The 56962-nt window shown below is 66.9% G+C and carries 52 protein-coding genes (2 of these 52 only partly in view); 11 read left to right on the top strand and 41 right to left on the bottom strand.

Going from position 1 to position 56962, the window contains the following annotated elements; translation table 11 throughout:
- The 4 genes from fdhE to fdnG all read right to left on the bottom strand — a co-directional run.
- Positions 1–902, bottom strand: partial view of a formate dehydrogenase accessory protein FdhE gene (gene fdhE / locus DIE04_RS18130; protein WP_185500372.1) — the 5' portion only. It extends 34 nt beyond the left edge of the window; the window shows 902 of its 936 coding nt (coding positions 1–902); its start codon is at positions 900–902; its stop codon lies beyond the left edge, outside the window.
- A 107-nt stretch (positions 903–1009) separates the two neighbouring features.
- On the bottom strand, positions 1010–1636 hold the full coding sequence (locus DIE04_RS18125) for a formate dehydrogenase subunit gamma (protein WP_124486369.1): 627 nt from the start codon (positions 1634–1636) through the stop codon (positions 1010–1012).
- Entirely contained in the window at positions 1633–2547 is a 915-nt protein-coding gene (fdxH, locus tag DIE04_RS18120; protein WP_124521371.1) for a formate dehydrogenase subunit beta, read from the bottom strand. Before fdxH ends, DIE04_RS18125 begins: the two co-directional genes overlap by 4 nt.
- A 10-nt stretch (positions 2548–2557) precedes the next feature.
- Complete coding sequence (fdnG, locus tag DIE04_RS18115; protein WP_148091652.1) at positions 2558–5629, bottom strand: formate dehydrogenase-N subunit alpha; 3072 nt, start codon at positions 5627–5629, stop codon at positions 2558–2560.
- Between the two features lie 139 nt (positions 5630–5768).
- On the opposite strand from fdnG, the gene DIE04_RS18105 reads away from it, so the two are divergent.
- The 3 genes from DIE04_RS18105 (at position 5769) to DIE04_RS18095 (ending at position 9234) form a co-directional block, all read left to right on the top strand.
- Positions 5769–6701 (top strand): YihY/virulence factor BrkB family protein, encoded by a 933-nt coding sequence (locus DIE04_RS18105; RefSeq protein ID WP_124521365.1) that lies wholly within the window; start codon positions 5769–5771, stop codon positions 6699–6701.
- 420 nt (positions 6702–7121) lie between these two features.
- Complete coding sequence (locus tag DIE04_RS18100) at positions 7122–8282, top strand: porin (RefSeq protein WP_124486373.1); 1161 nt, start codon at positions 7122–7124, stop codon at positions 8280–8282.
- Between the two features lie 478 nt (positions 8283–8760).
- Positions 8761–9234: a VOC family protein gene (locus tag DIE04_RS18095; protein ID WP_124521363.1), complete on the top strand. Its 474-nt coding sequence runs from the start codon at positions 8761–8763 to the stop codon at positions 9232–9234.
- A gap of 140 nt (positions 9235–9374) precedes the next feature.
- On the opposite strand, the gene DIE04_RS18090 is transcribed toward DIE04_RS18095, so the two are convergent.
- Positions 9375–9599 (bottom strand): hypothetical protein, encoded by a 225-nt coding sequence (locus DIE04_RS18090; RefSeq protein ID WP_260426287.1) that lies wholly within the window; start codon positions 9597–9599, stop codon positions 9375–9377.
- Between the two features lie 259 nt (positions 9600–9858).
- A complete protein-coding gene (locus tag DIE04_RS18085) occupies positions 9859–10308 on the bottom strand; it encodes an HU family DNA-binding protein (protein WP_011548077.1) in 450 nt (149 codons plus the stop codon).
- Positions 10309–10576: 268 nt separating this feature from the next.
- On the opposite strand from DIE04_RS18085, the gene DIE04_RS18075 reads away from it, so the two are divergent.
- Positions 10577–11695: an acyltransferase gene (locus DIE04_RS18075; protein WP_124521361.1), complete on the top strand. Its 1119-nt coding sequence runs from the start codon at positions 10577–10579 to the stop codon at positions 11693–11695.
- Between the two features lie 175 nt (positions 11696–11870).
- On the opposite strand, the gene galU is transcribed toward DIE04_RS18075, so the two are convergent.
- Together galU and DIE04_RS29790 are read right to left on the bottom strand one after the other, a co-directional pair.
- On the bottom strand, positions 11871–12758 hold the full coding sequence (galU, locus tag DIE04_RS18070) for a UTP--glucose-1-phosphate uridylyltransferase GalU (RefSeq protein WP_124486375.1): 888 nt from the start codon (positions 12756–12758) through the stop codon (positions 11871–11873).
- Positions 12759–12986: 228 nt separating this feature from the next.
- A complete protein-coding gene (locus DIE04_RS29790) occupies positions 12987–13130 on the bottom strand; it encodes a hypothetical protein (RefSeq protein ID WP_006479318.1) in 144 nt (47 codons plus the stop codon).
- A 213-nt stretch (positions 13131–13343) separates the two neighbouring features.
- Between DIE04_RS29790 and DIE04_RS18065 the strand changes: the two genes are divergently transcribed.
- Positions 13344–14519 carry an acyltransferase gene (locus DIE04_RS18065; RefSeq protein ID WP_124521358.1) on the top strand — a complete coding sequence of 392 codons (1176 nt, stop codon included), beginning with the start codon at positions 13344–13346 and terminating at the stop codon, positions 14517–14519.
- A gap of 530 nt (positions 14520–15049) precedes the next feature.
- Here DIE04_RS18065 and DIE04_RS18060 read toward each other — a convergent pair.
- The 4 genes from DIE04_RS18060 to DIE04_RS18045 form a co-directional block, all read right to left on the bottom strand.
- Positions 15050–17515, bottom strand: coding sequence for a glycosyltransferase family 4 protein (locus tag DIE04_RS18060; RefSeq protein WP_124486379.1), 2466 nt, complete (start codon positions 17513–17515; stop codon positions 15050–15052).
- Positions 17512–18978, bottom strand: a complete 1467-nt coding sequence (locus DIE04_RS18055; RefSeq protein ID WP_124521356.1) for a flippase — start codon at positions 18976–18978, stop codon at positions 17512–17514. The genes DIE04_RS18060 and DIE04_RS18055 overlap by 4 nt, the downstream gene beginning before the upstream one ends.
- A 46-nt stretch (positions 18979–19024) precedes the next feature.
- Positions 19025–21217 (bottom strand): hypothetical protein, encoded by a 2193-nt coding sequence (locus DIE04_RS18050; protein ID WP_185500374.1) that lies wholly within the window; start codon positions 21215–21217, stop codon positions 19025–19027.
- 104 nt (positions 21218–21321) lie between these two features.
- A complete protein-coding gene (locus DIE04_RS18045; protein WP_124486382.1) occupies positions 21322–21525 on the bottom strand; it encodes a hypothetical protein in 204 nt (67 codons plus the stop codon).
- Positions 21526–21710: 185 nt separating this feature from the next.
- On the opposite strand from DIE04_RS18045, the gene DIE04_RS18040 reads away from it, so the two are divergent.
- From DIE04_RS18040 to DIE04_RS18030, 3 genes are read left to right on the top strand one after another with little or no spacing between them, the layout of a single operon-like run.
- Entirely contained in the window at positions 21711–22775 is a 1065-nt protein-coding gene (locus DIE04_RS18040) for an acyltransferase (RefSeq protein WP_124521352.1), read from the top strand.
- Positions 22776–22810: 35 nt separating this feature from the next.
- On the top strand, positions 22811–23857 hold the full coding sequence (gene gmd, locus DIE04_RS18035) for a GDP-mannose 4,6-dehydratase (RefSeq protein ID WP_044843827.1): 1047 nt from the start codon (positions 22811–22813) through the stop codon (positions 23855–23857).
- The gene (locus tag DIE04_RS18030) at positions 23844–24797 is read left to right on the top strand and encodes an NAD-dependent epimerase/dehydratase family protein (protein WP_124521350.1); all 954 of its coding nucleotides are present in this window, start codon (positions 23844–23846) and stop codon (positions 24795–24797) included. Before gmd ends, DIE04_RS18030 begins: the two co-directional genes overlap by 14 nt.
- Before the next feature lie 103 nt (positions 24798–24900).
- Here the strand turns inward: DIE04_RS18030 and DIE04_RS18025 are convergent, their stop codons facing one another.
- The 20 genes from DIE04_RS18025 to DIE04_RS17925 all read right to left on the bottom strand — a co-directional run bounded on the left by DIE04_RS18025 (position 24901) and on the right by DIE04_RS17925 (position 45421).
- On the bottom strand, positions 24901–26094 hold the full coding sequence (locus DIE04_RS18025) for an O-succinylhomoserine sulfhydrylase (RefSeq protein WP_044843825.1): 1194 nt from the start codon (positions 26092–26094) through the stop codon (positions 24901–24903).
- Between the two features lie 260 nt (positions 26095–26354).
- Positions 26355–27887, bottom strand: a complete 1533-nt coding sequence (gene purF, locus DIE04_RS18015) for an amidophosphoribosyltransferase (protein WP_044843824.1) — start codon at positions 27885–27887, stop codon at positions 26355–26357.
- A 51-nt stretch (positions 27888–27938) separates the two neighbouring features.
- A complete protein-coding gene (locus DIE04_RS18010) occupies positions 27939–28433 on the bottom strand; it encodes a CvpA family protein (RefSeq protein WP_044843823.1) in 495 nt (164 codons plus the stop codon).
- A 6-nt stretch (positions 28434–28439) separates the two neighbouring features.
- Entirely contained in the window at positions 28440–29282 is an 843-nt protein-coding gene (locus DIE04_RS18005) for an SPOR domain-containing protein (protein ID WP_124521346.1), read from the bottom strand.
- Positions 29283–29311: 29 nt separating this feature from the next.
- Positions 29312–30622 (bottom strand): bifunctional tetrahydrofolate synthase/dihydrofolate synthase, encoded by a 1311-nt coding sequence (gene folC, locus DIE04_RS18000; RefSeq protein ID WP_124521344.1) that lies wholly within the window; start codon positions 30620–30622, stop codon positions 29312–29314.
- A gap of 100 nt (positions 30623–30722) precedes the next feature.
- The gene (accD, locus tag DIE04_RS17995) at positions 30723–31595 is read right to left on the bottom strand and encodes an acetyl-CoA carboxylase, carboxyltransferase subunit beta (RefSeq protein WP_044843820.1); all 873 of its coding nucleotides are present in this window, start codon (positions 31593–31595) and stop codon (positions 30723–30725) included.
- 64 nt (positions 31596–31659) lie between these two features.
- Positions 31660–32478 (bottom strand): tryptophan synthase subunit alpha, encoded by an 819-nt coding sequence (trpA, locus tag DIE04_RS17990; RefSeq protein ID WP_124521342.1) that lies wholly within the window; start codon positions 32476–32478, stop codon positions 31660–31662.
- A 41-nt stretch (positions 32479–32519) separates the two neighbouring features.
- Positions 32520–33371 (bottom strand): site-specific DNA-methyltransferase, encoded by an 852-nt coding sequence (locus DIE04_RS17985; protein WP_124486388.1) that lies wholly within the window; start codon positions 33369–33371, stop codon positions 32520–32522.
- A gap of 9 nt (positions 33372–33380) precedes the next feature.
- Positions 33381–34574: a tryptophan synthase subunit beta gene (trpB, locus tag DIE04_RS17980; RefSeq protein ID WP_044843817.1), complete on the bottom strand. Its 1194-nt coding sequence runs from the start codon at positions 34572–34574 to the stop codon at positions 33381–33383.
- A 55-nt stretch (positions 34575–34629) separates the two neighbouring features.
- Positions 34630–35331, bottom strand: a complete 702-nt coding sequence (locus DIE04_RS17975) for a phosphoribosylanthranilate isomerase (RefSeq protein WP_124521511.1) — start codon at positions 35329–35331, stop codon at positions 34630–34632.
- Positions 35328–36140 carry a tRNA pseudouridine(38-40) synthase TruA gene (gene truA / locus DIE04_RS17970; RefSeq protein WP_185500371.1) on the bottom strand — a complete coding sequence of 271 codons (813 nt, stop codon included), beginning with the start codon at positions 36138–36140 and terminating at the stop codon, positions 35328–35330. The genes DIE04_RS17975 and truA overlap by 4 nt, the downstream gene beginning before the upstream one ends.
- On the bottom strand, positions 36140–38221 hold the full coding sequence (locus DIE04_RS17965; protein WP_124521340.1) for a FimV/HubP family polar landmark protein: 2082 nt from the start codon (positions 38219–38221) through the stop codon (positions 36140–36142). The genes truA and DIE04_RS17965 overlap by 1 nt, the downstream gene beginning before the upstream one ends.
- A gap of 562 nt (positions 38222–38783) precedes the next feature.
- Positions 38784–39905 carry an aspartate-semialdehyde dehydrogenase gene (gene asd, locus DIE04_RS17960; RefSeq protein ID WP_057923940.1) on the bottom strand — a complete coding sequence of 374 codons (1122 nt, stop codon included), beginning with the start codon at positions 39903–39905 and terminating at the stop codon, positions 38784–38786.
- A gap of 84 nt (positions 39906–39989) precedes the next feature.
- Positions 39990–40109 carry a hypothetical protein gene (locus DIE04_RS17955; RefSeq protein WP_006756675.1) on the bottom strand — a complete coding sequence of 40 codons (120 nt, stop codon included), beginning with the start codon at positions 40107–40109 and terminating at the stop codon, positions 39990–39992.
- Positions 40110–40227: 118 nt separating this feature from the next.
- On the bottom strand, positions 40228–41295 hold the full coding sequence (gene leuB, locus DIE04_RS17950) for a 3-isopropylmalate dehydrogenase (RefSeq protein ID WP_124521338.1): 1068 nt from the start codon (positions 41293–41295) through the stop codon (positions 40228–40230).
- 75 nt (positions 41296–41370) lie between these two features.
- On the bottom strand, positions 41371–42021 hold the full coding sequence (leuD, locus tag DIE04_RS17945) for a 3-isopropylmalate dehydratase small subunit (protein WP_044843811.1): 651 nt from the start codon (positions 42019–42021) through the stop codon (positions 41371–41373).
- Positions 42022–42086: 65 nt separating this feature from the next.
- Positions 42087–42233 (bottom strand): entericidin A/B family lipoprotein, encoded by a 147-nt coding sequence (locus DIE04_RS17940; protein WP_011658379.1) that lies wholly within the window; start codon positions 42231–42233, stop codon positions 42087–42089.
- 3 nt (positions 42234–42236) lie between these two features.
- The gene (leuC, locus tag DIE04_RS17935; protein WP_044843810.1) at positions 42237–43646 is read right to left on the bottom strand and encodes a 3-isopropylmalate dehydratase large subunit; all 1410 of its coding nucleotides are present in this window, start codon (positions 43644–43646) and stop codon (positions 42237–42239) included.
- Positions 43647–43808: 162 nt separating this feature from the next.
- On the bottom strand, positions 43809–44567 hold the full coding sequence (locus DIE04_RS17930; RefSeq protein ID WP_124486495.1) for a Tat pathway signal protein: 759 nt from the start codon (positions 44565–44567) through the stop codon (positions 43809–43811).
- A gap of 32 nt (positions 44568–44599) precedes the next feature.
- Complete coding sequence (locus DIE04_RS17925; RefSeq protein ID WP_124486392.1) at positions 44600–45421, bottom strand: hypothetical protein; 822 nt, start codon at positions 45419–45421, stop codon at positions 44600–44602.
- Between the two features lie 409 nt (positions 45422–45830).
- On the opposite strand from DIE04_RS17925, the gene DIE04_RS17920 reads away from it, so the two are divergent.
- The gene (locus DIE04_RS17920; protein WP_124486393.1) at positions 45831–46163 is read left to right on the top strand and encodes a cupin domain-containing protein; all 333 of its coding nucleotides are present in this window, start codon (positions 45831–45833) and stop codon (positions 46161–46163) included.
- 128 nt (positions 46164–46291) lie between these two features.
- Positions 46292–47017, top strand: coding sequence for a glutathione S-transferase (locus DIE04_RS17915; RefSeq protein ID WP_124486394.1), 726 nt, complete (start codon positions 46292–46294; stop codon positions 47015–47017).
- A gap of 120 nt (positions 47018–47137) precedes the next feature.
- Here DIE04_RS17915 and DIE04_RS17910 read toward each other — a convergent pair whose 3' ends face one another.
- From DIE04_RS17910 to DIE04_RS17890, 5 genes are all read right to left on the bottom strand, one after another.
- A complete protein-coding gene (locus DIE04_RS17910; RefSeq protein ID WP_124486395.1) occupies positions 47138–48670 on the bottom strand; it encodes an amino acid permease in 1533 nt (510 codons plus the stop codon).
- Positions 48671–48807: 137 nt separating this feature from the next.
- Positions 48808–49272 carry an Lrp/AsnC family transcriptional regulator gene (locus tag DIE04_RS17905; RefSeq protein ID WP_124486396.1) on the bottom strand — a complete coding sequence of 155 codons (465 nt, stop codon included), beginning with the start codon at positions 49270–49272 and terminating at the stop codon, positions 48808–48810.
- A 101-nt stretch (positions 49273–49373) separates the two neighbouring features.
- Positions 49374–50132, bottom strand: a complete 759-nt coding sequence (locus DIE04_RS17900) for a dimethylarginine dimethylaminohydrolase family protein (RefSeq protein WP_124486397.1) — start codon at positions 50130–50132, stop codon at positions 49374–49376.
- Between the two features lie 229 nt (positions 50133–50361).
- Complete coding sequence (locus tag DIE04_RS17895) at positions 50362–51615, bottom strand: DUF1479 domain-containing protein (protein WP_124486398.1); 1254 nt, start codon at positions 51613–51615, stop codon at positions 50362–50364.
- Between the two features lie 110 nt (positions 51616–51725).
- Positions 51726–52115, bottom strand: a complete 390-nt coding sequence (locus tag DIE04_RS17890) for a VOC family protein (protein ID WP_124486399.1) — start codon at positions 52113–52115, stop codon at positions 51726–51728.
- A 72-nt stretch (positions 52116–52187) separates the two neighbouring features.
- On the opposite strand from DIE04_RS17890, the gene DIE04_RS17885 reads away from it, so the two are divergent.
- Positions 52188–53177 carry an AraC family transcriptional regulator gene (locus tag DIE04_RS17885; RefSeq protein WP_124486400.1) on the top strand — a complete coding sequence of 330 codons (990 nt, stop codon included), beginning with the start codon at positions 52188–52190 and terminating at the stop codon, positions 53175–53177.
- A gap of 90 nt (positions 53178–53267) precedes the next feature.
- Here the strand turns inward: DIE04_RS17885 and gltA are convergent, their stop codons facing one another.
- The 4 genes from gltA to sdhA all read right to left on the bottom strand — a co-directional run.
- Complete coding sequence (gene gltA / locus DIE04_RS17880) at positions 53268–54569, bottom strand: citrate synthase (RefSeq protein ID WP_014899964.1); 1302 nt, start codon at positions 54567–54569, stop codon at positions 53268–53270.
- Between the two features lie 65 nt (positions 54570–54634).
- Positions 54635–54907, bottom strand: coding sequence for a succinate dehydrogenase assembly factor 2 (locus DIE04_RS17875; protein ID WP_044843801.1), 273 nt, complete (start codon positions 54905–54907; stop codon positions 54635–54637).
- Positions 54908–54915: 8 nt separating this feature from the next.
- Entirely contained in the window at positions 54916–55617 is a 702-nt protein-coding gene (locus DIE04_RS17870) for a succinate dehydrogenase iron-sulfur subunit (RefSeq protein WP_011658352.1), read from the bottom strand.
- Between the two features lie 21 nt (positions 55618–55638).
- On the bottom strand, positions 55639–56962 hold the 3' portion of the coding sequence (gene sdhA, locus DIE04_RS17865) for a succinate dehydrogenase flavoprotein subunit (protein WP_124521336.1). The gene runs 452 nt beyond the window's last position; the window shows 1324 of its 1776 coding nt (coding positions 453–1776); the start codon falls outside the window, past its right edge — the gene reads right to left on this strand; it ends in the stop codon at positions 55639–55641.

Here is a 56962-nt window from a genome sequence, read left to right as displayed (position 1 = left end):
AGCGGGTTCGGCGAACTGCGCTGGTAGCCGGCTTCGTTCATCAGCAGGTCGAGCGTGAGGCTCGCGAGATCGTCCGCCAGCGGCTCGAACTCGTAGTCCTTCTCCTGGTAGCCGATCTTGCGATAGGTCTTGCATTCGTCACAGGACTCGGCCTTGACGGCTTCGCTGCCGCCTTCGATCCCGTGGTAAGCGATGCCCTTGGTCGAGTCGCAGTGCGAACATTTCGTGCGCACCATGTGCCACTCGGTCGTGCACAGCCCGCACTGCAGGAAACGGTAGCCCTGGTACTGGCCGCCGACGCGCACGACGCTCGCGACCGGATGCGTGCCGCACACGGGGCACAGCCCCGGCTGGTCGAGATACGGGACGTCGGCCGGTGCCACGCGGCTCGCGAGATCGGTCCAGACGACCTGCAGCGCGGCCATCAGGAACGGCGCGGTGGCCGGGTCGACTTCGGCGAAGCGCAACGCGAGGATCGCGTCGGCCTGCGCGTCGAGTTCGGCGGGCGCCATCAGGCGCAGCCGGTCGAGCAGCTTCGCGAGCGACGGATTGACGAGCCCGGCGCTTTCGACGCGGTCGAGCAGTTCATACAGCACGGCCCGCCACTGCGGGTTGCGCCCGCCGTCGAGCGCCGGCACGAGGGGCATCGAATGCTGTTGCGCGCGTGCGATCGCTTCGGGCGACGGCAGCGGCAGTTCCAGCGCCTGCAGCGTCGCGTGCTGCGCGTCGGCAACGGTCGCCATCAGCCGCAGGTAGCCGCTGATCGGGTTCAGGTCGGCGAGCTTGCGCAGCCGGGCGGCACGCGCGGCGAACGCGGTGCCGCGCTCCGGCAGGCGAAAGCGCGGAATGGCCGAATGATCGAGCGCCGAGATCTCGGTCGGTTCGAGAATGCGTTGTGTCACGAAAATGTCTTCCAAATAAACAAGCGCCGACAGGTCGGCGCTTCAGGCGATTCCGACGGCTGACGGAACGGCCCGCCGCGATCGGCGAGCCGCCCCGCTCCAGTGCGTTATTTCACGCTTTCACGGAACCACTTCGGGTGATGCTTGCGGGCCCAGCCCAGCGTGACGGTGCCGCGCACCATCGCCCCGATCGAGCCCTTCACCCACAACGCCGCGTAAATGTGCACGATGATGCTCGCGATCAGCACGAAGGCCGCCACGGCATGCACGACGGCGGCCGCGCGGATCACCCCGATCGGGAAGTAGAACGAGAAGTAGCGCCGCCAGATCACGATCCCCGACAGCAGGAGCAGCAGCAGGCACGCCACCAACGTGAAGAATAGCAGCTTCTGTCCGGCGTTATAGCGCCCGACGGGCGGCAGCCTGTCTTCCTGGTTGGTCAGCACGTCGCCGATCTGCTTCAGCCATTGGCGGTCGTCCGCGTCGAGCGTGTTGTGATGCCAGAAGCGCACCACGAGAATCGCGAACGACACGAACATCACGAGACCGACGAACGGATGCAGGATCCGCGTCCACTGGCCGCCGCCGAACAGCGCGGTGAGCCAGAACATCGACGGATGGAACAGCGCGAGCCCGGACAGCGCGAGCAGCACGAACGTGATCGCGGTGATCCAGTGGTTCGTGCGCTCGTTCGGCGTGTAGCGGACGATCAGGTTGGGGTCGTCGTGCTTCATTTTGCGTCCTCCTTGATGCGTCGCGCCTCGTCGCGGGCGGCGGCTTCCTCTTCCTCGCTGACCTCGTTCGGACCGACCCGGGTGTAGTGGAAGAACCCGGCCAGCGCGGTCAGCGCGAGGCCGGCGACCGCGAGCGGCTTCGCGATGCCCTTCCACAGCTTCACCATCGGGCTGATCGACGGATTGTCGGGCAGCCCGTGGTACAGCGACGGTTTGTCGGCGTGGTGCAGCACGTACATCACGTGCGTGCCGCCGACGCCCTGCGGGTCGTACAGCCCCGCATGCTCGAAGCCGCGCTCCTTCAGGTCCTCGATCCGCTCGGCCGCGTGCTGCTTCATGTCCTCCTTGGTGCCGAACACGATCGCGCCGGTCGGGCAGGTCTTCACGCAGGCCGGTTCCTGGCCGACCGCGACGCGGTCGGAACAGAGCGTGCACTTGTACGCGCGATGATCCTTCTTCGAGATCCGCGGCACGTTGAACGGGCAGCCGGTCACGCAATAGCCGCAACCGATGCAGTTCTCCTCGTGGAAATCGACGATCCCGTTGTTGTACTGCACGATCGCGCCCGGCGACGGACACGCCTTCAGGCAGCCCGGATCCTCGCAGTGCATGCAGCCGTCCTTGCGGATCAGCCACTCGAGGTCGCCCGCCGGGTTCTCGTATTCGGCGAACCGCATCACCGTCCACGAGTGCTCCGACAGGTCGGCCGGGTTGTCGTACACGCCGACGTTGGTGCCGACTTCGTCGCGCAGGTCGTTCCACTCCATGCATGCCGTCTGGCATGCCTTGCAGCCGATGCACTTCGATACGTCGATCAGCTTCGCGACGCTCCCGGTCACCGGTTCGCGCGCCGTGGGCGGCGGCGTCGTGGTGGCCGAGACGCGCTTGATATCCAGCGATTGCAATGCCATCTCTTCCCCCTTACGCCTTTTCGACCTTCACCAGGAACGACTTGAATTCCGGTGTGTACGAGTTGCCGTCGCCTACGGACGGAGTCAGGGTATTGGCGAGATAGCCGGGCTTCGTCAGACCCTTGAAGCCCCAGTGCAACGGGACGCCGACCGTCTGGACCTTCTTGCCCTCGATCGTCAGCGGCTTGATCCGCTTCGTGACGAGCGCGACCGCGACGATGTAGCCGCGCTTGGACGACACCTTCACGCGATCGCCGTGCGCGACGCCGACTTCCTTCGCGAGGTCTTCGCCGATCTCGACGAATTGCTCGGGCTGGATGATCGAGTTCAGCCGCGCATGCTTGGTCCAGTAGTGGAAATGCTCGGTCAGCCGGTACGTCGTCGCGACGTGCGGGAACTCCGATGCCTTGCCGAACGACGCGCGGTCGTCCGGGAACACGCGGGCAGCCGGGTTGTTCAGCGCCTGCGGGTTGTCAGGGTGCAGCGGGTTCGCCGCGAGCGGCGTCTCGAACGGCTCGTAGTGCTCGGGAAACGGACCTTCGTTCATCCCCGCGCGGGCGAAGAAGCGCGCGACGCCTTCCGGGTTCATGATGAACGGCCCCATCCCGTTCTCGGGCGGTTCGTCCGCCTTGAAGTCCGGAATGTCGGGGCCCTTCCACGCGCTGCCGTTCCAGCCGATCAGCTTGCGGGTCGGGTCGAACGGCTTGCCGGCGACGTCGCACGATGCGCGGTTGTACAGGATCCGCCGGTTGGCCGGCCAGGCCCACGCCCAGTTCAGCGTCTGGCCGATGCCGGTCGGGTCCGAGTTGTCGCGCCGCCCCATCTGGTTGCCGGCCTGCGTCCAGGCGCCGCAGAAGATCCAGCAGCCGCTCGCGGTCGTGCCGTCGTCCTTCAGCTGCGCGAACGCGGCGAGCTGCTCGCCCTTCTTCACGAGCGTCTTGGCCGGATCCTTCGGGTCGGGCAGGTCGGCGAGCGCACGGCCGTTGAACTCCATCGCGAGCTCTTCGGGCGTCGGGCTTTCCGGGTTCGCGTACGGCCAGGTCAGGTTCACGATCGGGTCCGGATACTTGCCGCCGTCCGTCTGGTACATCTTGCGCATGCGCAGGAACAGCCCCGCCATGATCTCGAGGTCGCTCTTCGCCTCGCCCGGCGGCTCCGCGCCCTTCCAGTGCCATTGCAGCACGCGGCTCGAACTGACGAGCGAGCCGTTTTCCTCCGCGAAGCACGTGGTCGGCAGCCGGAACACCTCGGTCTGGATCTTCGACGCATCGACGTCGTTGTAGTCGCCGTGATGCTTCCAGAACTCGGACGTCTCGGTCGCGAGCGGATCCATGATCACGAGCCACTTCAGCTTCGCGAGGCCGGCCGCCGTCTTCACCTTCGACGGCGCCGCCGCGAGCGGGTTGAAGCCCTGGCAGATGTAGCCGTTCATCTTGCCGGCATTCATCAGCTCGATCGCCTGCAGCAGGTCGTACTGCTTGTCGAGCTTCGGCAGGTAGTCGTAGGCCCAGTTGTTCTCGGCGGTCGCGGCATCGCCCCACCACGACTTCATGAAGCTGACGTGGAACGCCTTGTAGTTCTTCCAGTAGCTCAGCTGGTTCGGCCGCAGCGGCAGCTGCACGCGCTTCTTGATGTAGCCGTCGAAATCCTGCTCGGCCTGCATCGGCAGCGTCATGTAGCCCGGCAGCAGGTTCGACATCAGCCCGAGGTCGGTCAAGCCCTGGATGTTCGAGTGGCCACGCAGCGCGTTCATCCCGCCGCCGGCGATGCCGATGTTGCCGAGCAGCAGCTGCACCATCGCGCCGGTGCGGATCATCTGCGCGCCGACCGAATGGTGCGTCCAGCCGAGCGCGTACAGGATCGTGCCGGCGCGGCCTGGCACGGCCGTCGTCGCGAGCATCTCGCACACCTTCAGGAATTTCTCCTTCGGCGTGCCGCAGGTCTGCTGGACCATGTCCGGCGTATAGCGCGCGTAGTGCTGCTTCAGCAGGTTGTAGACGCAGCGCGGATGCTGCAGCGTCGGGTCGACCTTCGCGAAGCCGTCGTCGCCCCGCTCGTAGTCCCAGCTCGATTTGTCCGGATACGCGTGCTTCTCGGCGTCGTAGCCGGAATAGATGCCGTCGTTGAACGCGAAATCCTCGCGCACGATGAACGAGAAGTCCGTGTAGTTCTTCACGTACTCATGCTGGATCTTGTCGTTCGTCAGCAGATAGTTGATCACACCGCCCAGGAAGACGATGTCGGTGCCGGTGCGGATCGGCGCGTAGTAGTCGGCCACCGAGGCCGTACGCGTGAAGCGCGGGTCGACGACGATCAGCCGCGCCTTGCGGTGCGCCTTCGCCTCCGTCACCCACTTGAAACCGCACGGATGGGCCTCGGCTGCATTGCCGCCCATCACGAGAATCACGTCCGCGTTCTTGATGTCGACCCAATGGTTCGTCATCGCTCCACGGCCAAACGTCGGGGCAAGACCTGCCACCGTCGGGCCATGTCAGACACGCGCCTGATTGTCGAATGCGAGCATCCCGAGACTGCGGATGGTCTTGTGCGTGAGATAACCGACTTCGTTGCTGCCCGCCGATGCGGCCAGCATGCCGGTGGTCAGCCAGCGGTTGACCTTCGCGCCGTCTTCCGCCGTCTCGACGAAGTTCGCGTCGCGGTCGGCCTTCATCAGCTTCGCGATCCGGTCGAGCGCGTCGTTCCAAGAGATGGGTTCCCACTTGTCCGAGCCGGGCGCACGATACTCGGGGTGCGTCAGGCGGTTCGGGCTGTGGATGAAATCGATCAGGCTCGCACCCTTCGGGCACAGCGTGCCGCGATTGACGGGATGGTCGGGATCGCCTTCGATATGGATGATGCTCGGCTGCGCATTCTTCGCGCCGTCACCGAGGCTGTACATCAGGATGCCGCAACCCACTGAACAATAAGGACAGGTGTTGCGCGTTTCGACTGTGCGCGCCAGCTTGTACTGTCGGACCTCGGCGAGCGCTTCCGTCGGAGAAAAGCCCAGCAGGGCAAGACTCGATCCGGCAAGCGACGTGGCCGTCACCTTCAGGAACTGGCGCCGGGACATTTGTAGCATGATGGTCTCGGCGTTTTTGTGGGGTGGGGTGAAACTGAAAGGAATTATAGACAGTTCAGGCAACTATGATCGATTCGTCGGATCAATACCGATTTGCCGATCCACCGATGTCCTGCGTTCAACGCACAACCGAACCGTCATGAAACGACAGATCACGTCCGAGGCGACCCGCCTCGCGCAACAACAGGCCAACTGGGCACTCAACGCGTTCAGGCGCTTCTCCTCCGACCGCTGCTCGGCGATGGCCGCGAGCATCGCGTTCTTCTCGGCGTTCTCGCTCGCGCCGACGCTCGTGATGGTGATCGCCGTGGCCGGCTGGTTCTACGGCGACGATGCCGCACGCGGCCAGGTGTTCGAGCAGGCCCACCAGTTGATCGGCGACGATGCGGCGGCCAGCATCCAGACGATCGTGCAGAACGCGCATCGCGCGGGCCAGCGCGGCGGCATCGCGACGCTGATCTCGTTCGCCGCGCTCGCGATCGGCGCGTCGGCGACGTTCGCGTCGCTGAACACCGCGCTTTCCGTGATCTGGCCGAGTACGGAAAGCCGCTGGTCGAGCATGCTCGGGCTCGTGCGCGTGCGGCTCATTTCGTTCGGGCTCGTGCTCGGCGTCGCGTTCCTGCTGATCGTGTCGCTCGTGCTCGATACCGCGATCACGTTCATCGGCACCTGGCTGCTCGGCGATTCACCGTATGTCGCGATCACCAACCTGTTGCAGTTCTTCGTCGGCATCGCGGTGCTCGCGGGCGCGTTCGCCGCGCTGATGAAGTTCCTGCCCGATGCGCGCGTCGCATGGCACGACGCGACGATCGGCGGGATCGTGTCCGCGATCCTGTTCTCCGGCGGCAAGAAGCTGTTCGCGCTGTATCTCGCGCACGCGGGCACGGCCAGTGCGTTCGGCGCGGCCGGATCGTTCGCGGTCCTGCTGATGTGGCTGTACTTCTCGGCGGCCGTGCTGCTGCTCGGCGCGGAATTCGCGGCCGCGCGCGGCGATGCGCATCGCCGCAACGGCAACGTCCCGGCTGCGGCCGCGCCGACGGATCGCACCGCCGATCGCTCAGGCGGCAACTGAATCCCCACGTATTTTTTCCGCGCGGCCGCGCGTCGCGCGCGCCGCATCGTCGCCCTACGCGACTGCCTTCGCTTGCGCAACCCACCCGGCCGCCGCGCGTTGATGCGCTCTTTGCATCAGCGCGCGATGCAGCCAGCAACAGCAAACGTTTGCACGCGTCAATTTCCGTGCGCCAACCGGCCAAACCCGCCCCTCCGCCGCCGAACGCACCAACCGCTGCAACAATCGCGGCGCAGCAATTGTCAACTATTTCAAAAAGAGGAACAGTCCTTGATGTGCTTGATATATATAGACTTTTTCTCGCTGTTACCTTTTCGAGACACTTTATTTTTTAAGCTTTCTTGCAGGTATGGCACTGAGCTATTCTCCAATCCGCAACAAATAATGAATGACGAATCATTTGCGTGGAGATACTCAACGATGAAGAAACTCGCACTCTCGACCCTCTCGCTCGCCCTGCTGGGCGCCGCTGGCGCTGCTCACGCTCAGTCGAGCGTGACGCTGTACGGCGTGATCGATACGTCGATCGCATGGGTCCACGGCAACGACGGCCAAGCCAACAACTCGTGGCAAATGCTGTCGGGCAACCTGCAAGGCAGCCGTTGGGGCCTGAAAGGTGCTGAAGACCTCGGCGGTGGCCTGAAGGCGATCTTCCAGTTGGAAAACGGTTTTGATCCGGGCACGGGCCACCTGAACCAGGGCGGTCGCATGTTCGGTCGTCAGGCATACGTCGGCCTCGAGAGCGCCCAGTACGGTACGCTGACGCTCGGCCGCCAGTACGACCCGCTGGTCGACCTGGTCCAGGCAGTCACGGCTGACAACTACTTCGGCAGCGTGATGGCAACGCCGGGCGACGTCGACAACAACGACAACTCGCTGCGCGTCAGCAACGCAATCAAGTACACGTCGCCGGTCTGGGCAGGCTTCCAGGTCGAAGGCATGTACGCCCTCGGCGGCGTTGCAGGCAAGACGGGCGCAGGCCAGACGTGGTCGGTCGCAGCTGCCTACAACAACGGCCCGGTCGGCGTTGCAGCAGGCTACTTCTACGCAGCCAACCCGTCGCCGACGACGGCGATTGCACGCGGCGGCTGGGGTTCGACGACCTCGGACAACATCATCGACGGCCCGATCAACTCGGGTTACGCAACGGCGAAGTCGATCGCGATCGCACAAGTCGCAGGCCAGTACGCACTCGGCCCGGTGACGTTCGGCCTCGGCTACAGCAACGCACAGTACAAGCCGGACGCATTCTCGGGCTTCGGCTCGACCGAAAAGTACAACACGGGCCGCGCGTTCGTGACGTACCAGGTCACGCCGCCGCTGCTGCTGGGCCTCGGCTACTCGTACACGAAGGCGAGCGGCGATACGGACGCGAAGTACCACCAGGTCGGTATCGGCGCGGACTACTCGCTGTCGAAGCGCACGGACATCTACCTGGTCGGCGCATACCAGCACGCGAGCGGCACCCAGCGCGTGGACGCGACGACGACGCAAAGCGCGCAAGCGTCGATCGCTTCGTACGGCTTCGCTGGCAAGAGCTCGGCCGAACTGGTCGCACTCGGCATTCGCCACAAGTTCTAAGAAGTACGTTTCCGGTGTGCATGGCGTCTCCGACGCCGTGCCGCCGAACTGCAAAACCAGTCACCGGTTTCGGCCGTGGCTGGTTTTTTTTCGTCCGTTGCCGGCGCCGCCGTGGCGAGCCGCGACCGGGGGCGGCACCGTGGGTACGGCGACCGGCCGGGAGCGGCGTCTGGGCCATCTGTCGCGCGCCGGAAGCGTGTCCGGAGGCATCCGGATACCCTGCACGGTCGGACCGTGGCATACGGCCGGTCAGGCGCATGCCGCCCTGGCTGCCACCGCGCTCCCATATTCCTGCTGACGCGCGCCTGGAGGATCCGGCGTCGCAACGGACGCATGTGTGTCCACCCTGCCGATTTCGATACCGCGACGCGAAGCACTATGCTTCGACGTGTCGATTTCGACGGCCTTCGTCCGTCGTATCGATGGCGGCACGCAGATTGCCCCGTTCCTCACCGACACCCCCGACAGGAGACGCTCCATGACGATTCAGAAGATCACGCCGTTCCTCTGGTACGCGACGGAAGCCGAAGAAGCCGCGGCCTTCTATGCGGGCATTTTCCCGGACTCGCGCGTCGTGCGCGTCACGGCGGTCGCCGGCACCAGCGGCACCCGGATGGTCGAGTTCGAGCTGTTCGGGCAGCCGTTCATCGCGATGAGCCACCCGCGCACCGAGACGTTCAACCATGCGATCTCGCTGATGATCAGTTGCGCCGACCAGGCGGAACTCGACCGCTACTGGAGCGCGCTGCTCGACAACGGCGGCACGGCCGACGGCTGCGGCTGGCTGCGTGACCGCTTCGGCGTCTCGTGGCAGATCGTGCCCGACGCATTGATTCCGATGATGGCCGACCGCGACGAGGTCAAGGCGGCGCGCGTGGCCGCTGCCATGATGCAGATGACGAAGTTCGACGTCGCCGCGCTGAAGGCCGCATACGCCGGCACGGCGGGCTGACGAAGTCACGGACGCTGCGTGCCCTTCGCGCGGGCAGCAGCACGCATGTGCAGCGCGCGCGGTTCGCGCACGACCGCGGTCGTCCACCGGATTGCATCGCGCCGCGACGCAATCGCGGGCGGCGGCATGCTCGCGAGCCGCTACGTCGACAGCATCGCTTCGACGATCCGTCGCGCGTAGCGCGCGAACGCGCCGACCGTGACCAGCAGGTCGATGTCGCTGCGCGGTGTCGGCCCGCCGTCGCACGCCGAGCCGAATCCGAACGGATGCATCGCCTGCGGCATCGCGCCGGGATGGCGCTCGATCGCCGCACACGCGGCAGTCGCCTGGTCGGCGATCCCGACGGGAACGATCGCTGCGTTCATCACGCGAGACTCGCGCGACACACGCGCAATGCGCAGCGATACAAGACCGCGCGCCGGCACGAACACGACGATCCGGCCATCCGCGCAAGCGGCCCGCGACACCGGATGCGCATCACGTCATGCCGTATCCGCGCTGTGCGATGCCGACGCGGCCGCTCGATTTGCGCGGCGCAATAAAAATCCCCGTACGCTTTCGCGTACGGGGATCGTCGGACATCGCAACGGCCGCCGACCTGCAATCGGCGACCGTTACGCGGCATTACGCAGCCGCGTCCTTCAGCTTCTTCAGCGCACGTGCCTTCACGCGCACGCTGGCCGGCTTTGCCGGGAACCAGCGCTCTTCGCCCGTGAACGGATCCTTGCCGAAGCGCTTCTTCTTCGCCGGCACGACTTGCGCCGTGATCTTCAGCAGACCCGGCAGCGTGAACTCGCCTGCGCCCTTCTTGTGGACCGAGCCCAGCACGACGTTCTCGAGCGCGACGAGCACTGCCTTGACCGCCTTCACTTCGACAGCTGCACGCTCAGCGATGTGCGTTGCGAGCGATGCCTTCGTGAACTTGTCCTTCAGCGGCGTCGGAGCGGCCGGTGCTGCCTTCGCGACAGCTTTCTTGGCCACTACTTTCTTCGCGGGCGCAGCCTTTTTGGCAGCCACTTTCTTGGTGGCCGGTGCGGCAGCCTTCTTGGCCACCTTTTTTGCGGAAGTCGCCATGTTTCTCCTACCAGGTGTGGTCGTTGGATACACGAAGCGTGCAACGCGCGCGCTTCAACGCCGGATTCTACAAGCGCCGTGACGCTTCGTGCAGTACTTTTATGCGTTTTCGCGGGGTTTCCCGCAGGTTTTGTTGCGCGCGACCGACTTCGCCGACGCTCGAGCAACGAAAAACGCCTTCACGTATACGTCGAAACGCGTCCGAACGCGAATTACGTTCGATATTTGCGCGCCTATACTGACCTCGCTCAGTGCCCCGGATGCCTTCATGCGCGAAGTCAGATACGTCAAAGGACTCGACGGCCTGCGAGCCCTCGCCGTCATCCTCGTTTTCCTGTCCCACAAGGGCCACGTCCTCGCTGTCGACGTGGGCAAGCTCGGTGTGTGGACGTTCTTCTTCATCAGCGGATTCCTGATCGTCGGCGAACTGCATCGCAACCGTCAGGCAATCGAGAGCGGCACGATGACGCGCCGCCATGCGCTGGCGCTATTCCTCGCGAAGCGCGCGCTGCGGATCTTTCCCGTCTACTACCTGCTGCTCGCCGCGCTCGCGATCGCGCACGCGCTGTTCTACCAGCGCGGCGTCAATCTCGGGCTCGCGTGGCACGCCACGTTCCTGTCGAACTACTGGATCGGCGTCGTCAAGGACGGCTGGCCAGGCTCCACGTCGCACTTCTGGAGCCTCGCGGTCGAGCAGCAGTTCTATCTGATCGCGCCGCTCACGCTGCTCGCGGTGCCGGCCGCGCGCCACGTCACGCTCGGCGTCGCGGCCGTCGCGCTGTGCGCGCTCGCGCATCTCGCGCTCTACGCGGTCGACGCATCGCCGGTGCTGATCTACGCGTTTTCCCCGTGGAATTTCGCGCTGATCGCGCTGGGCGGCGTCGGCGCAATGGCTCTCGCCGATCGCGGCGAGGACGTCGTCCGCCTCATTCCGCCCGGCTGGCTCGGCGCCGCCGGCGTCGCGCTTTTCCTCGCGCTGCCCGCGCTCACGACGCTGCCGGACGTCGTCACGGGGCTTACGGATCTCGGCCTGTCCGCGTCGCTCGGCGCGCTGATGCTGTGGATCGTCACCGAACCCGACCACCCGGCCGTGGCACTGCTCGACTGGGCGCCGCTCGTCTATCTCGGCACGATCAGCTACGGCTTCTACCTGTTCCACAACCTGATTCCGGCACGTCTCGGCGAGATGCCCACGCTGTTCGCGCGCGTGCCGATGCCCGCAATCGCCCGGGACGTGCTGCCGGAACTGCTGCAGTTCGCACTCGCCGTGCTGCTCGCGCATCTGTCGTGGCGCTATCTGGAAAAACGCCTGCTCGACTTCAAGAAGCCGATCGCCGCGATGCTGGCCCGGTACTTCGTCGCACGGCCGGGCACGTCGCCGCGCTGAGCGGCGCACCGGAATCGTCGCGCACGCACCCGTTCGACGCAGCCCGGATTCAGCACCGCCGATCAGCCGCCGCCCCACGCCTGCGCGGCGAATGCACGCAAAAAAGCCCCGGCGCACAAGGCCGCCGGGGCCAACGGAACAACCACCACCTGAAACAGCGGAGCAGCGCGGCTGCTTATGCGACAGCAGCCAGCGCGGGCAGGCAGGTACGCAGGTACGCCTCGAATTCGCGGCTCACTTCCGGATGCTGGAGCGCGAGTTCGACGGTCGCCTTGAGGTAGCCGATCTTGCTGCCGCAATCGAAACGCGTGCCGTAGTAGCGATACGCGAGCACCTGTTCGTTCGCGAGCAGCGACTGGACGGCGTCGGTGAGCTGCAGTTCGCCGCCCGCGCCCGGCTTGAGCTTGCGCAGGTGATCGAAGATCGTCGGCATGAACACGTAGCGGCCGACCACGCCGAGGTTCGACGGCGCGTCTTCCGGCGCCGGCTTCTCGATGATGCCCGACAGCTTGATGATGTCCTCTTCCCACTCGCGGCCTTCGATGACGCCGTACGAGCGGCTGTCCTCGCGCGGAATCGTCTCGACCCCGATCACCGAGCTGTGATAGTGGTCGAACACGTCGACGAGCTGCTTGAGCACCGGCTGTTCGCCATGCAGCAGGTCGTCGGCGAGAATCACCGCGAACGGCTCGCCGTGCACGAGCTTCTCCGCGCACAGCACCGCATGGCCGAGGCCGAGTGCTTCCGGCTGGCGCACGTAGAAGCAGTTCACGTGGCTCGGCTTGATGCCGCGCACGAGTTCGAGCAGCTTTTCCTTGCCGCGCGCCTCGAGTTCGGCCTCGATCTCGTACGACTTGTCGAAGTGATCCTCGATCGCGCGCTTGCTGCGCCCGGTCACGAAGATCATCTCGGTGATACCGGCGTTGATCGCTTCCTCGACCGCGTACTGGATCAGCGGCTTGTCGACGACGGGCAGCATTTCCTTCGGGCTCGCCTTCGTTGCCGGGAGGAACCGCGTGCCGAGACCGGCGACGGGGAACACGGCCTTGGTGACTTTCAACATGTTCGCATCCTGATTGCGTTGACTGCGCCGCGTCGCTGGACGACCCGGCGCGATTGTTTTCCGAACGGCATATCGAGAACCGGCGGCACGGCCAATTCCACTCCGCTCATTTTCGATATGGACCGATTGCCCATGTTTCCGGAAAAGAGATAATCTGCGCATCCGGTCGATATTGCCGAACCCGGCGCCGATACAGAAACAAATTACCGATTTTCCGGATACAAATTCTTACGATTCGAATTCCTCGATATACGGGACGCCGCCCCGCTCGAGACCCGGGCGAATCGGCTCGTTCTTCAGCGCCTCGCGGTACGCCGACAGCACGGCCATGACCAGCAGTACTGCCGCGCTCGCGATCCAATGCATGTCCATCTTGCCGCTCCTTGCATCAATCAACTGGAGCTTCAAACTATCAGAAAAAAATCGGCAAATAATTGTGGCGTCGGCGAAACCGCTTTCAGACCGGAATAACACCACCATCTGAAATACCACTATTTCCCGGCGCGATTTTTTTATTCATTCGAGCGAATTCTTGCGCATTACGATTGGACCATCCCCTTCATCCGTCGCAAGGAATCGAATCGCATGCAAGCTTTCAGCGGATCGTCTTTGGCTGCGCCGCCCGTCGCCGACCACAAGGAACACGTGATCGACGCGATGCGCGGGTTCGCGGCGCTGCTCGTCGCCTATTTCCACTGCCGCCAGGTCGTCTGGGTCGGCATGCAGAGCTTCCATCACGCTTACGGTCATGCGCTGAACCCGAGCGCGATCGCCGGCTACCTGACCTTCCCGTTCGCATGGGGCTCCGCCGGCGTGCCGATCTTCTTCGTGATCAGCGGCTACTGCATCCACCGCAATGCAGCGCTCAAGCTCGCGGCCAACCCCGCGTACCGGCTCGACGCGCCGAACTTCTGGGCGCGCCGCTTCGCGCGCATCTACCCGGTGCTGCTCGCCGCGCTGCTGTTCACGCTCGCGATGGACGCGGTCAGCCTGCAGATCGCGCCGGTCAGCCACAAGATCCGCGACGTCGGCATCACCGCGTTCCTCGTGAACCTGTTCTCGCTGCAAGGCATCGCCGGCTACACGTACGGGTCGAACGGCGCGCTGTGGACGCTGTCGCTCGAAGTGCAGTTCTACGCCATCTACCCGCTGCTGTTCGCACTGCGCCGGCGCATCGGCATGCCGGCCATCGTGGCGGCCGTCGCGCTCGTCAACGTCGCGTCGGCGTGGCTGCTCGAACGGCACGACCTGCAGTTCTTCACGTCGTACTGGCTGTCCTGGACCGTCGGCGCGTGGATCGCCGACGTGCGCGCGCAGCCGGTGCGCGGCACGGCCGCCGTGCCGTCGCGCGCGTGGTACCTCGCGGCGGCCGTGCTGCTGGCCGCGGGCTGCGGCGCGTTCCATTTCGGCCAGTACGGCGCGTTCCAGCTGTGGGCGGCCGGCTTCGCGTGCTTCCTGTACCGCGCGCTCGCCTGCCCGCCGCGCCCGACGCCGCTGCTGCGCGTGCTCGGCTGGTTCGGCGACTTCAGCTACTCGCTGTACCTGATCCATCTGCCGCTGTTCGTCTGCCTCGGCTCGGTGCTGTTCCACTCCGAACTGCAACTGTCGATCTGGCCGTCGATCGCGTTCATGGCCGCCGCGATTCCGGTCGCCTACGTGTTCTACCGGCTGTTCGAACGCCCGGCGATGGTGTGGGCGGCCAGCCTGAAGCCGACCCGCACCGCCCGCGTCGTCGCACCGGCCCCCGAACGGGCCGCCTGAACGGCGCCGTTCGCGCGCTCGCGGCCCCCGCCCGGCGTCAGGCTGGGCGAGGGCTTTTTTACGGGCAGGATGGCGCGGGGATGCATTTGCGCGTCGCGACGCGGCGGGCACGACGTACCGAAGTACGCAAGCCGCGGCGTCATGCGCCGCCTGGGCGGCTGCACGGCGGTCGCGTCGCCCGACCCCTCACGCGATCCGCGGCAGGACCGCACGGCGCCGCTCCTGGCGTCCCGCGCAGCGATTCCGAACCGGGCGGCGGCCGGATTCACGCCCGCTGCGACGCATCGCTCCGCCGCCCGAGTGCATCGTCGTTGCAGCCCGCATCCCGCGACCCGGGCCGGCCCCGCATTCCGCCGCTCACGCTCACGCAATCGCTCGGCTTTGCGCAGATTACGGATTCGTCACGTGCGGCGTGCCCGGTGCGCGACAGCGCTCGGCCCCGCCCAAAGCGCAAAGCCCCCATGCAGCGCATCACCGCATGGGGGCCCGGTTCACGACAACACGCTTCACATGCCGCCGCAAGCCGCCACCTACCGCTTCTTCGCCTTCGCGGCCTTCGCGGTATCCGCGAGGATCTTCTCGACCCGCGCCACATAGGTTTCGGTGCCGAACCGGCGCACCGCGGTCGCCCGCCCGCTCACGACGAGCCGCTCGCGCAGCGCGGCGTCGCGCTGCAGCCTGCCCAGCGCGTCGGCCAGCGCGGCCGCGTTGCCCGGCTCGCAGAGCAGCCCGTTTTCGCCGTCCTCGATGATCTCGACGACCCCGCCCGCGCGGGCCGCGACCACCGGCCGCCGCGCGAGCATGCCCTCGACGATCACGCGCCCGAACGGCTCCGGCGTGATCGACGTATGCGCGACCACGTCGACCGCCTTCATGCACGCGGCCACGTCGCGCTGGAAGCCGAGGAAATGGACACGGTCGTCCATCCCGTGACGCGCGACGATCTCGTGCAGCTGCGCCGCGTATTCGTCCTCGCCGAACAGCGGCGCGCCGACCAGTACCACGTGCATGCCGGGATGGCGAGCCGCGGCCTCCAGCAGCAGGTGCTGCCCCTTCCAGTGCGCGAGGCGGCTGAACGAGCCGACCAGCCATGCGTGCTCGGGCAGCCCGAAGCGCGCGCGCAGCGCGGCCTGGCTCGCATCGTCCAGCGCGTCGAACGGTTCGGCCGAAATGCCGTTGAACACGACGTCGACGTGCTGCGGCGTGAAGCCCGTCAGCGCACGAAATGCCTGCGCGGACGCGTCGGAGTTCGCGATCACGCGCGTGACGCCGAACCGCGCGCAGTACTTGATCGCCATCAGCTGCTTGCTGCCGAAATGGTCGCCGCTGACGATGTCGCGCAGGTGCCAGACCACCGGCTTGCGCGCGAGCCGCCCGGCCAGCGCGGCGACCACCATCGCGCGCTGCGTGTTCGCGTAGATCACCTCGGCGCGGCGCGCGCGCCGTGCGACGTCGCGCACGAGCGCGACCAGCTGCTTCAACGCGCCGGCCGACACGCCGCCCTGCTTGCGCACCCCGGCGAGCGCGCCCTGGTCGAGCACGTCGACGCGCGCGCCGATCTCGTCGAGCGCCGCGCGGAACGGGCCGTCGTCGAACAGCAGCACATCGGCGTTCGCGCGCATGTGCTTCATGATCTCCAGCAGCGACAGCTCCGCACCGCCGAGCACGCCGCTCTGATCCAGCACGAGCGTCGCCGGGCCGCGCGCGGCCGGCATCGGCGCGACGGCCGTGCCGCGCTGCGCGGTCGAGCCGGGCAGCGCCGTCTCCACGTAATCGAGAAAGCGCCGCCGAAAGGTGTCGGCCGAAAAGCGCTCCGCATTCGCGCGGCACGCGTGCGCCGTGAAGCGCTGCGGTGCGCGCTCGAAATCGTCGACCGCCGCGACGATCGCATGCGGCGTCTGTTCGTCGAAGAACAGCCCGGTCGGCTGCGCGTGCGAGCGCGGCTCGAGCACGGTCTCGAGCGCGCCGCCCTTGCCGTACGCGATCACGGGCGTGCCGCACGCCTGCGCCTCGACCACCGAAATCCCGAAATCCTCCTCGGCCGCGAACACGAACGCCTTCGCGCGGCGCATCCGGTCGTGCAGCACCGCGAACGGCTGGTAGCCCATGATCTCGACGTTGGGGCCCGCCTTCGCGCGGATCTTCTGCATCTCCGGGCCGTCGCCGATCACGACGAGCTTGCGCTCCGGCGTGCGCGAGAACGCTTCGACGATCAGATCGATCTTCTTGTACGGCACCATCCGCGACGCGGTCAGGTAGAAATCGTCCTTCACCTCGTTCAGCGAGAAGCCGTCCACGTCGACCGGCGGGAAGATCACCGCCGCGTCGCGGTGATACACCTTGCGGATGCGGCGCGCGATGAACGCGGAGTTCGCGACGAAGCCGTCCACCGCGTTCGCGGTGCGCGTGTCCCAGTTGCGGATGTAATGCAGGATCATCCGCGCGAGCAGCGACTTCGGCCCGTGCGTCAGGTTCGACTGTTCCAGATACTGGTGCTGCAGGTCCCACGCGTAGCGGATCGGCGAATGCACGTAGCTGATGTGCATCTGGTCCGGCCCGGTCAGCACGCCCTTCGCGACCGCGTGGCTGCTGGAGATCACGAGGTCGTAGTCCGACACGTCGAGCTGCTCGATCGCGAGCGGCATCAGCGGCAGGTAGCTGCGGTACTTGGTGCGTGCGAACGGCAGCTTCTGGATGAACGAGGTCGTCACCGGCTTGCCGCGCACGAACGCGCGGTCGTCGAGAAAATCGACGAGGCTGAACAGGTCCGCGTCGGGAAAGCACGCGACGATCTGTTCGAGCACGCGCTCGGCGCCGGCGTACGTGACGAGCCAGTCGTGGACGATCGCCACGCGCAGCGGGCGCGACGCATCGCGTGCGCTCGCCTGCCCGGCCGGTTTGCCCCGGCGCAGCGTAGCGGCGTCGCCGGCTTCGGCCGCGGCGGCATCGGCCGTGGCGACGTTCAGGATGGCGTGTTCCGCCAGATCGCGATTCATACGGTTTTCCTCGCATTGAGACGGACGAACAAGTCACGCACCAGCGCGCGCAAGGCCGGCGTCATCGTGAACGACCACGCCAGGTTCAGCGCCAGCACGACCGCGCAGAGGCCGATCGACTCGCCGAGCCCCGACCACGCTTGCGCGAGAAACAGGCTCGCGAGCAGGAAGGCGAGATGCGCGAGCATGTCGAGCAGGATCGCGCGCATCCGGATCGCCGACAGGTAAAGCAGCACGCCGTAGTCGACCAGCGCGCGGGTCGCGACGACCACTGCCGCGCCGATCAGCCCGAAGTGATGGATGCCGAACCACAGGCCGCCGACGAAGAACGGCATCTCGATGAGCCCGGCGAACGCGGCGCGCGCCGGGTTGACCTGCGACTGGATCAGGATCCGCGTGACGCTCGCCTGGCCGACGAGCCACACGCTGATCACCAGCACGCGCCCGACCGGTGCCGAATGCGCGGCGAGATCGGCGCCGACCCACAGCGTGAGGAACGGCGCGAGCGCGAAGATCGCGACGATGCCGACCGGCGTAAACACGCCGTTCAGGAATTCGAGCGACTGACGCGCGAGCGTGTCGGCGTGATCGCGGCCGACCGCCGACAGGCGCGGGAACAGCGTGCGCACCAGCGCGTTCGGCAGCATGTTCAGCCGCGTGACGAGGTTCTGCGGAACCGTGTAGTAGGTGACGAACTTCGCGCCCATGCCGGCGCCGAGCATCACGCGATCGAGCGTGTCGGCGATCATGCTCGCCATGCTCGCGATCAGCATCCAGCCGCCGAAGTTGAACAGCCCTTTCGCGGTGCCCCACTGCGGCGGGTCGATGCGCCGGATCCCGAGCACCTTGATGCTCGCGTGACCGAGCATCACCGCCGCGATCAGCCGCGCGACGACCGCGGCGGCGAGCACTGTCTGCAGGTTCGGCGCGATCCACCACGCGGCGCCGAGCGGCAGCAGCTGGAACAGGAACGTGCCGATCGTCTGGTTCGTGTTGAATACGCCGAACCGTTCGGCGCCGTTGATCGCGCCGGCGAACACCCACGACACGTTCGCGAGCGGAATCGCGAGCGCGAGCCACGGCAGCGCGAGATACACCTCGTGCTGCATCGCCGCCGACACCTTCGTGAAGTACTCGGTGTAGATGAACGCGCCGAAATAGATCAGCAGCCCGCCGACGATGCCGGTGCCGAGATTCAGCCAGAACGCGCTCCAGAACACGCGCGCGCTTTCGTCGGCGTCGCCGCTCGCGAGCGCCTTGGAGATGTGGTTCTGCGCGGCCATGCTCATCCCGAGATCGAGGATCCCGAAATAACCGATCAGCGTCCACACGAGGCTGACGACGCCGTAGCGCTCGACGCCCAGCGCGTGGATATACGCGGGCACCGTCACCAGCGACACGAAGGTCGGCAGGATCAGCCCGATGAAGTTGATCGAAACGTTCTTGAGTATGCCTTTGTCCATGCTTCTGCCTTGTGTGACGGCGACGGCAACGACGGTGCGCCGCCCGTCACGGTTTCCAGCGATACATCAGCACCTTGCCGCGCGCGTCTTCCTCGACGAACACCAGGTATTCGCCGTTCTCGCGCCGGAACGCGCTGATGCCGAACGGCACGTCGACCCAGCCCGACGCCTTGCCGACCTCGGCGCCCGGGCTCATCACGCCGACCTCCTTGCCGGTTTCCTTGTCGTACACGTGGATCTTCCCGACCGGCTCCACCGTGAAGATGTAGCGGCCCTCGACCGTGATCCCGATCAGGTCGAGGATCGGCTTCGCGTCGAGCTGCCACGGCAGCGCGACCGTATAGCGCACCACCGGCGAGCCGCTCGACCACTTGTCGAAGCGCACCAGCACGCGGCCGACTTCCTTGTTGATGCCGGGCTGCGGCGGCGCGTCGGCCGTGTAGCCCGTCACGTACAGCGTGTCCGTCTGCGGCTCGTAGATCGCGCGGCGCAGCTGCGTGAACGGCTGCGGCATCGGATAGGTCGTGACCTTGTCGTACGAATAGATCGGGTTGCCGGCCTTGTCGACGCCGCCGTAGCCGAAGCGATGAATCCCGCGCACGTCGCTCGTGCGCCAGATGTCGCCCTTCGTGTCGACCCACCAGCCCCAGCCGCCCGCCTTCGCCTTGCCGGTCGTGTTGGTCGTGAACTCGTCCTCGTCGAGCCGGCCGTTGCCGTTCGCGTCGCGCCAGATCCAGTCGCCGCCCGGCGGCTTGTTCGGCACCTTGTCGACCGGCCGCGCACGGCCCGCGATCAGGCCCGACGGAATCGCGACCTCGCCGTCGCGCTTCGCGTCGAAGCGGTAGATCTTCAGGTGATCGGCGTACATGTCGGTCAGGTACAGGAACGTGCGGCCGTCGACGCGCCGCGCGAACGGCATGCCGGGGTACTGGTCCGTGTGGAACACGGGATCGTCCGGATACTTGAAGCGGTTCGACAGGAAGCCGGCGTATTTCCAGTCCTGGCCGGGCGGCTTCGACAGGTCGAGCTCGAAGCGCTTGTTGCCCGTGTACACGCTGTTCGGCCGTGCGGGATCGAGCCACGCGCCGTCGACGAACAGCAGCCCCTGCACCTGCCAGCGCAGCTTGCCGTCCGGCGTGTAGCTCTCGAGCACCGCGCCGAGCCCCGCACCGATCGTGTCGTGGCGCGGCCCGATGCCGTTCATCGACACGTACACGTTGCCCGCGCGATCGACGCCCACGCCCGTCAGCCCGTTGAAACGTTGCGGCCCGGGGCGGCCCGGCACCGGGCCCGCGAAGATCCCGCCGCGCTCGCCGAGCGTGCCGGACGGCGCATAGCCGTTGCCGCCTTTCGAGAAAATCAGCACCTGTTGGCGCGGGCCGTTGTCCGCGACCAGCACGCGCCCTTTCGCGTCGACCGCCACGTCCACCGCATCGGTCCGCTCGGGCAGCGCGGGCGCGTCGTCGAGCTTGCGGCCGTCCGCGCGCACGTGCACGAGGTGCGCGGGCCCGTTGAGCGTATCGGTGAGCAGCCACAGCGTGCCGTCGCCGGCGAGCGCGATGCGGCCCGGCTCGTGCGCACTCCACGTGCCCTTCTTCTGCATCGTTTCGGCGTCGTACACGTCGACTTCGTCATGCGAAGGATTCGTCGCGAACAACGTCTTGTCGTCGGCCGCGAGGCCGCCCACTTCCGCCTTCAGCTCACCGACCTCCGAACGCGCGGGTGCCGCCACTTCGTTCATCACCATGAAGCTCGCGGCCATTCGCGCACGGCCGGCATCGGCGCGCCCGCCGGGCGCGACCTGCGGCGCCGCGCGGAACGGCGCGGGCTGCTTCATGTCGCCGATCGTGCGCCGCGAAATGCCGTACCACTGCTTGCCCTTGTCCGGCCAGATGCCGGGCGACTGCAGATGGCCGCGCTCGTTGCCGACGCCGATCGCGACGTACGCATACTTGCCGTTCACCGCGACCGCGTTGCCGCCGAGGTTGCCCCAGCCATGCGTGCCGCCGGCGAAGCCGAGCATCTTCCCGTCCTGGTAGACGCTCGCCTCGGCGCCGCTCTCGTCCCACGGCGCGTTCGTATACACCTTGCCGTCGGGCGTCACCGCGATCGCGCGAATGTCGATCTGCGTCCAGCTGCCGTCGCCGTAGCCGAACGTGTTGCCGATCCACGACGTGGTCGCGGGCAACACGGTTTCAGCCGGTGCGGCGCTCGCGGACAGCGCCGCGCATACCGTCATGCCAACCAGAATCAGACGTCGCAATGCGCTCTCCAGACTCGATGCAAAAGCGACCGGCGCCCGCGGCGTGCTGCGTGCCTGGATGACCTGTCGCTAAATGGGTTTCAAACGTCGCGATGCAGGTTACAAGCAAAAATAATCACAAGAAATTTGGAAATATTTGGGGATGTTTCCGCCTGAAATATTGAACCGGAATCGTCCGGAATAACCCCGGCGAAGCGGAAATAACGACCGCCTTTCACGCGACGATCCGTAGAAAATTCCGCTCCGGCCCGCCCGACGGCCTCCCTGGCCTGCAAATCTTTCATCTCGTGATTGAAACGACCGGCATTTGAATGTTTTCAGCCGAATAAATGACATGCGTTTTTTTGCCGATTTCTTTTCCCTAGAATCGATTTCGAATCAATATTCCCTTTAAACGCATGCATTACGTTCACGCATCGAATACGCGGCGCGCGTCGGCATCGGCCGCGCGTCGCGAAGGAGCGGCGCGATGACGGGCATCTCGCGCACCGCCGACCTCGCCCCGCCGCAACACGGCCGCATCGTGCAGCTCGACGGGCTGCGCGCGATCGCCGTCGGCGCCGTGTTCCTGCAACACGCGCTGAAGGCGCCGCTGTGGATGGGCGTCGACCTGTTCTTCGTGCTGAGCGGCCTGCTGATCACCGGCATCCTGCTCGAGCGCAAGGCGCGCGGACAGTCGTACTTCAGCCACTTCTACGCGCGCCGAGTGCGCCGGATCCTGCCGCCGTACGTGTTGCTGCTGGTCGTGTCGACGCTGCTGTTCGGCGCGAGCTGGCTGCCGCACTGGCCGTGGTTCGCGTTCTTCTCGACCAACATCGGGCTGTCGCTCGGCAGCATCGGCCACGACAGCCTGAACGTGCTGTGGTCGCTCGCCGTCGAGGAGCAGTTCTACATCTTCTGGCCGTTCGTCGTGCTGTGGTGTTCGGAGCGCGCGCTGCTGTGGATCGCCGCCGCGCTGATCGTCGCGGCGCCCGTGCTGCGCGCGATCGCGACGCCGTGGTTCGATTCGTTCTGGCCGATCTACTACCTGACGCCGTTCCGGATGGACCTGCTCGCCGCTGGCGCGCTGCTCGCGATCGTGCTGCGCCGCGACCGGCGCGCGCTGGAGCCGTTCTATCCGCTCGCGATCGTCGGCGCGCTCGTGTCGCTCGCGATCCTCGGCTGGCTGCACCTGTCGTTCCCGCGTTTCCGCGCCGCGAACACGCCGCTGTCGAACGCCGCGCTCTACAGCATCTCGCTGCTGCTGTGCACGTCGATCGTCGTGATCGCACTGCGCGGACGCGGCGTCGTGCAGCGCGTGCTGACGAACCCGCTGCTCGTGTACGTCGGCACCGTCAGCTACACCGTCTACCTGATTCACCTGAGCGTGCTGTACGCGCTGTGGCCGCTGCACCTGAACCGCTTCGTCACGGCCGCGCTCGCGCTGGCCATCACGCTCGTATACGCCACCGTGAGCTGGTACGGCTTCGAGCGGCGCCTGACCCGCGGCCCCGCGCGCAGCACGGTACCCGCCGCCGCGCGCACGACCGCCTGACTTTCTCCATCCATCGTTTCGACCAGGACATTGCCATGAGCCAAACTCGCAAGAAGGCCATCATCACGGGGATCACCGGGCAGGACGGCGCCTACCTGACCAAGCTGCTGCTCGACAAGGGCTACGAAGTCACGGGCACCTACCGCCGCACCAGCTCGGTCAACTTCTGGCGCATCGCCGAGCTCGGCGTCGACACGCACCCGAACCTGTCGCTCGTCGAGCACGACCTGACGGATGCAGGCTCCAGCCTGCGGCTGCTCGAACGCACGCAGCCCGACGAGCTGTACAACCTGGCCGCGCAGAGCTTCGTCGGCGTGTCGTTCGACCAGCCGGCGACGACCGCCGAGGTCACGGGCGTCGGCCCGCTGAACCTGCTCGAGGCGATCCGCGTGGTGAGCCCGAAGACGCGCTTCTATCAGGCGTCGACGTCCGAGATGTTCGGCAAGGTGCAGGCGATCCCGCAGACGGAAACCACCGCGTTCTACCCGCGCAGCCCGTACGGCGTCGCGAAGCTGTACGCGCACTGGATGACCGTGAACTACCGCGAGTCCTACGGCCTGTTCGGCTGCAGCGGCATCCTGTTCAACCACGAATCGCCGCTGCGCGGCCGCGAGTTCGTCACGCGCAAGATCACCGACACCGTCGCGAAGATCAAGCTCGGCAAGGCGACCCGGCTCGAGCTCGGCAACCTCGACGCGAAGCGCGACTGGGGCTTCGCGCTCGAATACGTCGAAGGGATGTGGCGGATGCTGCAGGCCGACGAGCCCGACACCTACGTGCTCGCGACCAACCGCACCGAGACCGTGCGCGACTTCGTGCAGATGGCGTTCGCGGCCGCCGGCTACCAGATCGAATGGACCGGCAAGGGCGAGCAGGAACGCGGCCTCGACGCGTCGAACGGCGACGTGCTCGTCGAAGTGAATCCGAAGTTCTACCGCCCTGCCGAAGTCGACCTGCTGATCGGCTCCGCCGACAAAGCAAAAGCCAAGCTGGGCTGGGCGCCGGAGACGACGCTCGAACAGCTCTGCCAGATGATGGTCGAAGCGGACCTGACGCGGAACCGGCACCATGACACGTACTGAAGCCAGGCGCCCGTCGCGCCGGGCGTTCGTCACGGGCCTGGCGGGCTTCACCGGCCGCTACATGGCGCAGCGGCTCGCTGCGGCCGGCTACGACGTGTGGGGCACCGTGGCACCCGGCGCGGCGCGGCCCGACGATCCGGCGCTCGCCCACTGCACGATGCTGCCGGTCGACCTGCTCGATGCGGACGCGACCCGTGCGGCGCTCGCCGATGCGCGGCCCGATGCGGTCGTGCACCTCGCCGCGCGCGCGCACGTCGCGCAGGACGAGCCGTCGCAGACCTACGCGGTCAACATCGTCGGCACGCGCAACCTGCTGGCCGCGCTCGCGGGCCTCGACCGCTGCCCGTCGGCGGTGCTGCTCGCCAGCAGCGCGAACATCTACGGCAATTCGACGGCCGGCGTGCTCGACGAAAGCGTCGCGCCCGCGCCCGCGAACGACTACGCGGTCAGCAAGCTCGCGATGGAATACGCGGCGAAGCTGTGGGCCGACCGCCTGCCGATCGTGATCGCGCGGCCGTTCAATTACACGGGCGTCGGCCAGGACGACGCGTATCTGCTGCCGAAGCTGGTATCGCACTATGCGCGCAACGCGCCGCGCATCTCGCTCGGCAATCTCGACGTGAGCCGCGATTTCTCCGACGTGCGCGACGTGACGGCCGCCTATCTGAAGCTGCTCGAAGCCGCGCCGGCCGGCGAGACGTTCAACATCTGCTCGGAGCGCGCGTATTCGCTGAAGGAAGTGCTGGCGATGCTGTCGCGAATCGCCGGTTACGTGATCGACGTGACGATCGATCCGCGCTTCGTTCGGCATCACGAAGTAAAGAGCCTGAGCGGGTCGCGCGACAAGCTGCGGCGCGCGGTGGGCGAGCTGCCCGTGACGCCGCTCGACGAAACCTTGCGCTGGATGATGGACGCGATGCGCGACGCGCGGGCCGGCTGATTCCGGCAACGCAACACGCGTTCGTCGCCGACTGAAAAGAAAACGGGCCGCCCTGTCTGAGCGGCCCGTCGTCATGCCGGCCCTGAAACCGGCGTCGCCGCGCTCAGCCCTCGAGGCCGCGCGCGAGATCGTTGCGCAGGTCGCCCGCGTTTTCCAGGCCGACCGCGAGGCGGATCAGCCCTTCGGTGATCCCCGCGGCCGCACGCGCTTCCGGCGTGATGCGCGCGTGCGTCGTCGTCGCCGGATGCGTGATCGTCGTGCGCGTGTCGCCGAGGTTGCCGGTGATCGAGACCAGCTTCGTGCTGTCGATCACGCGCCACGCGTTCGCGCGCTGCTGCTCCGGCGTGTCGCCCTTCAGCTCGAACGATACGATCGCGCCGCCCGCTTTCTGCTGACGCTTCGCGAGTTCGTGCTGCGGATGCGATTCGAGCCCCGGATAGAACACGCGCTTGACCGCAGGATGCGAATCGAGCCAGCGCGCGATTTCCAGCGCGTTCGCCGACTGCTTCTCGACGCGCAGCGACAGCGTCTCCATCCCCTTCAGCAGCACCCACGCGTTGAACGCCGACAACGTCGGGCCCGCGCTGCGCACGAACGGGAACACCTTGCCCATGATGAATTCCTTCGAGCCGACCAGCGCGCCGCCGAGCACGCGGCCCTGGCCGTCGAGGAACTTCGTCGCCGAGTGCATCACGACGTCCGCGCCGAGCTTCAGCGGCTGCTGCAGCACCGGGCTGCAGAAACAGTTGTCGACGACGAACAGCGCGTTCGCGGCCTTCGCGATCTTGCCGATCGCCTCGATGTCGGCGAGTTCGGTCAACGGGTTCGACGGCGTTTCGAGGAAGAACATCTTCGTCTCGGGCCGCACCGCTTCCTGCCAGGCGTTCAGGTCGGTCGGATCGACGAAGGTCGTCGTGATGCCGAACTTGCTGAAGATCTGCGAGAACATCCCGAGCGTCGAGCCGAACAGGCTGCGCGAGCTGACGAGGTGATCGCCCGCCTGCAGCGCGGACATCACGACCGACATGATCGCGGCCATGCCCGACGCCGTCGCGATGCAGGCCTCGCCGCCTTCGAGCGCGGCGAGACGATCCTGGAACATGGTGACGGTCGGGTTCGTGAAGCGCGAATAGGTGAAATAGTCTTCCGAATTCGCGAAGCGCTCGGCTGCCTCGGCCGCGCTCGTGAAGCAGAAGCTCGACGTGAGGAACAGCGCTTCCGAGTGCTCGTTGAAGTCGCTGCTGCGCAGCGTGCCCGCGCGCACGGCGAGCGTGTCGAAGTTGAGGGAGTCGTCCATGTTCCGTTATCCGTATTCGAGGGGTCGCGCCGAGGGTCGTGCATCGGGCGCGCGCCCAGCCACAAAAATCAGGCCAAAACAAAAAGCCCGCTATGCGTCGGCATCAGCGGGCTTCGGTGCGGTACGACAGCGATCGACTCGGGCCGGCTGCCGCCGGCCTTCGCTTTAGCTGTTTTGGGAAGTCGCCCCGCGTCCGCAAGCTGAATCAAATCGACGCAAGGCCACATCCTATCACGCTTCATCCGAAGCGTGCGCCGGCATCACTCGACCGACAGTTGCAGGTTCATCTGCGAACGCGCGGTGTCGCCTGCCGTGTCGCGATCGGCCTGCGACGCCGGTGCGAGACGGGCGCGCTCGATCGCGTCGAGGTACTCGGGCGTCACGGCGCCGGTGATGTAGTTGCCGTCGAAGCACGACGCCTCGAAGCCCTCGAGCTTCGGGTTGATGTCGCGCACCGCGCGGCGCAGGTCGTCGACGTCCTGATAGATCAGGTGGTCGGCGCCGATGATCTTCGCGACTTCCTCGTCGGTGCGGCCGTGCGCAACCAGCTCGCCGCGCGTCGGCATGTCGATGCCGTACACGTTCGGGAACTTCACGGGCGGCGCCGCCGACGCGAAGATCACCGACTTCGCGCCCGCATCGCGCGCCATCTGCACGATTTCGTGCGAGGTCGTGCCGCGCACGATCGAGTCGTCGACGATCAGCACGTGCTTGTCCTTGAACTCGATGCTCATCGCATTGAGCTTCTGGCGCACCGACTTCTTGCGCACGGCCTGGCCCGGCATGATGAAGGTACGGCCGACGTAGCGGTTCTTGAAGAAGCCTTCGCGATACTCGACGCCGAGCTTCGCGGCGACCTGCATCGCAGCCGGACGCGACGAATCGGGAATCGGCATCACGACGTCGATCGGCACGTTCGGCAGCTCGCGCTTGATCTTCTCGGCGAGGTAGTCGCCCATGCGCAGGCGCACGTTGTAGACGGGCACGCCGTCGAGGCACGAATCCGGACGTGCAAGATACACGTATTCGAACATGCACGGATTCAGCGTCGGGTTCTCCGCGCACTGCTGGCTGTGGAAGTTGCCGGCCTTGTCGATGAAGATCGCTTCGCCCGGCTGCACGTCGCGCACGAATTCGAAGCCGATGCCTTCGACCGCCACCGACTCCGACGCGACCATCCATTCGGTGCCGTGTTCGGTCTCGAGCTTGCCGATGCAGAGCGGACGGATGCCGAACGGATCGCGGAACGCGACCAGGCCGTAGCCGGCGATCAGCGACACGATCGCGTACGAGCCCTGCAGGCGGCGATGCACGCCCTCGACCGCCTTGAACAGCGCGGCCGGATCGAGCTCGAGGCCGGTCGTCGACAGCTGCAGCTCGTGCGCGAACACGTTGAGCAGCACTTCGCTGTCGGAATTGGTGTTGATGTGCCGGCGGTCGATCCGGAACATCTCGTCCTTCAGCTGTTCCCAGTTCGTCAGGTTGCCGTTGTGCGCGAGGATGATCCCGAACGGCGCGTTCACGTAGAACGGCTGCGCCTCGGCTTCGCTCGACGCCGAACCGGCCGTCGGATAGCGGACCTGGCCGATGCCGAAGGTGCCGGGCAGGCTGCGCATGTTGCGCGTGCGGAACACGTCGCGCACCATGCCGTTAGCCTTGTACATGTGGAAATTGCTGCCGTCCGCCGTCGCGATGCCCGCTGCGTCCTGACCGCGATGCTGCAGCAGCAGCAGGCTGTCATAGATCAGCTGATTGACGGGGGCTTGGGAGATAACACCTACGATGCCGCACATGGCATGTCCTTCAAGATGACAAAATCGGTTCCGTCCTGCCCGGCCGCGTCGTCACACGCGTACATACTGGGCCATGCCGTCGGGCAGGAGCTGCTTCAGCTCGTGCACGCCCTGTTCGGCGAAAGGACGCAATAGCGCATTGCGCCAGAAATCCTGTTTGGGCAATTCGGTCAGCCCGGCCGCCGCGACCAGCAGCACCACCAGCACGCAGCCGCGGACGAGCCCGAACATCATGCCCAGCGAGCGATCGACCCCGCCGAGGCCCGTCGCCTGCGCGATCCGCGACAACAGCGCGTTCGCGACACCGGCGACGAACACGACGCCGATCACGATCAGCGCGAACGCGATCACCCACTGCGTCAGCGCGCCGCCCGGCCAGTTCGCCGGGATATACGGCACCACCAGTCCGACATAGCGGGCGGCGATCGCGATCGCCGCGATCCAGCCGATCAGCCCGAAAATCTCGGAGACGAAACCGCGCCACGCGCCACGCAGCGCAGACAACGCGATCACCGCCAATACAGCGTAGTCGAAAGCCGTCAGCATCGCACGTTACTGCGTGAGTCCGGCTTCGCGCACCTTCGCGATCGCGGCGGACGCCGCCGCGCGATCCGCAAACGGGCCGGCACGCAGCTGGCTAGCCGTGCTGCCGTCTGCCTGCTTGCGATGCTCGACATATGCGGGCACGCCCGCAGATTTCAACTTGGTGGCCCACGAACGAGCCGTTGCGTCGTCCTTGAACGAGCCGAGCTGCACCGCGAAGCGCGCACCGGCCGGCGAGGCCGGCGACGATGCGTCGCCGCTGTCGGCCGCGGCGTCGGCGTTCGCGACCGCCGCGGGCGCCGGCTTCGGCGCGGCCGGCTTCGGCGCAGGTGCGGCCGCGGCCGGCTTCGCAGCGGGCTTCGGCGGCGTCACGCTCGCCGTGGTCGTCGAGGGTTCGGGCTTCGCGGCCGGCTTGGCCGTGTCCTTCTCCGCGGGGGCCGGAACGGCCGCCACCGCGGCGTCGGAGGCCGGCGGCTCGTCGTGCGCGACGCCCGCCTGCACGTCGGACGCGTCGTCGTCACGCGGCGCGACCGCCTGATGTGCGGGCCGGTTCGGAATGTCGATCGCGATGTCGTCCGTCACCGGCTTCGGGTGCGAATCGAGCACCATCGGCAGCACGATCACCGCGGCGACGACGAGCGCGATCGCGCCGACGAGGCGCCGGCGGGCGCGTTGCTTTTCAGGAAGGGTCGGATCGAGGAGCAGCGCGTCCGATTCCGGACGCTCGGTGCGGCGCGTGCGCCGCTCGACGCGTTCAGTGCGCTCCGTGCGCACGTTCCGGGAGGCCCCGGTACGACCGCCGCGCCGCGGGGGCGCGTCGTCGTCTTTCTTGCCGAACGAGAAAATTCCCATGAATGGCTGAGTCCGAAACTGCCCTTCAGTCAGTGTTGCTGCGATTTCCGGTAGGCCATCACACCCGCCACCGTATGGAAACTGCCGAAAACCACGATTCTATCATTCTCGGATGCTCTTTTTAGTGCATCGCGAAACGCTTCGGCGGGCGACGCGTACCGCGTCACGCTCGAATCGGCCCCGTCCTCCACGCCGGCCTTGCGCAGCGCGGCTTCGAGCTGCTCCGCGCTCGCCGCGCGCGGCAGCGGCAGGTCGGTCACGCACCAGTGGTCGATCTCGCCCTTCAGGTGCCGCAGCACGCCGTCGATGTCCTTGTCGTGCATCGCACCGAACACCGCGTACGTGTATGGGAAGAAGCCCATGTTGCCCAGATTCTGCTCGAGCACGGCCGCCGCATGCGGGTTGTGCGCGACGTCCAGCACGATCGCCGGCTTGCCGGGCAGCACCTGGAAGCGCCCCGGCAGCTCGACGTTCGCGAGCCCGAGCCGGATGTCCTGCGCGGACACCGGCAGCACCGGGCGCAGCGCCTCGAGCGCGGCCAGCGCGGCCGATGCATTGATCAGCTGGTTCGCCCCGCGCAGCGCCGGGTAAGCGAGCGCCGGATAGCGCTTCTCGCGGCCGAGGTAGCTCCATTGCTGGCGCTCCGCGCCCGGCTGCGCTTCGTAGCGAAAATCGCGGCCGACCAGCCACAGGTCGGCGCCGATCGCGTCGGCATGCTCGACCAGCGTGTTCGGCACCGCGGGATCGCCACAGATCGCCGGCTTGCCCGCGCGGAAGATCCCCGCCTTCTCGAACGCGATCTTCTCGCGCGTGTCGCCGAGGTATTCGGTATGGTCGATGTCGATGCTCGTGACGATCGCGCAATCGGTATCGATGATGTTGACCGCATCGAGCCGGCCGCCGAGCCCGACTTCGAGGATCACCGCATCGAGCCCGCGCGACGCGAACAGGTGCAGGATCGCGAGCGTCGTGAATTCGAAGTACGTGAGCGACACCGGCTCCGGCAGCGACGTGCGCGCCGCTTCGACGGCTTCGAAGTGCGGCAGCAGCTCGGCGTCGCTGACCTGCTGGCCGTTCACGCGCGCTCGCTCGCCGAATTCGAGCAGGTGCGGCGACGTGTGGCAGCCGACCTTGTAGCCCGCGTGAACGAGGATCGCCTCGAGGAACGCGCAGGTCGAACCCTTGCCGTTCGTGCCGCCGACCGTGATCACGGGGCACGCGAATTCGAGCTGCAGCGCCGCCTTGACCTGCCCGATGCGGGTGAGGCCCATGTCGATGCCGACCGGGTGCGCGCGTTCGAGATGCGAAAGCCACGCGTCGAGAGTGGGAAAAGTGCTCATCGGATCAAATCTGAATCGGTACCGCCACTACGCCAAAAAACGAAACGCGCCGCCCGGCGGTTCAGCCGGGCGACGCGCGCAGTTCACAACGCCGCGCCAATCAGGCCAGCGCGTCGGCCGGCTGTCGCTGCAGCAGCGCGAGCAGTTGCGCGATCTCGTCGCGCATCTTGCGGCGGTCGACGATCATGTCGATCGCGCCCGTCTTCAGCAGGAATTCCGCGCGCTGGAAGCCTTCCGGCAGCTTTTCGCGAACCGTCTGCTCGATCACGCGCGGGCCGGCGAAGCCGATCAGCGCCTTCGGCTCGGCGATCACGACGTCGCCGAGGAACGCGAAGCTCGCCGACACGCCGCCCATCGTCGGGTCGGTCAGCACCGAAATGAACGGCAGCTTGGCTTCGGCCAGCTTGGTCAGCATCGCGGTGGTCTTGGCCATCTGCATCAGCGACAGCAGGCTTTCCTGCATCCGGGCGCCGCCCGAAGCGGTAAAGCAGATGAACGGCACCTGCTGCTCCAGCGCGTTCTGCGCGCCGCGCGCGAAGCGCTCGCCGACGACCGAGCCCATCGAGCCGCCCATGAACGAGAACTCGAAGCAGGCCGCGACGACGGGCAGCGTGTGGATCGCACCGCCCATCACGACCATCGCGTCGGTCTCGCCCGTCTCGTCCATCGCTTCCTTCAGACGATCGGGGTACTTGCGGCTGTCCTTGAACTTCAGCGAGTCGACCGGCACGATTTCCTGGCCGATTTCATAGCGGCCTTCCGGATCCAGCAGCCCGTCGAGGCGCTCGCGCGCGCCGATGCGCATGTGGTGATCGCACTTCGGGCACACGTGCAGGTTCGCGTCCACGTCGTTGCGGTACAGCACGGCCTCGCAGGACGGGCACTTGACCCACAGGCCCTCCGGAATGCCCTTGCGGCTTTTCGGGTCGGTCTGCTTGATCTTCGGCGGCAACAGTTTGTCGAGCCAGCTCATCGTATGGTTTCCTGTTCCGTGGCGGGGCGGGCCGACCGGCCCGTTCCCGCTTCCTGTGTTGTGTTTATCGCGCCGTGTTGCCGGCGCCGTCCAGGGCGGCGCGCAGCTCGGCGATGAAAGTCTTCAGCGCGGCGGCGGCGCCCTCCGGCGCGGTGCTCTCGAGCAGCTGCACCAGGCGGCTGCCGATCACGACGGCGTCCGACACTTCGGCCACCGCGCGCGCCGTTTCGGCGTCGCGGATGCCGAAGCCGACGCCCACCGGAACCGGCACGCGCGACTTGATGGCCGGGATTTTACCCGCAATGCTCGAAACATCCAGATTTCCGGCGCCGGTCACGCCCTTGAGCGACACGTAGTACACGTAGCCGCTCGCGATCTTGCCCACGTCTGCGATGCGTTCGTCGGTCGACGTCGGCGCGAGCAGGAAGATCGGATCGATCTGCGCGGCACGCATTTTCTCGGCGAACACGCCCGCTTCCTCGGGCGGATAGTCGACGACGAGCACGCCGTCGACGCCCGCCGCCTGCGCTTCGGCCGCGAACGCGTCGACGCCCATCCGCTCGATCGGGTTCGCATAGCCCATCAGCACGACGGGGGTTTTCTGGTCGGTCTCGCGGAAGCGCTTCACGTCGGCGAGCACGCTCTTCAGCGTGACGCCGCGCGCGAGCGCGCGTTCCGACGAGCGCTGGATCACGGGGCCGTCGGCCATCGGGTCCGAGAACGGCACGCCGAGCTCGATCACGTCGGCGCCGCCTTCGGCGAGCGCGTGCATGAATTCGACGGTCTTCGCGGGATCGGGGTCGCCGGCCGTGATGAACGGGATCAGGCCCTTGCGGCCTTGTTCGGCGAGTGCGGCGAAGGTCTGCTGGATACGGGAGGACATGGCAATTTTCCTTGATGCGATCGGCGACTCGGCGGCGCGACTCACGCGCACGCCGGCGCGACGAGCGCGCTCACGCGCTCATGCGCGATCGCGCAATAACTTTCGTTGATCTCGTAGCCGACGAAGTCGCGCCCCTGCCGTGCGCAGGCCACCGCGGTCGTGCCGCTGCCCATGAACGGATCGAGCACGCGGCCGCCCGGCGGGCAGCTTGCGAGCACCATCCGCTCGATGATTTCCAGCGGCTTCTGGGTCGGATGATCGACGCGCTCCGCGTGCTGCCGATGCAGGCGCGAGACCGACCAGACGTCCTTCGGGTTGTAGCCCATCTCCAGCCACTTGCTGCCTTCGAACAGCTTGCGCGAGCGGGCCTTCTTCGTGTCGGCGTCGTACGGGATGCGGACCGGATCGAGATCGAAGTAATACGCTTTGGAAACCGCGAAAAAGCCGATGTTGTCGTGCACCGACGTGAAACGGCGCGTCGTGCCGCCCATGCTCGGCACGCGCCGGTCCCAGATGATCTCGTTGACCATCGTGAGCTTCGTCTTCAGGAAGCTGAAGATTTCCGGCGCGTACTGCCACGTGCAGAAGATGTACATCGACCCGCTCGGCTTGAGCTTCGGAATCGCGAGCTCGAGCCACTCGCGCGTCCACGCGAGGAAATCGTCGCCCGAACGCTTGTCCGAGTCGTTGCCGTAGTCCTTGCCGAGCCCGTACGGCGGATCGGCGACGATCAGGTCGATCGACGCATCCGGCAGGCGCGCGGCTTCGGTCATGAAATCGCGGTTGTGCAGCTCGATCCCGGACGGTCGTGCGCGCGGCACGGCGACGGCAGGCTGCACCGCCTCCGCTTCGCTCGCGGCGCCGCCGCCCGGTTGTTCGATCAGGTCACGCATCGGTCGGGGTCAGAGCGCGATGCCCGATCGCTCGGCGACCGTGTGCATGTCCTTGTCGCCGCGGCCCGACAGGTTGACGAGCAGGATCTTGTCCTTCGGCAACGTCGGCGCGAGCTTCACGCCGTACGCGATCGCGTGGCTCGACTCGAGCGCGGGGATGATCCCCTCGATCCGGCAGCAGTCGTGGAACGCCTTCAGCGCCTCGTCGTCGGTGATCGGCACGTACTGCGCGCGGCCGCTGTCCTTCAGCCATGCGTGCTCGGGGCCGACGCCCGGATAGTCGAGGCCGGCCGACACCGAATGCGTCTCGATGATCTGGCCGTTGTCGTCCTGCAGCAGGTACGTGCGGTTGCCGTGCAGCACGCCGGGGCTGCCGGCGATCAGCGACGCCGCGTGACGGCCGGTGTCGAGGCCGTCGCCGGCCGCTTCGACGCCGATCAGCTGCACGGAAGCATCGTCGATGTACGGATAGAAGATGCCCATCGCGTTCGAGCCGCCGCCGACGCACGCAATCACCGCGTCCGGCTGCCGGCCGGCGAGTTCCGGCATCTGCACCTTGCACTCGTCGCCGATCACGCGCTGGAAGTCGCGCACCATCGCCGGATACGGGTGCGGGCCCGCGACCGTGCCGATGATGTAGAACGTGCTTTCGATGTTCGTGACCCAATCGCGCATCGCTTCGTTCAGCGCGTCCTTCAGCGTGCGCGAACCCGATTCGACCGGCACGACCGTCGCGCCGAGCAGCTTCATCCGGTAGACGTTCGCGGCCTGGCGGCGCACGTCCTCGGCGCCCATGTAGACGATGCACTCCATGCCGAAGCGCGCGCAGATCGTCGCCGTCGCGACGCCGTGCTGGCCGGCGCCGGTCTCGGCGATCACGCGCTTCTTGCCCATCCGCTTCGCGAGCAGCGCCTGGCCGATCACGTTGTTGATCTTGTGCGCGCCGGTGTGGTTCAGGTCCTCGCGCTTCAGGTAGATCTGCGCGCCGCCGAGCGTCTCGCTCCAGCGCTGCGCGTGATAGATCGGCGACGGACGGCCGACGAAGTACTTCAGTTCGCGCTCGTACTCGGCGACGAAATCGGGGTCGTTCCGGAATTTTTCATACGCCGTGCGCAGTTCGTCCAGCGCGTGAATCAGCGTTTCGGCGACGAACACGCCGCCATACGGGCCGAAGTGGCCGCGATCATCAGGAAGGTTGTACATGGTGTCACTCTCGATCGGTCGGTGCGCCCCGCTGTCGGGGCCGCACCTTCTTGCATCACCCGGCGTCCGCTTCGCGCACCGCGCGTACGAACGCCGCCATCCGGGCGTGATCCTTCACGCCCTTCGCGCCCTCCACTTCGATGCCACTCGAGACATCGACAGCAAACGGACGCAACTGGCGAATCGCATCACCGACGTTTTGCGCGCTCAAGCCACCACTCAAAACGGCCCGATGCGCGAGCTCTGCGGGAATAAGAGACCAATCGAAGACCTTGCCGCTACCACCGTAGTCCGGCACCAAGGTGTCGAACAGGAAGCCGCGCGCTTTCGAATAATGAAGAGCCGATTCTACCAAATCGGCCGGCTGCGTCGAGGGGCCGACGCGCACCGCGCGCAACCACGGCAGGCGCGCCGCGCGGCCGAGGGCGTCGCACTGCTCGGGCGTCTCGTCGCCGTGCAATTGCAGCATCGTGAGCGGCACGTCGCGCACGACCGCCTCGATCTCCGCTTCGGTCGCGTTCACGAACAGCCCGACCACCGACACGAACGGCGGCGCGAGGCTCGCGAGTTCAGCCGCCAGCGCGATCGACACCGCGCGCGGGCTCTTCGGATAGAACACGAGGCCGATCGCGTCGGCGCCGAGCGCGGCGGCATGCAGCACGTCCTCGGGGCGCGACAGGCCGCACAGCTTGATGCGCGTGCGCGGCGCGAGGCCGGCCGCGGCAGAGATCGAAGAAGACACGGCGTGATCCGTCATGGTTGTGGGTCCAGATCGGCCCAGACGCTGCTCCACGGCACGCTGCCGAGCTGCGCGGGCGGGACGGCGAATTCCGCCGGGTAGCCGACATGGGCGAGGTACAGCCCGTCGGCCATGAACGTGGGCGCCGCGAGATTGCGATCGCGCCCGGCCAGCACGTCGGCGAGCCAGTCGGCCGGATAGCGGCCGCGCCCCACCGCGACGAGGCAGCCCATCAGGTTGCGCACCATGTGGTGCAGGAACGCGTTCGCGCGGAAGCGGAAATGAATGAAGTGGCCCGCGCGCCGCACGTCGATCTGGTACAGGTGTTTGACCGGCGTCTTCGACTGGCATTCCGACGACCGGAACGACGAGAAGTCGTGCTCGCCGATCAGATGCGCGGCGGCCGCGCGCATCGCGTCGTCGTCGAGCGGCGTGTGGATCCAGCCCGCGCGGCCGGCCAGCATCGGCGAGCGCACGGGATGCACGTACAGCGCGTAGTAGTACGTGCGTTCGAACGCCGAGAAACGCGCGTGGAACGCGTCCGGCATCGGCTTCGCCCACTGCACGGACACGGTCGGCGGCAGAAATGCGTTGGTGCCGCGCACCCACGAGAAATCCGCGCGATCGAGCTCCGTATCGAAATGCACGACCTGTCCGAGCCCGTGCACGCCCGTGTCGGTCCGCCCCGCGACCGTCGTGTGCAGCGGCACGCATGCGAACGCGCCGAGTGCGCGCTCGAGCGCATCCTGCACGGTCTTGCCGTGCGGCTGCGCCTGCCAGCCGCAGAAAGCGGCGCCGTCGTACTGAATCCCGAGCGCGATCCGCATCACGCCTCTTCCGCGAGTTTCGCGAGCAGCGCACGCGCATCGTCGCGCGTGGCGGCGTCGTTCGCGTCGACCACTTCCTGCAGCAGCGTGCGCGCGCCAGACAGATCGCCCAGTTGCACGTACTCCGACGCGAGATCCAGCTTGTTGCGGGCGATGCGGGCGAGTTCCTCCGGCGTCAGCGCGGGCAGCACGGCACCCGGCGCGGACGGCAGGTCGAGATCGAAATCCAGCTTCAGCGCGCCGAACTGCGCGACGCCGAGCGGCGGCAGCGACGACGGCGCGGCGGCACCGCCCGGGTGAGAGGCAGGCGTTGCCGCGTCCGGATCCCAGTCGAACTCGTCGTCGTGGTCGGCCGGATGTTGCGGGGACGGATCGGTCGCGCCAACTGGCGGGTGCGCGGCGGATTGACCGTTAGTTGCGATTTGCCCGCCTTCGGCTTGCCCTTCCCGTGCGGACGGCTCATCGGCCGTACGCGGCGGCAGCGGCATGTCGAGGCTGTTGAGCGCGCTGATCGCGTTCTGCATCAGCGCTGCGTGCTGCGCGTCGTTCGTCGCGGGTGCTGCGGCGGGCGTGACGAGCGGCTCGTCCGCGGCCGGTTCCGCGACAGGCTTCTCGTCGTGCGGGGCCGGCGTTGCTTCGCTGTCGGGTGCGATGCGCGCGGACGATGCTTCCGCCTGAACGTCGTGCGGCTTCGCCGTTTCCGACGGCGACGGGATTTCGGGTTCGTGCGTCTCGAACGTCTCCGCCGCTGCGGCCGCGGCCGTGACTAGACTCAGATCGGCGGCCGCGTCGCGGGCCAACGGCGTCTCGGGGAGAATCGGCTGCACTGGCTCGGTGGATGCGACCGGCGACGACGATGCACCGCCGTCGGCAACAGCCGTCCCGCCGGATGCCGGTGCGGTTTCGTCGGTCGGCCGCGCTTTCCGGCGCTTGCGCCACGCAAAACCGGCCGCCAGCACGACCACGGCGGCGCCGGCCGCTGCGGCCGGACGCCAGTCGATCTGTTCCGAACCGCGTGCAGGCGCGGCGGTCGCCGCCGGCACGGCCGGCTGCACCGCACTCGCGGCCACGCCGGACGACGCTTCGCTCGCAGCCGACGACGACGCGGCAGCTGACGCCGCCGCATCATTCGCGCCGTTCGCGCCGTTCGTGCCGTTCGTGCCGTTCGTGCCGTTCGTGCCGTTCGTGCCGTTCGTGCCGTTCGCAGCGGGACGCGGCGCAGCGGGCGCCGGCGCCGGTGCAACGTTGTTCGTGGCGGCCGGCTTCCCGATCCCGTGCTTCTGCAGTTCCATCAGCACGCGGTTCTTCAGCGCGAGCAATTGCTGCAGGCTCGACGGCCGCGGCTGCGACGCACCCGCGACGGGCGCTGCTGCAGACGGTTCGTGCATCCCTTGAGCCGCACCGCCCGGTCCGGCCTGCGTCACGGCCTCGCTGGCGGACGACGGTGCGGACTGGATCGCGCCGTTCCACACGTGCGGCCCGCTTGCGCCGGCCGCAGCCGCTGGCGACTGGACGGATTCGACCGTCGACGCGCCGTGCGCGGCGGACGCGCCGCTCGAAGCCGACGCGCCTGCCGCTGCCCCGGCTGCAACCGTGACGCTCGCCCCGCTGACCGGCGCCGTATGCGCGGCCGATACGGCCGGCGCGGTTTGCACGGCCGACCCAGGATGCGGCGCCGACGCGCCATGCTGCGCGACCGCCGCCGTGCCCGACGCAGCAGCCGGCACGAGCGCCGCGCCGGTCGCATCGAGCGCCGGCACCGTCAGCGTCGCGCCGACTTTCAGGCGGCTCGGGTCGTGCTTCATGAACGCCTGCGGATTGGCGTCGAACAGCGCGCGGCCGGCGCGCGCGAGCACGCCCGGATCGTGCGATTGCGTCGCGGCTTTCGCGAGGTCGTTCAACGATTGGCCCGGCTGGACCGTCACGTTGAGCGGCGCGGCACCGCCGGCGGCAGACGCCGGCAGCTCGCCGGAACCGGCCGCCCAGGCCGAAGCGGCCGCGCCGAGCGCCAGGATCGCCAGCGCGCCACGCACGGCGCGCGCCAGACGGGACTGACGCGGAAACAAGGAAATTCGGGACATCGTAGGCTCTATCGCCGCGCGCGGGCGCGGCTCGGATTCGCGTAGGGAAGCGTCAATAAAGTCGCCGCAGAAATGCAAAAGCGTCGCGCAGAACGCGACGCTTTGGGCGGCTCTGCGCGTCGTAACCGCATAGTTTACTTCACACGATCGCGTTCCGGCCGAATTCGTCGCCTGCGGATGCGGCCGTCCGCGCCTGCGCCGCGACCTTACGGCCGACCGCGTCGGGCCGTCGGTGCGCGAATCGCGCGAAGGCATCGCCGATCCGGGCACAGAATCGCACGCGCCGGTTTTGTCAAAAGAGGATCATCAATCGATGAAAAACCGGACGACGGCATCGGGTTCCGGAACGAATTCGGCCCCTCCTTGTACTTCGCGTCGCATCGATTCCTCGTGCCAAAGGATGGCGATGCAGGAAAAGCCCCGGCCGCGCGAGCGGTTCGGGACTTCCGCGCAATGGGCGGTCCGCACAAGACCTGACGCCGGACAAAAAAACGCCTGCCGCCCCGCGAAGGGCTGGCAGGCGTTTCGCGTCACGCGCGCACCGCGCGCGGCGCGGCCCGACTTACTTGTCGAGCAGGATGCGCAGCATGCGGCGCAGCGGCTCGGCCGCGCCCCACAGCAGCTGGTCGCCGACCGTGAACGCCGACAGGTATTCGCCACCCATCGCGAGCTTGCGCAGGCGACCGACCGGCACCGTCAGCGTGCCGGTGATCTTCGCCGGCGACAGGTCGCGCATCGACGCTTCGCGCTCGTTCGGCACGACCTTCACCCAGTCGTTCGCCGACGCGAGGATGCCGTTGATTTCGTCGAGCGGGACGTCCTTCTTCAGCTTGATCGTCAGCGCCTGCGAGTGGCAGCGCATCGCGCCGATCCGCACGCACAGGCCGTCGACCGGGATCGAGCCCGGCTCGCCCATGGCCGGCTTGCCGAGGATCTTGTTGGTTTCCGCGCCGCCCTTCCACTCTTCCTTCGACATCCCGTTGCCGAGATCCTTGTCGATCCACGGGATCAGCGAGCCGGCGAGCGGCACGCCGAAGTGGCTCGTCGGCATCGCGTCGCTGTTCATCGTCGCGAGCACGCGGCGGTCGATGTCGAGAATCGCGGAAGCCGGATCGGCGAGTTGCTCCTGCACCGAACCGTGCAGCGTGCCCATCTGCGACAGCAGTTCACGCATGTTCTGCGCGCCCGCGCCCGATGCGGCCTGGTAGGTCATCGCCGTCATCCAGTCGACGAGGTTCTCGCGGAACAGGCCGCCGAGCGCCATCAGCATCAGGCTGACCGTACAGTTGCCGCCGACGAAGTTCTTCGTGCCCTTGACGAGCGCGTCCTTGATCACGTCGAGGTTGACCGGATCAAGGATGATGACCGCGTCGTCGTTCATCCGCAGCGACGAGGCCGCATCGATCCAGTAGCCGTTCCAGCCGGCCGCGCGCAGCTTCGGGAACACGTCGTTCGTGTAGTCGCCGCCCTGGCACGTGATGATCACGTCGCACTTCTTCAGCTCGTCGACGTTGGTCGCGTCCTTGAGCGTAGTCTCGTTTTTCGCGAACGACGGCGCCTTGCCGCCCGTGTTGCTGGTGCTGAAAAACACCGGTTCGATCAGGTCGAAATCACCTTCTTCCTGCATGCGCTGCATCAGCACGCTGCCGACCATGCCGCGCCAACCTACGAGACCTACGTTCATGACTAACCCTTTGCTTGAATGGAGCTTCCCCGCCATTTCCGTCCCCGCGTGACCGCGCGGGGAAACAGGCGGGCACGACGGCGATCAGCGTTTAATGATCGTTTTCGTGGTAATGGTTTTCGTGATGACGATGGCGCGCGCACCCGCACGGGCAGTGTTGCCGTGGAGTTTCAGGACCGGGGAGATCAGGGAAATCAGCGCCATCGTTCGAGTCTACACAAAGCCGGTTGCCCGCACAACGGCCAACCGCGCGCGAACCGGCCGATTTCGCGGCCCGTTCGCGCCCTTTTCTATCTTGACTGCCTGTTGCCTTGCCGCGCGCTTACAGCGCGGCGACCACCGCGTCGCCCATCGCCGCCGTGCCGACCTGCTGGCAGCCCGGCGTCGCGATGTCGCCGGTGCGGTAGCCTTGTTCGAGCACCGTTTTCACGGCGCGCTCGATGCGATCGGCCTGCTCCGCGCGATTCAGCGAATAGCGCAGCAGCATCGCGGCCGACAGGATCGTCGCCAGCGGATTCGCGATGCCCTTGCCCGCGATGTCCGGCGCCGAACCGTGCGACGGCTCGTACAGACCCTTGTTGTTCTTGTCGAGCGACGCCGACGGCAGCATGCCGATCGAGCCCGTCAGCATCGACGCTTCATCCGACAGGATGTCGCCGAACATGTTGCCGGTCACGATCACGTCGAACTGCTTCGGCGCCTTCGCGAGCTGCATCGCCGCGTTGTCGACGTACATGTGCGACAGCTCGACGTCCGCGTATTCCTTCGACACGTCGATCATGACGTCGCGCCAGAACTGCGACGTCTCCAGCACGTTCGACTTGTCGACCGACAGCAGCTTCTTCGCGCGCTTTTGCGCGGCCTGGAACGCGACGTGTGCGATGCGGCGCACTTCCGGTTCCGAGTAGCGCATCGTGTCGAAGCCTTCGCGCGCGCCGGCGAACGGGCCGTCCGGTGCCGCGCGCACGCCGCGCGGCTGGCCGAAGTAGATGTCGCCGTTCAGTTCGCGCACGATCAGGATGTCGAGGCCCGCGACCAGTTCCGGCTTCAGCGGCGACGCATCGACGAGCTGCGGATAGCAGATCGCCGGACGGAAGTTCGCGAACAGCTCGAGATGCTTGCGCAGCCCGAGGATCGCCTGCTCGGGGCGCAGCGCGCGCTCGAGCGAGTCGTACTTCCAGTCGCCGACCGAGCCGAACAGGATCGCGTCGGCTTCCTTCGCGAGTTTCAGCGTCGCGTCCGGCAACGGATGACCGCTCGCCTCGTAGCCCGCGCCGCCAACCGGCGCCCGCTCGAGCTCGAACTTTTCGTCGAGGGCGTTCAGCACCTTGACCGCTTCGTTGACGATTTCCGGACCGATGCCGTCGCCGGGCAGCACTGCAATCTTCATGCGTTATTCCTGACTGGATAGGTATGGGTGGCAGGTCGGCGAGCGCGCGTCATGCGCGCCCGCCCGGAGGCAATCTCAGCCGACCAGCTTGTTGTTGAGCCACGGCTGCTTCGCGAGCCGCTCGGCTTCGAACTGGCGGATCTTGTCCGCGTGACGCAGCGTCAGGCCGATGTCGTCGAAACCGTTCAGCAGGCAGTACTTGCGGAACGCGGTGATGTCGAACGCATACTCGCGGCCGTCGCCCGTGCGCACGACCTGCGCATCGAGGTCGATCGTCAGCTGATAGCCGTTGAACGCATACGTGTCGTTGAACAGGTGATCGACCTGCTGCTCGGTCAGCACGATCGGCAACAGCCCGTTCTTGTAGCAGTTGTTGAAGAAGATGTCGGCGAAGCTCGGCGCGATGATCGCGCGGAAGCCGTACTGCTGCAGCGCCCACGGCGCGTGCTCGCGCGAGCTGCCGCAGCCGAAGTTCTTGCGTGCCAGCAGCACCGATGCGCCCTGGTAGCGCGGCTGATTCAGCACGAAGTCCGGGTTCAGCGGGCGCTTCGAGTTGTCCTGGCCCGGCTCGCCGTGGTCGAGGTAACGCCATTCGTCGAACGCGTTCGGACCGAAGCCCGTGCGCTTGATCGACTTCAGGAACTGCTTCGGGATGATCGCGTCGGTGTCGACGTTCTCGCGATCGAGCGGCGCCACGACGCCGGTATGTACAGTGAATTTTTCCATGATCCGTCTATCCGGTTGGAGGGCCGGCATTCAGCCGGCGCACATCGACAAATTCTCGGTGGGCGTCAGTCCGCGGCGCGCTGCAGCGCATTGCCGGCGGCGTTGACGTCCTGGCCGAAGCCTCGGACGGTATTGCAGCCCGCGAGGCCGAAGCCCAGCCCCGCGAGCGCCAGCGCGGCCACCAGCCGCGCGATGAGCTTCGATGCCGTCACGCGTTACCCCAGCTGGCGAATGTCGACGAAATGGCCTTCGATCGCCGCCGCCGCCGCCATCGCGGGGCTCACGAGGTGCGTGCGACCGCCCGCGCCTTGCCGGCCTTCGAAGTTGCGGTTCGACGTCGACGCGCAGCGCTCGCCCGGCTCGAGCCGGTCGGCGTTCATCGCGAGGCACATCGAGCAGCCCGGCTCGCGCCATTCGAAGCCCGCGTCGGTGAACACCTTGTCGAGCCCTTCGCGCTCGGCCTGCGCCTTCACGAGGCCCGAGCCCGGCACGACCATCGCGAGCCGCACGTTCGACGCAATGCGGCGGTTCAGCTTCTTCACGACGTAGGCGGCTGCGCGGATATCTTCGATGCGCGCGTTCGTGCACGAACCGATGAAGATCTTGTCGACCTTGATCGACTCGATCGGCGTGTTCGGCTCGAGCGCCATGTAGGCCAGCGCGCGCTCCATCGCGTCGCGCTTGACCGGATCCTTCTCGCGCTCGGGGTCCGGCACGCGACCGTCGATCGACGTGACCATTTCCGGCGACGTGCCCCACGTGACCTGCGGGACGATCTCGGCCGCGTTCAGCTCGACGACGCGGTCGAACTGCGCGCCTTCGTCGGACTTGAATTCGCGCCAGTACTCGACGGCCTGGTTCCATTCCGCGCCAGTCGGCACGAACGGACGACCCTTCAGGTAGTCGATCGTCGTGTCGTCGACGGCGACCATGCCCGCGCGCGCGCCGGCTTCGATCGCCATGTTGCAGACGGTCATCCGGCCTTCCATCGTCAGCGCGCGGATCGTCGAGCCGCCGAATTCGATCGCGTAGCCCGTGCCGCCGGCCGTGCCGATCTTGCCGATGATCGCGAGCACGATGTCCTTCGCGGTACAGCCGCGCGGCAGCGTGCCCTCGACCTTCACGAGCATGTTCTTGCTCTTTTTCTGCAGCAAGGTTTGCGTCGCGAGCACGTGCTCGACTTCCGACGTGCCGATGCCGTGCGCGAGCGCGCCGAACGCGCCGTGCGTCGACGTGTGCGAGTCGCCGCAGACGATCGTCATGCCCGGCAGCGTCGCGCCCTGCTCCGGCCCGATGATGTGCACGATGCCCTGACGCACGTCGTTCATCTTGAACTGCGTGATGCCGAACGCATCGCAGTTCGCGTCGAGCGTGTCGACCTGCAGCTTCGAGACCGGATCGGCGATGCCGTGGCTTCGATCCGTGGTCGGGACGTTGTGGTCCGACACGGCCAGGTTCGCGCTGATGCGCCACACCGGGCGGTGCGCGACGTTCAGCCCTTCGAACGCCTGCGGGCTCGTGACTTCGTGCAGCAGCTGACGGTCGATGTAGAGCAATGCCGTGCCGTCGTCCTCGGTGTGGACGACGTGGGTATTCCACAGTTTGTCGTAGAGAGTCTGTGCCATGGGTATGCGGGGTCGTTGTGACTACAAGCCTTGCGGATGCGGTCGATTATGCCACGCAGAACGCGCCGCGGCGCGGGCGCGGCGCGAAAAAACCCATTAAAAACAGTGGTTTGGCTGGTAGTGTCAATACCTGTATCGGCATTACCAGCCAAACGGGGAACGTCAGCCGTTCGGGTATTCGCGGTTGATCAGCGCGAGCCGCAGCATGCCGAGCTGCACGCCCGCGCTGCTCAGCAGGTAGAGATCGCGACGCCGCAATGCAGGCAATTGCGCGGCGCTGTCGTAGAACACCGGCAGCGTCAGCCCGGCCGGTACCGCGGCCTGCATTCCCGCAGCGCTCGACACGCGCACGGCGAGCGACGCCTGATCCCGATGCGTGACGATGCCGACCTTGCCGAGCGCCGCGGCCGAGCCGGCCTGTCGGACGATCGCGGCGACGACGCCGTCGGGGGTCGGGATCGGGCTGCCGGCGGCCGGCGCCCGCGTCGCGATCGACGTCACGCCGGCCGTCAGTCCGTACTTCGACGCGAGCACGCTCGCGACTTCCTGCTGCGCGTAAATCGGCGCCGCGGCCTTTTGCCGAAGCTGGAACACCGCATCGGCGATCGCCGCGTTCACCGGGCCCGGGACGGGCGCGGCACCGGACGCGCCCGCGCGGCTGCCGAAGCCGAACGCGGCGATCGTGTTGATGGCGGCCGCATCGACGCCCGGCGGCGTCCATGAGAACGACGTGTCGAGCAGGTAGCCGGTCTCGTCGGCCGCGGTCGCGCGATCGTTCAGTTCGTCGGTCAGCTTGCCGAGCATCTGGCGCTGGAGTTCCGCATCGGACACGGGAGCACCGCTCGCGCGCGCGGGCGCGACGGCGGCGCACGATGCAGCGAGCAGCGAAGAGGAAGCGAGGAAATGGCGGCGGGTCGTCATGGTCATGAGATTCGAGTGGAGAACGGCAGACGTCAGCCCTTCGGAAACGCCTGCATCGTCGCGGCGATCGCGCGGCTCAGCATCTGCGCATACATGTCGTGCACGAGGTAGAGGCTGCGGTTGCGCGTCCACGGCTGGCCCGATTGCGGGTCGTACACGGTCGGGAGCGGCACCTCGGCGACGGCGGCCGCCTTCATGCCGGCCTGCTGCGAGGTCTGGATGCAGCGCTTCGCATGGTCGCGATGGCCGACCACCGCGACGGTGCCCATCGCAGCCGCGCCGCCCGCACGCGTAACCGCCTCGGCCGCGACGCCGGCCGTGCTCAGGTACACGATCGTGCCGTCGCTCGCGATCACCGACTCGACCGACGACAGCACGTCGGCGCCCATCCCGTATTTCGACACGAGAAAGCGCGCGATTTCCCACTGCGCGTAGACCTTGACCGGCTTCAGCTGGCGGATGCGGTACACGGCGTCCGCGAGCGCTTCATTGACGGGCCCCGGATCGGGCAGCGCGGACTGGTTGCCGCCCGTGCTCGACGTGTTGCCGCTCACGGCGTTCGGGCGATTGCCGAAGCTGTACGCGACGATCGCGCCGATCTGCGCGGCCGGCACCATCGGCAGGTCCCAGGTGAAGCCGACATCGGTCAGCGCGGGCAGGATCGCGTCGACCGTCGCCGCATCGCCGAGCTGCGCGTTCAGCTTCGCGGACATCTGCGCGGCCAGCGCCGCATCGGTGAGCGGCGCCGATGCGACGTCGTCGCCACCGCATGCGCTCAACAGCGGCACCGCTGCGATACCGGGTGCGGCGGCAAGGAATTTTCTGCGTGAAGCAGTCGATGCATTCGAATTCATAAGAAATGCGAAACAATGCGAATCGCATGCGGCGGCATGGCGCGGCGGTGCAATTCGCGGGGTCAGGGGAAATGGCAATCTGGCGAATCGCGGAGATCCGCGACGGGCGGCAGCGTCGAAGCGTGAAACGCAGCACGACGCTCCGTCGATTGACGATGCGCGATCGTAGTGCGCGTTTATTAAATTGCGGTGAAGCTGTCGCACACATGCCGACGATCGCCGCGCCGTTTCACCGGCGGACCGATTCGTTTCATCGGTGGTGAGATCGTGGTGCCGCCGTTTCATCGATGGCGCGCGACGCGATTCGCAGGCAGGGTCGCGCACCGCCGGCCGAGCTCCGGATTTCGCGCTACGATGGTGCAATCCGCATGCCCTCGTTCCCACGATCCGTAACCCGGAGCCCACGACGATGAAGCTCGGCATCAACGAATCGCTCGCCCGCCTCGACGATGAAGGCACGCTGTTCACCACGCTGTTTCGACACGGCACGCTCGACATCGAGCTGTACCGGCCGCGCGGCGAGGATCTGCAGACGCCGCACACGCGCGACGAGGTCTACGTGATCGCCGCCGGCACGTCGCGGTTCATCGTGGACGGGCGCGAATGCGGCGTCGCGACGGGCGACGTGCTGTTCGTCCCCGCATTCGCGTCGCACCGCTTCGTCGGCTTCTCCGACGACTTCTCGACCTGGGTGTTCTTCTACGGCCCGGAAGGCGGCGAGCGCGACGAGCGCGATGCGTGATGCGCGGCAAGCACCGCACTTCCCGCACGATCTCCTAGACTGTCTATTCGCAACGGGCGGCGCGCGCCGCCCTTCCCGCCATCACGATGCTGGCATCGCCCGACGCATCGACCGGACAGGAGCATTGCATGCGATACGAACTCTATTACTGGCCCGAAATCCAGGGCCGCGGCGAGTACGTGCGGCTCGCGCTCGAAGCGGCCGAGGCCGACTACGTCGACGTCGCGCGCGAATCGGGGCGCGGCATGGGCGTGTCGGCGATGATGCGGCTGATGGACAGCACGAAGGCCGAATGCGTGCCGTTCGCGCCGCCGTTCCTGAAGGCCGGCGACATGGTCGTCGGGCAGGCCGCGAACATCCTGCTGTTTCTCGGCGCGCGGCTGGGGCTCGCGCCCGACGACGAAGCCGGCCGGCTGTGGGTGCATCAGCTTCAGTTGACCGTCGCCGATTTCGTCACCGAGATCCACGACACGCATCACCCGATCGGCAGCGGCCTTTACTACGAGGACCAGAAGGCCGAAGCCGCCGAGCGCGCGGCCGATTTCCTCGAACATCGGCTGCCGAAATTCCTCGGCTACTTCGATCGCGTGCTCGCGCAGAATCCGCACAAAGGCGGGCACATCGCCGGCAGCGCGCTCAGTTACGCGGATCTGTCGATCTTCCAGCTGATCGAAGGCCTGCGCTACGCGTTCCCGAAGGCGATGAAGCGCGAGGAACGCAAGGTCGCGGGGCTCGTCGGGCTGCACGACCGCGTCGCGGCGCATCCGCCCGTCGCGCGCTATCTCGAGTCGGAGCGCCGCATCCCGTTCAACGACATGGGGATCTTCCGGCACTACCCGGAGCTGGACAAGTAGCGGCGCCACGCCTCCCGCGCGGGTGGATTTCATGAAGGCGCAGCGGCAGCACGCCTGCTTCACCGGAGCCGGCCGCGTTGCGCGAGCCGGCCCCGTCGCCGCGCATGCGCCGCGTCACGCTCAGTGCGGCTGCCCGTGCTGCGCGACCGCCGCATCGACGGCCTCGACCGAGCGCGTGAGCCACGGCCCGATCTCCATCTCCTCGTAGCGCACGAGCCGGCTCTTGCGCACGCGGCGATACGCCCACCAGATCGCGACGAACAGCGGGATCCACACATAGATCGACAGCACTTCCATCCAGTCGACGCGGGCGGCGAAGAACGCCTGGTAATCCTGCCCGAGCGAGATCACGATGCAGATCGCGATCGCGAACAGCGGCCCGAACGGGAACCACTTCGCGCGATACGGCAGCTGCTCGAGCCGGTAGCCTTGTTTCAGAAAGCCCTTGCGGAACCGGTAGTGGCAAACGGCGATGCCGAGCCACGCGATGAAGCCGGTGATGCCGACCGTATTGAGCAGCCACAGATAGATGCTCTGGTTGTTGGTCAACGACGTGAGGAAGCACAGCCCGCCCACCGCCATCGTCGCGTACAGCGCGTTGCGCGGCACGCCGCCCGGCGACAGCGTCGCGAACATCGCGGGCGCACGGCCTTCCGCCGCGAGGTTGTACAGCATCCGCGTGGCCGCATACGTGCCCGAGTTGCCGGCCGACAGCACGGCCGTCAGGATCACGAGGTTCATCGCGCCCGCGGCGAGCGGAAAGCCCGCATGGCTGAACACGAGCGTGAACGGGCTCACGCCGATATCGGTCACGTCGCTCTTGAGCAGGTTCGGATCGGTGTACGGCACCAGCAGGCCGATCACGAAGATCGCGAGCACGTAGAACAGCATGATGCGCCAGAAGATCTGCTTCACCGCGCGCGGGATCGTCTTGCGCGGGTTTTCCGACTCGCCCGCCGTGATCCCGACCAGCTCGGTGCCGAGGAACGAGAAGCCCGCGATCAGCGCGACGCTCATCATCGCGTGCACGCCGCCGACGAACGGCGCGTCGCCGGTCCTGAAGTTGCGCCAGCCGACCGGCTGCCCGTTGCCGAGCAGGCCGACCGCGATCAGCAAGCCCGCCGCGATGAACGCGATCACGGTGACGACCTTGATCAGCGAGAACCAGTATTCGGATTCCCCGAAACCGCGCACGGACAGCGTGTTCAGCAGGAAGATCAGCACCAGGAACCCGGCGCCCCACCACACGCCCGGCACCGCCGGAAACCAGTAGCGCATCACGATCTGCGCGGCGACCAGCTCGATCGCGATCGTCACGGCCCAGCTGTACCAGTAGGTCCAGCCGAGCGCGACGCCGAAGCCTTCGTCGACGTACTTCTCGCCGTAGATCGCGAACGAGCCCGACACCGGCATCAGCGCGGCCATCTCGCCGAGCCCGGTGACGACGAAGTAGACCATCAGCCCGATCGCGATATACGCGGCGATCGCCCCGCCCGGCCCCGCCTGCGCGACCGACGCGCCCGACGCGACGAACAACCCCGTGCCGATCGAGCCGCCGATCGCGATCATCGCGATGTGGCGGCTCTGCAGCCGGCGCTTGAGCGCCGTTCCGGACGGCGCGGCCGTCTGCGCTGCCGCTTGCAAAGCATCCATAGTGTTCACCCTGTTGGATTCGGGCCGCTCGAATTGATTCGGAATACCAATCGATCGGCCCGGTTATCCGCGTCAAAAAATGGTCCTGCCGCCGGGTCGCGCGTCCGATGCCGGCGGCCCGGACGCGCACGGCCGCGTCAGACGACGCTGCGCTTGATCGCCTGCAGCTCGGCCGTCGTCACGATCTTCTCGATCCGGAACCGCGGGCTTTCCAGCCACGCGTTCGCGATCCGCCGGTATTCGTCGAGATCCTCGCACGCGAGCCGCACGAGAAAATCGAACGTGCCGCTGACGAGCCAGCAATCGAGCACGGCCGGATTGGCCCGCATCTCGTCCTCGAACGGCGCCTGCGAACGCCCGTGGTCGGCCAGCACGATCTGCGCGATCACGACGATCGGCTTGGTCGCGCGCGGCGCGTTGATCACCGCGCGGTAGCCTTCGATCACGCCGAGCGCCTCGAGCCGCTCCACGCGTGCCTGGCAGGGCCGCGGCGTGAGGTTCACGAGCTCGGACAGCTTCCGGTAGGAAATCCGCCCGTCGGTACGCAGGATGTCGAGGATCCGGAGATCGATCTTGTCGAGCTGCATCTTCTTGTCGGTCATCCGCGTTCGCTCCGGTCGGGTCGTGGCTGGTGCGCGGAGCGTCTCCTCCGGTTCCGCGCGGGGGCCACATTATCCGGCCGAAGCGGCCGCGCGCCAATCGGCTAGAACCGCAGCGACAGGCAGGTCAGGCCGCCGTCCATCTTGCGGAACTCGCTCGTGTCGATCACGTGCAGCGGCATCCCGAGCGACTGAATCGCGTCGTGCACGCGCGGATAGCCGGCCGGCGTGATCAGCGTGCCGTTCACGCGCAGCGTGTTGCCGGCGTATTCGTCGGCGGCCGAGATCGCGATGCGGCGATAGTCGGCGAACGCCGGATGCGCGGCCAGCGCCTCGGTCACGAGCAGCGTGTCGTCGCCGAGCGCGTTGACGACCGATTTCAGATGCAGCCCCGCGCCGACCGGCACCGCGACGACCGAATAGCCGTAGCGGGCCACCAGCGACTCGAATGCGGCGATGCCCTCGGCATCGGTGCGGCCCGTCAGGCCGATGTAGAAGCGCTTGCCGACCTGCATCACGTCGCCGCCGTCGAGACGGCCTTCCTGCATCGGCAGCAGGTCGCGATGCGCGCCGAGCGCCGCTTCGATGTGCACCGTCTCGCCGCGCCGCGCGGGTGCGCCGGGACGCGTGATCACCGCGAATTCGGGCGTGACGACGGCGACGTCCTCGACGAAGTGCGAATCGGGAAACGCGTCCAGCGGCGGCAGCTCGGTCAGCTCGACGCCGAGCCCGCGCAGCGCGTCGCAGTACGCGTGGAACTGCGTGAGCGTCTTGTCGTAGTCGGGCGCGCCGAGCGCGGCGGTGGTGAGACCCGCGCCGCAGGACGGCGCGGGACGGCGAACGATCGCTTGCGTGAATTGCATCGACTCCTCCATGGTCACGCTGCCCCCGTGCGGCGCACGGGGCAGCTGCGTTGTGTCCGGACCATTATCGGAAGTCAAATTGCGCAATTCGCGTCGAATTCGGGCGCGCCCGCAGCCGATCGCGTCGAATTGCAGGCGGGATGCAGCGGATTCGGCAGACGGCCGCCGGGCGCGGCGCAAACGGCCGTTCCGCGCGGTGCGGATGCGGCCGATGCATGCGGCGCGTCCGTCATGCGCTGACGGGCGCGAACCCCATTTGCGCACGGCCCAGCGGCGTGAGATCGCCCTCGCCGCCGCGTCCGTCGAAGTCGACCTCGAAATGATCGGCCGGGAAATCCGGCGGGCTGTCGCCGCGCAGGAATGCGAGCCGCTGGCGCTGCAGGTACGCGTCGTTCTTCGCGCACCCGGGCGCGGCCGCGATGTACATCACGTTGCTGTCGCCGCTGCCGCGATGCGCATCCTCGACCGCATGCACGACGTCGCCGTGCCAGAACACCGCGTCGCCCGCCTCCATGTGCGGGATCGGCACCAGCGCGTCGAGCAGCAGCGCGTGCCATTCGGGCAGGATCGACAGCGCGCGGCCCGGACGCGCGCCGCACAGGTCGTCGTCGGCGACGTCGTCCTGCAGTGCGCGCAGCACGACATACGCCATCGCGTTCGCGACCGGAATCAGCTGCAGGGTGCCGTCGCCAGGCCCCTGCGGCGTCAGCGCGGTCCAGCCCTGGAACGTGCGGAACATCGAGCACACGGCCGGCGATGGAATCTCCTCGACGTCGGGGCGGAACGCCGCGTCGAACGGATCGTAAGCGCGCCAGCGGCCGGCCAGCACGTGACGATAGACCTGCCGGAAATTCGCGCCGAGCCAGCGCTCGACAGAGCCGCCGTCGACATGCGGCGACAGCCCGAGCGACGTCGAACCCGGCGGCCGGCGGCGGATCCGGTCGGCGTAGGCCGGCACCTGGTCCGGGTCGAAATGCCTGCGCGCGCCGTCGGCATGACGCCACAGGCTGTTCAGGAACACGCGCGCCTGCGTGAGGGCCGGCGACTGCCGCGCGGCCACCTGCGGCTTCGACCAGTAGACGCCGTAGATCTGCGGCTTGCCCGATGCGAGATTGCCGAAGTAGCGGTCCTCGGCGCGTGCATGCAGCCGCTCGGCGAAGCGGTTCGCATCCAGATAGGCGCCGATCTCGTCGTTCCAGTCGCGCGCCTGCTGCGCGTCGAATACGCCGCGGATCACCGCGGCGCCGTGCGTGCGGATCGCGGCGATCGCCTGCGGATCGACGGTGCCGTTCGCGATATCCGCGAATCGCAATACCGGGATCACGTCGCGGCCGTGCGCGTGCGCGCGACGGATCGCGTCGACCTGCCGCGCGATATCGCCCTCCAGTTCGCGGAACGTGGCCGCGTAACCGGGCAGATCGGCGCGCAGCGCCCTTTTCGCCGTGCGGATCGCAACCGGCAGATCGTCAATCGTCAGGTGCATCGTCGTCTCCTCGCTGAATCGTGTGGTGATGAGCATTCAGCGTACGGCGGACGCATCGCCGCCATCGGCACTATCCGGCCAACTATCGATACAATCCTGACAACCACCTGCTACTCCGGACGATGGCAGACCACGCACAGCTTGTTGCCGTCCGGGTCGCGGAAATACGCGCCGTAGTAGTCGGGGTGATAGTGCGGCCGCAGGCCCGGCGGCCCTTCGCAGGTGCCGCCCTGCTGCAGCGCGAGCGCGTGGCAGCGGTCGACCTGCGCGCGGGTCGGCGCGTCGAATGCGATCGTATGGCCGTTGCCGGGTTCGGGCGCGCGGCCGTCGAGCGGCCGGCCGAAGAAGAACAGCGGCCGGTCGGTGTCGGCCGGCATCCAGCCCGACCAGCCGTCCGGCTCGCTGAACTTCAGCCGCAGCCCGAGTTCCGCGAACAGCGGCGCGTAGAAGTCGTACGCGCGCGCGGTATCGCTGACGCCCACGCAAACATGTGAAAACATGGCATCGCTCCGTCGTGACGATCGATCACGATCATGCCACGGCGCGCTGCCCGCCCTCGCCCGGAGGCCGCGATGAAACCGCAGTACGAGCACGTGACGTTCGCCCCCGGCTGTTCGATCCGCGTGTACCACCGCCAGCTCGCGCGCATTCCGTTCGAATGGCACCGTCATCCCGAGTACGAACTGACGCTGACGCTGAACAGCCGCGGCCAGCGCTTCATCGGCGATCACGTCGCGCGCTATGCGGACGACGATCTGGTGCTCGTGCCGCCCAACCTGCCGCATACGTGGTCGTCGAATGCGCGCATCGATCGCGCGGCGCCGGAAGTCGCGCTCGTCGTCTGGTTCGACGGTGACTGGGCACGACGCGTGGCCGACTGCTGCCCCGAGTACGCGCCGCTGCGCTCGCTGCTGCGGCGCGCGGCGCCCGGCCTTGCATTCGACGCCGATACGGCCCGTGCGATGCGCGCGCGGCTGCCGCAGTTGCTCGACCCTTCGCCGCGCATTCGCCTCGCGGCCGCACTCGACACGCTCGCCGATCTCGCGGACGCCGGCGGAGAACCGCTCGCCACCGCGCAGGCCTACGATCAACCCGATGCAGCGTCGCCGTCCGCGAACGCCGCCGCGCCCGAAGCAGAGCGGCTCGATCGCGTGCTCGACGCGATCGACCGGCAGTTCCACGAGCCGCTGCGCGTCGATGCGCTCGCGGCCGTCGCGCACATGTCCGAACGCACGCTGCAGCGGTTGTTCGTACGGCACCTCGGCGAAAGCGTCGGCCGCTACGTGCAGCGGCTGCGGCTCGCGCATGCGTGCCGCCATCTGGTCGGCACCGACTGGCCGATCGCGACGGTCGCCGCGCGCTGCGGCATTCCGAACGCCGCGAACTTCAACCGCCAGTTCCTCGCCGCGCGCGGGATGACGCCCGGCGCATACCGGCAGTTCTTCGCTCAACACGGCCACGCGCCCGACAGCGACCCCGGCACCGACTCGCCGCCGCTCGACACACGCCCGCCGTCGCTGGAACGCCGCGCCGGCTCGGGCCAGCGTCGGCCGCGCAAATGAAAACACCCCGGCGGGATGTCCCACCGGGGTGTCGGGGCGTTGCAGTTGCCGGACGCGAGCGGCCTTGCGGCCGTTCGCGCCGCGCACGACTTAACGTGCGTTGATCGGCTTCGCTTCGCGCGGCGTGTCGCCGATGAACAGCTGACGCGGACGGCCGATCTTCTGTTCCGGATCCGCGATCATTTCGTTCCACTGTGCGATCCAGCCGACCGTACGTGCCATCGCGAAGATACACGTGAACATCGACGTCGGGATGCCCAGCGCGCGCTGGACGATACCCGAGTAGAAGTCGACGTTCGGGTACAGCTTGCGCGACACGAAGTATTCGTCTTCCAGCGCGATCTTCTCGAGCTGCATCGCGAGCTTGAACAGCGGGTCGTCGTGCAGGCCGAGTTCGTTCAGCACTTCGTAGCACGTTTCGCGCATCAGCTTCGCACGCGGGTCGTAGTTCTTGTACACGCGGTGACCGAAGCCCATCAGCTTCACGCCCGAATTCTTGTCCTTCACCTGCTTGATGAATTCGGGGATGTTGTCCGGCGAACCGATCTGCTCGAGCATGTTCAGCGCGGCTTCGTTCGCACCACCGTGCGCCGGGCCCCACAGACAAGCGATACCGGCCGCGATACACGCGAACGGGTTCGCGCCCGACGAGCCGGCCAGGCGGACCGTCGACGTCGATGCGTTCTGCTCGTGATCGGCGTGCAGGATCAGGATGCGGTCGAGTGCGCGGACGAGCACGTCGTTGACCTTGTACTCTTCGCACGGGTTCGAGAACATCATGTGCATGAAGTTCGCGCTGTACGACAGCGAGTTCTTCGGATACACGAACGGCTGGCCGATGCTGTACTTGTACGCCATCGCGACGAGCGTCGGCAGCTTCGCGATCATGCGGATCGCCGACACTTCGCGGTGACGCGGGTCGTTGATGTCGAGCGAGTCGTGGTAGAACGCGGACAGCGCGCCGACCGCGGCGACCAGGATCGCCATCGGGTGCGCGTCGCGGCGGAAGCCACGGAAGAAGAAGTGCATCTGCTCGTGCACCATCGTGTGCTTCGTGACGGTGTCGACGAATTCCTTCTTTTGCGCCGCGTTCGGCAGCTCGCCCTTCAGCAGCAGGTAGCAGGACTCGAGGAAGTCGGCGTTCTGCGCGAGGTTGTCGATCGGGTAGCCGCGGTACAGCAGTTCGCCCTTGTCGCCGTCGATGTACGTGATCGCCGAATTACAAGCTGCCGTCGACATGAAGCCCGGGTCGTACGTGAACTTGCCGGTCTGGCCGTACAGCTTGCGGATGTCGATCACGTCCGGGCCCATCGTGCCCTTGTAGATCGGCAGTTCGACGCTCGGCGAGTTGTCGCTGAACGATAGCGTGGCTTTAACATCAGACGGAGTCATGGCACATCCTCAATCGAAAATAGAAACGGGATTCGATAACGGGCACAGCGCGTTACACCTTGGCGTTACACGTTGCGCAGCATCTCCAACAGCCGGTGAATATCCTGGCTGTCTAGGTCGCCCTCTGGTTCCTTGCGCGCGAGGAGCAAGTCCATCAGGTCGTTGTCGCTCAGATCGAGCAGGCGCGACAACGCGCCTACGTCTGCATCGGTGAGGTCATGCTCGTATCTGCTGAAGAAACGCTCGAATACGATGTCGTTTTCCAGCAGACCCCGCCGCGCGCGCCAGCGGAGGCGCGCGCGACGGTGCGGGTCGGATTGATGCGAATCGTCGCTCATCACAAACTTTAAACCGCGCGGCGAACCATCAGTTCCTTGATCTTGCCGATCGCCTTCGTCGGGTTCAGGCCCTTCGGGCAAACGTCGACGCAGTTCATGATCGTGTGGCAACGGAACAGACGGTACGGGTCTTCCAGGTTGTCGAGACGCTCGCCGGTGGCGGTGTCGCGGCTATCCGCGATGAAGCGGTAAGCCTGCAGCAGGCCGGCCGGGCCGACGAACTTGTCCGGGTTCCACCAGAAGCTCGGGCACGACGTCGAGCAGCTCGCGCACAGAATGCACTCGTACACGCCGTCGAGCTCGTCGCGTTCTTCCGGCGACTGGAGGCGTTCCTTCTCCGGCGGCGGCGCGTCGTTGATCAGGTACGGCTTGATCGAGTGATACTGGTTGAAGAAGTGCGTCATGTCGACGATCAGGTCGCGCACGACAGGCAGGCCCGGCAGCGGGCGCAGCACGATCTTCTGCGGCAGGTCGTTCAGGTTCGTCAGGCACGCGAGACCGTTCTTGCCGTTGATGTTCATCGCGTCCGAACCGCACACGCCTTCACGGCACGAACGGCGGAACGACAGCGTCTCGTCGACGGCCTTCAGCTTGACCAGTGCGTCGAGCAGCATGCGCTCATGCTGGATCTCGAGCTCGTACGTCTGCATGCGCGGTGCCGCGTCCTTGTCCGGATCGTAGCGGTAGACTTCAAAAATGCGTTTTGCCATTTCGGATTCCTTTGACTCGGCTTAGAACGTGCGCGGCTTCGGCGGCACGGAGTCGACCGTCAGCGGCTTCATTTGAACCGGCTTGTAGTCGAGGCGATCGCCTTCGCTGTACCACAGCGTGTGGCGCAGCCAGTTGTCGTCGTCGCGGTGTTCGTAATCGCTGTGCGCGTGCGCGCCGCGGCTTTCCTTGCGCGCTTCCGCCGACACCATCGTCGCGCGGGCGACTTCGATCAGGTTCTCCAGCTCGAGCGCTTCGACGCGCGCGGTGTTGAACACCTTCGACTTGTCCTTCAGGTGGATGTTTTCCACGCGGGCCTTCAGGCCGGCCATCTGGTCGACGCCTTCCTTCAGCAGCGCCGACGTGCGGAACACGCCTGCGTGCTTCTGCATCGTCGCACGGATGTCGTTCGCGACGTCCTGCGTGTACTCGCCCGAGCTCGACTTGTCGAGCTTGTTCAGACGCGCCAGCGAGAACTCGCCTGCATCGGCCGGCAGCGGCTTGTGTTCCTTCTGGTTCTTCACGTGCTCGACGATGTGGTTGCCGGCCGCACGGCCGAACACCACGAGGTCCAGCAGCGAGTTCGTGCCGAGGCGGTTCGCGCCGTGCACGGACACGCACGAGCACTCGCCCACTGCGTAGAAGCCGTTGACCGGATCCTTGTGGCCGCGCGACGTGCCGACGACCTGACCGTGGATGTTGGTCGGGATGCCGCCCATCTGGTAGTGGATCGTCGGGACGACCGGGATCGGTTCCTTGATCGCGTCGACGTTCGCGAACTTCAGCGCGATTTCGCGGATCGACGGCAGACGCTTCATGATCGTCTCGGCGCCGATGTGCGACAGGTCGAGCAGCACGTGATCCTTGTTCGGACCGACGCCGCGACCTTCCTTGATTTCCTGGTCCATCGAACGCGACACGAAGTCACGCGGCGCCAGGTCCTTCAGCGTCGGTGCGTAGCGTTCCATGAAGCGCTCGCCGTTCGCGTTGCGCAGGATACCGCCTTCGCCGCGCACGCCTTCGGTGATCAGCACGCCCGCGCCGGCCACGCCGGTCGGGTGGAACTGCCAGAACTCCATGTCCTGCAGCGCGATGCCCGAGCGGGCAGCCATGCCGAGGCCGTCGCCGGTGTTGATGAACGCGTTGGTCGATGCCGCGAAGATCCGGCCTGCGCCGCCCGTCGCGAACAGCGTCGTCTTGCCTTCCATGATGTAGACGTCGCCCGTCTCCATCTCGAGGGCCGTCACGCCGAGCACGTCGCCGTCCGCGTCGCGGATCAGGTCGAGCGCCATCCATTCGACGAAGAACTGCGTCTTCGCCTCGACGTTCTGCTGGTACAGCGTGTGC

Origin of the sequence: Burkholderia sp. Bp8994, assembly GCF_003853805.1 — a bacterium.
Taxonomy (GTDB): domain Bacteria; phylum Pseudomonadota; class Gammaproteobacteria; order Burkholderiales; family Burkholderiaceae; genus Burkholderia.
This window is presented reverse-complemented; position numbering and strand designations above follow the sequence as displayed.

Excerpts from the sequence above, each read along its gene's own strand:
- DIE04_RS17905 (WP_124486396.1), bottom strand. The coding sequence starts at position 49,272 with ATGACCGACAAGAAGATGCAGCTCGACAAGATCGATCTCCGGATCCTC.
- DIE04_RS17965 (WP_124521340.1), bottom strand. The coding sequence starts at position 38,221 with ATGTCCCGAATTTCCTTGTTTCCGCGTCAGTCCCGTCTGGCGCGCGCC.
- trpB (WP_044843817.1), bottom strand. The coding sequence starts at position 34,574 with ATGTACAACCTTCCTGATGATCGCGGCCACTTCGGCCCGTATGGCGGC.
- leuC (WP_044843810.1), bottom strand. The coding sequence starts at position 43,646 with ATGGCACAGACTCTCTACGACAAACTGTGGAATACCCACGTCGTCCAC.
- DIE04_RS17875 (WP_044843801.1), bottom strand. The coding sequence starts at position 54,907 with ATGAGCGACGATTCGCATCAATCCGACCCGCACCGTCGCGCGCGCCTC.
- asd (WP_057923940.1), bottom strand. The coding sequence starts at position 39,905 with ATGAACGTAGGTCTCGTAGGTTGGCGCGGCATGGTCGGCAGCGTGCTG.
- folC (WP_124521344.1), bottom strand. The coding sequence starts at position 30,622 with ATGAGCACTTTTCCCACTCTCGACGCGTGGCTTTCGCATCTCGAACGC.
- DIE04_RS17890 (WP_124486399.1), bottom strand. The coding sequence starts at position 52,115 with ATGTTTTCACATGTTTGCGTGGGCGTCAGCGATACCGCGCGCGCGTAC.
- DIE04_RS18075 (WP_124521361.1), top strand. The coding sequence starts at position 10,577 with ATGCGCGAAGTCAGATACGTCAAAGGACTCGACGGCCTGCGAGCCCTC.
- DIE04_RS29790 (WP_006479318.1), bottom strand. The coding sequence starts at position 13,130 with ATGGACATGCATTGGATCGCGAGCGCGGCAGTACTGCTGGTCATGGCC.
- DIE04_RS17955 (WP_006756675.1), bottom strand. The coding sequence starts at position 40,109 with ATGGCGCTGATTTCCCTGATCTCCCCGGTCCTGAAACTCCACGGCAAC.
- DIE04_RS17895 (WP_124486398.1), bottom strand. The coding sequence starts at position 51,615 with ATGCACCTGACGATTGACGATCTGCCGGTTGCGATCCGCACGGCGAAA.
- trpA (WP_124521342.1), bottom strand. The coding sequence starts at position 32,478 with ATGTCCTCCCGTATCCAGCAGACCTTCGCCGCACTCGCCGAACAAGGC.
- DIE04_RS18060 (WP_124486379.1), bottom strand. The coding sequence starts at position 17,515 with ATGAATCGCGATCTGGCGGAACACGCCATCCTGAACGTCGCCACGGCC.
- leuB (WP_124521338.1), bottom strand. The coding sequence starts at position 41,295 with ATGAAGATTGCAGTGCTGCCCGGCGACGGCATCGGTCCGGAAATCGTC.
- DIE04_RS18105 (WP_124521365.1), top strand. The coding sequence starts at position 5,769 with ATGAAACGACAGATCACGTCCGAGGCGACCCGCCTCGCGCAACAACAG.
- accD (WP_044843820.1), bottom strand. The coding sequence starts at position 31,595 with ATGAGCTGGCTCGACAAACTGTTGCCGCCGAAGATCAAGCAGACCGAC.
- DIE04_RS17925 (WP_124486392.1), bottom strand. The coding sequence starts at position 45,421 with ATGAATTCGAATGCATCGACTGCTTCACGCAGAAAATTCCTTGCCGCC.
- DIE04_RS17885 (WP_124486400.1), top strand. The coding sequence starts at position 52,188 with ATGAAACCGCAGTACGAGCACGTGACGTTCGCCCCCGGCTGTTCGATC.
- galU (WP_124486375.1), bottom strand. The coding sequence starts at position 12,758 with ATGTTGAAAGTCACCAAGGCCGTGTTCCCCGTCGCCGGTCTCGGCACG.
- DIE04_RS18095 (WP_124521363.1), top strand. The coding sequence starts at position 8,761 with ATGACGATTCAGAAGATCACGCCGTTCCTCTGGTACGCGACGGAAGCC.
- DIE04_RS18085 (WP_011548077.1), bottom strand. The coding sequence starts at position 10,308 with ATGGCGACTTCCGCAAAAAAGGTGGCCAAGAAGGCTGCCGCACCGGCC.
- DIE04_RS18010 (WP_044843823.1), bottom strand. The coding sequence starts at position 28,433 with ATGCTGACGGCTTTCGACTACGCTGTATTGGCGGTGATCGCGTTGTCT.
- DIE04_RS17915 (WP_124486394.1), top strand. The coding sequence starts at position 46,292 with ATGCGATACGAACTCTATTACTGGCCCGAAATCCAGGGCCGCGGCGAG.
- DIE04_RS17975 (WP_124521511.1), bottom strand. The coding sequence starts at position 35,331 with ATGACGGATCACGCCGTGTCTTCTTCGATCTCTGCCGCGGCCGGCCTC.
- DIE04_RS17910 (WP_124486395.1), bottom strand. The coding sequence starts at position 48,670 with ATGGATGCTTTGCAAGCGGCAGCGCAGACGGCCGCGCCGTCCGGAACG.
- leuD (WP_044843811.1), bottom strand. The coding sequence starts at position 42,021 with ATGGAAAAATTCACTGTACATACCGGCGTCGTGGCGCCGCTCGATCGC.
- DIE04_RS17985 (WP_124486388.1), bottom strand. The coding sequence starts at position 33,371 with ATGCGTGACCTGATCGAACAACCGGGCGGCGGCGCCGCGAGCGAAGCG.
- DIE04_RS17900 (WP_124486397.1), bottom strand. The coding sequence starts at position 50,132 with ATGCAATTCACGCAAGCGATCGTTCGCCGTCCCGCGCCGTCCTGCGGC.
- DIE04_RS18045 (WP_124486382.1), bottom strand. The coding sequence starts at position 21,525 with ATGAAAGATTTGCAGGCCAGGGAGGCCGTCGGGCGGGCCGGAGCGGAA.
- purF (WP_044843824.1), bottom strand. The coding sequence starts at position 27,887 with ATGTGCGGCATCGTAGGTGTTATCTCCCAAGCCCCCGTCAATCAGCTG.
- DIE04_RS18125 (WP_124486369.1), bottom strand. The coding sequence starts at position 1,636 with ATGAAGCACGACGACCCCAACCTGATCGTCCGCTACACGCCGAACGAG.
- DIE04_RS17930 (WP_124486495.1), bottom strand. The coding sequence starts at position 44,567 with ATGACGACCCGCCGCCATTTCCTCGCTTCCTCTTCGCTGCTCGCTGCA.
- DIE04_RS18090 (WP_260426287.1), bottom strand. The coding sequence starts at position 9,599 with ATGAACGCAGCGATCGTTCCCGTCGGGATCGCCGACCAGGCGACTGCC.
- gltA (WP_014899964.1), bottom strand. The coding sequence starts at position 54,569 with ATGACTCCGTCTGATGTTAAAGCCACGCTATCGTTCAGCGACAACTCG.
- DIE04_RS18055 (WP_124521356.1), bottom strand. The coding sequence starts at position 18,978 with ATGGACAAAGGCATACTCAAGAACGTTTCGATCAACTTCATCGGGCTG.
- fdxH (WP_124521371.1), bottom strand. The coding sequence starts at position 2,547 with ATGGCATTGCAATCGCTGGATATCAAGCGCGTCTCGGCCACCACGACG.
- DIE04_RS18025 (WP_044843825.1), bottom strand. The coding sequence starts at position 26,094 with ATGGACGACTCCCTCAACTTCGACACGCTCGCCGTGCGCGCGGGCACG.
- DIE04_RS18005 (WP_124521346.1), bottom strand. The coding sequence starts at position 29,282 with ATGGGAATTTTCTCGTTCGGCAAGAAAGACGACGACGCGCCCCCGCGG.
- DIE04_RS18100 (WP_124486373.1), top strand. The coding sequence starts at position 7,122 with ATGAAGAAACTCGCACTCTCGACCCTCTCGCTCGCCCTGCTGGGCGCC.
- gmd (WP_044843827.1), top strand. The coding sequence starts at position 22,811 with ATGAGCCAAACTCGCAAGAAGGCCATCATCACGGGGATCACCGGGCAG.
- truA (WP_185500371.1), bottom strand. The coding sequence starts at position 36,140 with ATGCGGATCGCGCTCGGGATTCAGTACGACGGCGCCGCTTTCTGCGGC.
- DIE04_RS18030 (WP_124521350.1), top strand. The coding sequence starts at position 23,844 with ATGACACGTACTGAAGCCAGGCGCCCGTCGCGCCGGGCGTTCGTCACG.
- DIE04_RS17920 (WP_124486393.1), top strand. The coding sequence starts at position 45,831 with ATGAAGCTCGGCATCAACGAATCGCTCGCCCGCCTCGACGATGAAGGC.
- DIE04_RS17870 (WP_011658352.1), bottom strand. The coding sequence starts at position 55,617 with ATGGCAAAACGCATTTTTGAAGTCTACCGCTACGATCCGGACAAGGAC.
- DIE04_RS18065 (WP_124521358.1), top strand. The coding sequence starts at position 13,344 with ATGCAAGCTTTCAGCGGATCGTCTTTGGCTGCGCCGCCCGTCGCCGAC.
- DIE04_RS18050 (WP_185500374.1), bottom strand. The coding sequence starts at position 21,217 with ATGACGGTATGCGCGGCGCTGTCCGCGAGCGCCGCACCGGCTGAAACC.
- DIE04_RS18040 (WP_124521352.1), top strand. The coding sequence starts at position 21,711 with ATGACGGGCATCTCGCGCACCGCCGACCTCGCCCCGCCGCAACACGGC.